The following is a 55,773-nucleotide window of genomic DNA, read 5'->3' as shown; positions in this document are numbered from 1 at the left end:
TACGTTAGACAATCATATTCAATCACTCTAGTTTCGGATCCGCATTTAAACGATTAAAAGCTTCCTCAGAACCAGACGCAATATTATTCACACAAAATTCCACAATAGGATTCATATTTTTTCCTCCTACTCCCATTACACAGCCTGATAACCGCGATCTGTCATCATCGCATAAATATCTTTCAAGCGTGGATTTCCTTCCGCAATGACTTCACCATCAATAACGATAACCGGATACATATAATCCTCATCCACAATCATATCCGCAATTTTTTTCAACTCCGCTTCTTCTTGTGGCGCAAAAATATCTACATACTCCACTTGAAATGGCTGATTAGGAAATTTACGCCCAATTGCAGCTCGGAGCCACTCCTCTGTTTCCTTAGAAGACGGTGCTCCAACACAGCTCGCACAAATATTAGATGATCCATACACAAAAATCTTTGCTTCTTTTTTCATCGCTCGCTCACCTCTTCTTTATTCTACAAAAATCAAACTATAAAAGCGAGTAAACCGGTTTCTTAATTGAATTATAAAACTATTTAGATATGTAACTCTTGACAGGCAATTCCGTCTATATTATACTTATCTATGGTTACTTTAATGCGTTTAAGTGATGCATTAATACAGCCAGCATTCGTTTGTTGCCGTGCTTAATCCACACGGTTAACATAATAGTAACACTCCCTTTTAGTCAGATTTACCCGTCTGACAGTATACTTGCCTCATTCCTTTCTGAGCCTTAGGAATGGGGCTTTATTTTATGCGTGACTACTTAGCTTTTTTCGCAATCACTATCATTTTCTTTTTCTCGAGATGCTGGTATAATAGGGGGTATAAGTGAGAATGATTCACAGTTAGAAAGGAGTCGAATGCCTTGAATAGCGAGATGTACGCGGAAGTGGATACTGCTCTTAAGAAGTTTCGACCATATTTAGAACGAGATGGCGGCGACTACGAACTGGTCGATGTCACGCCCGATGGTGTTGTAAAAATTCGATTATTAGGGGCTTGCGAAACGTGCCCAAGTTCAGATATGACGTTAAAAATGGGAATCGAACTTACTTTATCAGAGAAAGTTTTAGGTTTCAAAGAAGTAGTACAAGTATTTTAAAAAAACGCGGTACGGTGAACACTTGGCTTCATCTGCCGTTTTTTGTTGGATTAGGAGGAATGAAGGATGGTTGAAAAACAAAGTGAATTAGAGAAAAAAGCGCGCGAATGGTTAATTGAACGTGGGGTCACGATTGATGACATTGCGGATTTAGTGCTGTTTTTACAAAAGCAATATCATTCAGAATTGAGTCTTGATATTTGTCGAGAAAACGTGGAGCGTGTGTTGCGGAAGCGAGAAGTGCAAAATGCGATTTTGACAGGGATTCAATTGGATGTGTTGGCCGAAGAAGGCAAGTTAGTACAACCGTTGCAAAACATTATTGGTGCCGACGAAGGACTATATGGCGTTGATGAAATTTTGGCACTTTCGATTGTGAACGTGTACGGCTCCATCGGATTTACGAATTATGGTTATATTGATAAAGTGAAACCCGGTATTCTGGCTAAGTTGAACGAGCATGACGGTATACAAGTGCATACATTTCTTGATGATATCGTTGGGGCAATTGCCGCTGCGGCTGCCAGTCGTTTAGCACATAGTTACCACGATGATATTGTTCAATAATACGAAAACATCGCTCCCACGATTACGGTTGCGATGTTTCTTTTGTATTTTGATGTATAATTTCCACTTGGCGAATTGAATTCTTATTCATACTACGGACTACAAAACGCCAACTTCCCTCTTCTAAAAAATCGCCAGTTTCGAGGTTAAATTTTTGATAAAGAAGCCAACCAGAAAGCGTGTGCACTCCTGGACTGCTCAGCTCAATGCCAAGCACCTCCTCTACAGAAACGAGCGGTTCATGACCCAGAACGATAAAATGCCCGTCAGTGACCTTACGAATCCCCTGTGTCCCATTAGCCTCTTCCATATCTCCGACTATGACTTCCATAATATCCTCTAGCGTGACAAGCCCTGAAGTGCCACCATATTCATCCATTAAAATAACAAAACTCTGCCCTTCCTGCTGCATCCTAAAAAGCAACTCCTGCAATTTCATCCCTTCAAAAACCTGCATAATCGGCGTCATAAATTCCTCTATTGGCTGATTTAAAATCGCTAAATCGCGTCCTAGCCCCGCCATCACCGCACTAACTTGAAGCATCCCAACGATGTGATCCTTATCGCGCTCTTCCGTTACTGGAAAAATATGATACGTCTCATCTGCCGTCAATGCCAGTAAGTCCTGCACCGTGCTGGTCTTACTAATCGTCACCATCTTCGTTCGCGGAATCATCACTTCCTGCGCTGGAACATCGTCTAATTTGAAAATATTTTGCATATAGCGAAATTCTTGCGGATTTAGCAAACCTTGACGATAGCTATCTTCAAATATAATTTTAAGTTCCGTTGGCGTCATCCTGTCCAAATCCGTATCCGACTTCACACCAAACATCCGCGTAATCAAGTTCGCCGAATGATTGAGCAACCAATTAAGCGGGAAAGTTATGTAGTACCACCAAACAAGTGGACGCGCAATAAACATCGCTACTTTTTCCGTGCTATGAATAGTAAATGTTTTCGGAGCAAGCTCTCCTAGTACCACATTCAAAAACGTAACCAAAATAAAGGCAACAAAAACAGCAATCGGTCCCTCAATTGCTGCGGGAATCGGCAACAAATCAAATAAAGGCTGTAACCAACTCCGCATCGTCGCCTCACCGACCCACCCCATGGCAAGTGCAGCGAGCGTATTCCCGAGTTGGCACGCCGCCAAATAATCATTCATATTTGATGTTACTTGCGCCACATACTTGGCACCGGGTTTCCCGCTCTCCAGCAGCTGCAATACAGTAGGTTTCCGAATGGCTACGATTGCAAATTCACTCGCCACAAAAAACGCCGTCATTACAATCAAAAAAACAACAAAAAAATCATTAAATACAGCCATATACATCATTCCTCCCCATTCACAGCCAGTGCTTTATAGCTCCCATTCCGTCAAATTCATCACACGGTGTATCGGTTGAATTTCCTTCGTCGCCAATTGTTCCGGAGAAGTAAAACCAGTATGCACAATCAGCGTATCAATTCCAAAACGAATCCCCGCCAAAATGTCCGTCTCATAATTATCGCCAACCATAATCACTCGCGATTTATCCACACCTAAACGCGCAATCGCCTGCTCCATAATTATCGCTTCTGGCTTCCCAATAAAAATCGGTTGCACACCCGTAGCCACCGTCACGACAGACGTAATCGAGCCATTCCCAGGTAGCAAACCACGCTCCGTCGGAATTGCCGCATCCCCATTTGTCGAAATAAACATTGCTCCCGCACGAACAGCCATCGTTGCGGTTGCTAGCTTCTCATAGTTAATATCGCGATCAATTCCCATCACGACAAAATCCGGATTTTCAGAAGTAATCGTGAAGCCCGCTTTTTCAATCTCGTGCCGCACACCTTCCTCACCAATAAGAAATACCGTTTTATCACGACCCTCTTGTTTCTCCATGAAAGCTACTGTTGCTTGCGATGTTGTAAACACTTGATTCGTCGTCGCAGGAATATCGAATTTCCGCAAGGTTGCCGCTACTTGTTCCGGCGTCTTCGAAGAATTATTCGTTACATATAAATACGGAATATGCGCCTGATCCAATTTCTCAATAAACCCCTGTGCCTCTTTAATTGGCTCACTTCCAAGATACATCGTCCCATCTAAATCAATCAAATAGCCATCATATTTCAAAACCCTGACCTCTTTTCTACTTCGTTACTTTTTTAATCACAAAATACTTACACCCAAAATTGCAATACTCATACAAGTATTCCTTTAGCGTACTGATTTTCGTGTCGTATGTGGCTTTGCGATTATCATCATCAAAAAAACCTTTCAAGCGAAGCTGATCATAACCCCAATCACCTACAATATAATCATAACGCGACAAAATATCGCTATATCGTTCTGTAAAAGCCTCCTCATCAAAAGCTTCGCGGTTATCTTCAATTAATTCGTATGTCTGATTTTGAATCGTAATCATTTGTCTTGCCCCCCACCATATTTTTCTTTTAACTTCCACGTCATCACATCACGCAATAACTCTGGCGTAAATACTTCCTTTTTCGTTACCCGTTTTATAATTGGGAAAAACGGTGCATACACAAACGTATCATGCGTTGCAATCCGATAAATCTTCTCAGGATTAATCGCCTTCTCATCCCACAAAGCTATGTCATTATCCGCGTCAAAAGACATCCTAGACGTTAAAATAGCGCCAAAAATCTCCCCGCGAAAACCAAAGCCTCGTAATGGAATATCTCGTAACTCTGCCTCTTTCTGCGCAATTTCGCGAATCAGAACATCCAGCTCAATCCCCGTCATCGACAACACAATAAAATTAAGCGGATGCGGCAACAACTGGTGAATATCATACGCCGTCACAACACCGCGCGGCAAATCCGTCATATAAATACCTGCATTCGTCAAAAAAGTATCAGCTTTCGTCCACTCACAAGCCGCCTCGTGAAACAAGTCCGACACCGCAGAACGTTTAAACCAATTATGCTCTAATTGATGGGGAAGTGCAACCACTTTTTGACTAAGTTTGGCCTTGCCTTGTGCTAAAAAGGCTTCTATTTCAGCAGCCTCATTTGGAGGTGCCGGTAAATCCTCCGTCTTGTAAACTCGCGCCTGTTTTGTGGCAATATGCCCTGTGGTTTCATCGAATTCTATCATCACTTCACCAACATACTCACCCCAACGCCCAGCCGCTGCAAGCAATGTATTATTAATGACTTTGCCTTCTTCCAGTAGATGATGCGTATGTCCGCCAAGAATCAAATCAATCTCTGGAATTTCCGAGGCTATTTTTTCGTCCGTAGGTAAACCTAGATGGCTTAGCAAAATAATCACATCCGCTGAAATCCGAGCAACTTCCCGTTTTATCGCACGTATTGGTTCTTCAATTCCCCAACCAAGTGCTTCATAATATTCAGTAAAACATGCTGTAGCACCAATCACTGCAATTTTTTTATTAGCTTTTGTTATATAAATCGAGGACTTCGCGAACTTTGCTAGTTCCGTTTGCGCCTTATCTTCGTAAATATTACAACAAACAACCGGAAACCCTGCGCGATCATACAAATGCTCTAACTCATCATGCCCAGCGCCGCGCCCTCATTATTACCAATCGTCACCGCATCAAAAGGAAGCGCATTGAGCAAATCCACGTTTCCTTGTCCCATCGAGCCTTCCGTAAAAGGATGCACCCGATCAATAAAATCACCAATATCAAAAAATAAATCGTCTTTTGCCGCCAATCGCTTTTCCCGTAAAAATGTAAAAATCCGCGGCCATTTATCGAGATGGCTATGAATGTCGTTCGTATGCCAGATTGTTAAGCGTTCCATGGTAACATCCCCCTTCTTTGTCTTCTTCTATTGTAGCCTAATCCGTGCATTTTGACACGTAACAAAGCTGGGATTTGTTCACTGTTTACCTTTTCAACGGCTAAAAAAAAAGCGTATGATGAGAAGTATACGAAATAAAGGAGGGATAACTTCGTGGATATCTATCAAATTTTTGCGTTATTATTGATTGCTATTTTTGCAGGGATATTGGGTTCTGTTCTTGGATTAGGTGGGGGAATCATTGTAACGCCAGCACTTACCTTGCTTTTTGGCATTGATATCAAGTACGCGATTGGCGCAAGTATCATCTCTGTCATTGCAACAAGCAGCGGCTCAGCTATCGCATACATAAAAGATCGAATTACAAACCTGCGTGTCGGCATGTTTTTAGAAATTGCCACTACGCTCGGAGCAATTACAGGGGCTTTCGTCGGTGGACTACTCTCAGCCACAGCCCTCTACATGATTTTCGGTCTACTTCTACTTTATTCTGCAGTTACCATGATTAAAAAAGTCGGCTCAGAATTCCCAACAGACGTTAAACCCGACCCAATTGCTACAAAGCTAAGGTTACACGATTCCTATTACGACAAAGCACTTCGGAAAAACATCGACTATCAAGTTGCCAATGTCCCAGCTGGATTCGGCGTTATGTACGGCGCTGGTATTGCTAGTGGATTGCTCGGCATCGGCAGTGGCGCATTCAAAGTAATGGCACTTGACGTCTTCATGAAAATGCCACTAAAAGTGTCCAGCGCAACAAGCAATTTAATGATGGGCGTAACAGCAGCAGCCAGCGCCACGGTCTACCTGTTCAGAGGAGATATTGATCCAATGATTGCAGGCCCCGTCGCAATTGGCGTCTTAATTGGTGCAACACTAGGAACTCGCATTATGCAACGACTAAAAAGTAAAGTCATCCGTCTTGTGTTCATTCCAGTACTAATTTATGTTGCGTTGCAAATGATTTTAGAAGGATTGGGGTGGATATAGATGGTGGATAACAAATCAACGACAGACGAAGAAATGCACCGTGTCGAAGCCATTGTCAGTACCTTACTGCGCATCGGTGTCTTACTAAGCGCAGCAATTATTCTCATCGGCTTATTACTCCTTATGTTCACAGGAACAAGCGGATATCCAGGAACAACCTATCCAACAACACTCACCGCTATCTTTGACGGCATCGCCCAATTCAAACCATATGCGATTGTCATGTTTGGCCTGTTCTGCTTAATTCTAACACCAGTTCTACGCGTACTCGTATCCTTCGTCACCTTTTTAAAAGAAAAAGATTACTTGTACGTAGGTATTACCGCCATTGTGCTCATCATCTTAACAATCAGTTTCTTAATTGGAACAACAGGTTAACAAATAACAGTAGGTATTTTCCTCCTATTTCACGAGGAGAACCTACTGTTTTTTTAATCGTCATCAACATATTCCGCTACTGCTTCACGTATAAGCACCTCATAATTCCGCGCTTGTGCTAAAAGCCGATGCAAAATCACCTTCTCGGCGAACGCATCGACTTCATAAAAAATATAGTATGTGGAGCCCATCCGAACTCGTCGATACGCTCTTGTGTACTTGCTATCATCTAAAAGAACTCCCACTCCAGGAAATAAAGCGAGCTTCTCTTGTGCCCGGGTAAGCTTCTCCCACAATTTATTCTTCTGACTCTCACTACAATATTGATACTCTAAAAAATGAAAAACTTCTGCTACATCTTCTTGAAAAGCCATTGTCCATTCAATCTGTGGTGTGCTTCTCATAGGCTTATACTCGCTTAACGGCAGGCATTCCGAGCATCGCCCATCCATCGTTTGCAGACATCACACGTCCTTGTTGCTTATCTAATTCGGACTCTCGGAGCTTCTCCATTATTTCTGCTTCGTTTGTAACCGTAATTCTTTCTAGGCTTGGGGGAACGGGTAATGTTGTATTATTTCTTGTCATCTGAATCTCTCCTTCGTTCGTTTCTTTTCATTATAACACATTACGTATTTTTTTCAACTTTTAACACCAATAAAAACAAACTAAAAACCAATTTGTGTTATTCTATTTAAAAAGCTCTTAAAGAAATTAAAATAAGGGCAGAAAATCCTTTCCTACCCATCTAAAAATCATATATCAAACAAATTCATCTGCATCGGAGCTAATCCTTCATAGGAAATGTTCAATGCCTGCTGCAAATGTTTCGCATTGTCTGCAGCATCCCCACCAGAATTATTATTGAAAATCACGATAATTTCTTTGGACTGTTTTTGCAAGTAACGAATATTTTCCGCCCAGTAATTAATTTCTTCTTCATTATAGCGATACAAAGTTCGGACTTCGCGCCATTCTGGGCTGTTCGCTTTCATCCAACCAGCGCTATTTCTTCCATGTAGTCTAATTAACGTCATCGCATCATTCGTCGCTTTCAACACGATAGGGACACTTCCATTCCCGACTTGTGGCTCATCTACAACCGTATGAATGAATCCTAACTCCCGCAATAATTCAAGTGTTTTCGTCGTTGTATTTTCGGTATACCACGTTTTGTTACGAAATTCGATGGCTAGCGGTAAGTCTCCCATTTTTTCGCGAAGCATCCGCAAATAGTTCACATTTTCTTGGGTACAACCGAAATAAGGTGGAAACTGAAACAAAATAGCTTTTAGCCTGCCCTGCTCACTCATCGGCGCAATAGCATCCATAAAACGGCGATACATCTCGGTTTCTGAATCATAATATTGCTGCCATTCCTTATGTTTGGTCATCGCCTGAAAAGCCTTCACAACAAACGAAAACTCTTCTGGCGTCCGCTCTACCCAACGCTCCGTGGTCAAGGGAGAAGGAATTGCGTAAAAACTCGTATCCACCTCAACCATCGGAAAATTCCCCGCATAGTCCTCTAATTTGTGTTTACTAGCACTCGCATATAATGTATCATGGTCACTCCAACCCGTTAATCCGATTGTTATCATCAAAAATCGACTCCTCTCTATCTTTTAGATTTCATGGCACTCGTAATCGTTAAGTTTTTCTGATTGGCAAACTCTTGATATTCATCACTTTCCACCGCAACCAATTTCACATACCCGTCTTCATTAAAATGTAGTCCCCAACCATATTTTTTCCCAAGTGGCGAAGTCCGCATACACGCTTGACTCTTCGCAAAAAACGCCTCTTTTTCCGCCGCTCGTTCACTCTCTGGAATTTCTTTATGCCGCATGTGCGTCTCAAAAAGAACCTCTTCTTGCGTATATTTATAATCATTTCGATACAAAAGCTCAAATTGAATCTCACCTATCGTTTTTTTCGCTCGTTTTGTATTTGGAATTTCGCCATAATTCGCGGAGCTATCTTCTGCTACAAGAATAAATGTGTTACAGTAGTTTAAATTCATTTTTACACCTACTTTTAATTTTTAGAAATGAAGGCTGACAATGATTCTGGAAAACCGCGGTGTTGCAAGTAACGCGACACCTACCTTGAGTGGAAACGGTTGCTACACCACTATTATAACCCTTTCCCCAAAGTGAAGCACTTTACACGAATTATATAGTATAAAAAAACTTGAGAGCTCGCGTTAGCCCTCAAGTTCTTGCATTATATATACTGCGCTGTTAATGAAACCTTGTTTGCTTTTAGATCGGCTGGCGTTCCTTCAAAGAGGATTTGGCCGCCTTTACTTCCGCCTTCAGGGCCGAGATCGATAATCCAATCGGCGTTACGAATGATGTCCAAATTATGCTCGATGATGATAACTGTGTTTCCTTTGTCCACCAAACGGTTCATAATTTCAAGAATGTGCGTAATATCAGACATGTGTAGTCCTGTCGTCGGCTCGTCCATCACATAAATACTGCCCTTTTTATGCAACTCGTTTGCCAGCTTCAAGCGTTGGCATTCCCCGCCAGACAATGTATTTAGCGACTGGCCTAGCGCAATGTAGCCAAGACCCACGTCTTCCATCGCCTGCAGCTTCTTCGTAATTTTCTTATTTTCGAAAAAGGCCAAAGCTTCCGTAACATTCATTTCCAAAACATCACTAATCGACTTTTCATTTAACGTATATTGCAAAACTTCTTCTTGGAATCGCTTGCCTCCACAGGCTTCACACGGTGTTCGAATCGCTTCCATGAACGCTAAATCCATCGAAATCACGCCAAGCCCTTTACATTCTGGGCAAGCGCCTTTTGAATTATAACTAAACATCGATGGACTAACACCATTGGCATCCCCAAACAGTTTACGAACGGTGTCCATAATGCCTGTATATGTCGCCGAATTGGAGCGAACATTGGCATGTGCCGCCGACTGATCGATTACAATCGCATCTGGATTTTGTTTTAAGAAAACTTGATTAATTAGCGTACTTTTCCCAGAACCTGCAACACCAGTCACTACCGTCAAAATCCCTTCTGGAATCTCCACCCGAACGTCTTTCAAATTATGCAAAGAAGTATGCACCTCAGGCAGTTTTCCGCTTGCTTGGCGCACTTTGTCTTTTAGCTCGATTTTATTGTTCATATGATTTCCAGTTAGTGTATCAGACTTTAAAAGATTCTCAAATGAACCTTCAAACATGATTTCGCCGCCTTGTTTCCCAGCATGCGGGCCAACATCAACAATATGGTCAGCAATCTTAATCACGTCCGGATCATGCTCCACGACAATGACCGTATTTCCCTTGTCTCGCAACTTCTGCAAAAGTTCGTTCAAACGATGGACATCTCGCGGATGCAAGCCAACACTCGGCTCATCAAAAATATAGAGCAAATCTGTCAAACTACTCGTCAAATGGCGAACCATTTTCACACGTTGCGATTCCCCACCAGAAAGCGTCGTCGTCTCACGATCTAAGCTCACATAATCCAATCCGATATCCACGAGATGTTGCAAACGCTCCGCAATACTAGTAGTCATCGATTGCGCCTCTGCATCTTTAATCGCTTTCACAACCGGAATCAATTCATCAATTTGCATCGCCGTGTAATCCGCGATATTTTGACCATCAATTTTACAAGAAAGGGCTTGTTGTGACAGACGTGTTCCATCACAAGTCGGACAATGCACATCAGACGTAAACAAAGCTACTCGCTTCTTCGTCGATTCCGACATCTCCCCATCTTTATTAATATATAATCGATCAAACTTCTCCACCAAACCCTCATACGCCGTGTTCATCTGGCCCGTTGGCAGTTCCATCATAATCTTAATATCCTTTCCGTACAAAAACTTCTCCCACTCGTCTTCTGTATAATCCTCCAGCTTCTTATCATTATCAAAGAACCCTGACAACGCATACAGATTCCAATACCAAGAACCTACCGAAAAAGTCGGAAAAAGAATCGCACCTTCATTCAGTGACTTCGTTTTATCTACAACTTTATCCAAATCTAAAGCAATTTTGCGACCAACACCATGACAATCCGGACACATACCGCCTGGATCATTGAAAGAAAACAGGTTAGAGCCACCAATTTCAGGCTTGCCAATCCGTGAGAATAATAAGCGAATAATCGGATTAATATCTGTAATCGTTCCTAATGTCGAACGGGAATTTCCGCCAAGTCTTTTTTGATCGATAATTACTGATGTCGAAAGATTTTCAATTTTGTCTGCATCTGGCTGCCGATACTTTGGTAGAAAAGTTCGAATAAAGCTACTATATGTTTCATTCAGTTGTCTTTGTGATTCTGTGGCAATCGTGCCAAACACAATCGATGACTTACCAGAACCTGACACCCCTGTAAAGATTGTGATTTTGCGTTTTGGGATGCGTAATGAGACATTTTTCAAGTTATTTTCTCTTGCACCTACTAATTCGATGTATTCCTGTTCCATGAAACTCCTCCTTATTAGATACGTTTAGACCGATTTCTTTAAAAATCAGCCCAGCCCTGGATTATAGCCGACGATACTGCTGAAAGTCAAGCGAAATAAAATAGTCTAATCCTCTAGCTCATCCGCATAATCTAACATTTTAAAATGAGCCGCCAGCGCACTTTTCGCATTCTCGTGTACAAGTTCAAGCAACGCCTTCTTCTCGCCTTTTTTTGGCACCCGTACTTTAATACCGAGCGCATTCGCCAACAATTTCGTGTCCAGTTGCTCTGGGACAAGCAGTTCTTTTGGCAACAAATGGTTCGGGTGATGATAAAAAGCCAGTAAAAAGCTCTCAATCATATCGTTCACATCGCTCACAAACTCAAACACATTGGCGCTTCTACCAACTATCGCTCCATTCCGCACAAAGAAAACCTGAATCGCACAAAACTGCCCGCTTACTTCAAAATGGACAACATCACGATGCCCCGAATCACGCATAATCACTTTTTGCTTCTCCGTCACGCGATCTAACACATGCATCAGTTCATGCGTTTCTTTCGCACGCTCAAATTCCAGATTATCCATCTGTAGCTGCATCCGCTTTTCAAGATCGCGCTTCACCTCTTTCTGCCCACCATTCAAGAAACTGCTAATCCGCTTAATCTGCGCATCATACTCCTCTTTCGTCACATCACGTGCACAAGGACCAATACACATACCAAGATGATAGTAAAAACAAGGCCGCCCCTTCTTCCCCGAGCAATGACAAAGCGGATAAATCTTCTGCAAAAATTCCTGCGTTTCCGCGACAAGATAACGGCTAGCATACGGGCCAAAATAAAGCGCCCCATCCTTTTCAATATCTTTCGTCACTTCCAAATGCGGATTTTCTTCGTTTGTAATCTTCAAATACGAATAACGAATTTCATCTTTCAACATCACATTATACGGTGGCTGATACTTCATAATCAGCGTCATTTCAAGCAACAACGCCTCTTGTTCCGAATCCGTAATAATCAACTCATAATCATAAATATGACGAACTAAACGTGCCGTCTTTCCAACCTGCTTTTTGGTGAAATAAGACTTTACACGTTTTTTAAGATTTTTGGACTTGCCAATATATAAAATCTCGCCTTTTCTATCCCGGTAAATATAACATCCCGGCCGCTCTGGCAACGTTTTTAATTTCTGCTTCAGCTCAGTTTCCACAATCAAGCCCTCCAAAAAACATATGTTCGCTCTTTTATTTTAATCTCTACAACAAGATTTGTAAAGAAAAACAGGAACTCCAATAATAGGAATCCCTGTTTGATATTTAATTATCCAATAGAACCTTCCATCTCAAACTTAATCAAGCGGTTCATTTCTACTGCATATTCCATTGGTAATTCTTTTGTAAATGGCTCAATGAAGCCCATAACGATCATTTCTGTCGCTTCTTCTTCACTAACTCCACGGCTCATCAAGTAGAACAACTGCTCTTCGGATACTTTCGAAACTTTTGCTTCATGCTCTAATGAGATGTCGCTATTTAAAATTTCGTTGTATGGAATAGTATCAGATGTCGACGCGTTGTCCATAATTAGCGTGTCACACTCAATGTTCGAGCGCGATCCTGCTGAATTACGGCCAAAGTGCACGATACCCCGATAGGTTACGTTACCGCCTTGTTTGGAAATCGATTTCGAAACGATGGTAGACGACGTATTTGGCGCTAAGTGAAGCATTTTTGCTCCGGCGTCTTGGCGTTGTCCTTTACCAGCAATCGCGATGGATAGTGTCATACCACGAGCACCTTCCCCACGCAAATGAACGGCTGGGTATTTCATCGTTAATTTCGAGCCGATATTTCCGTCAATCCATTCCATTGTCGCATTTTCATCACAAAAAGTACGTTTTGTCACGAGATTGTAGACGTTGTTTGCCCAGTTTTGAATCGTTGTGTAACGGCAATAAGCATCGCGTTTAACAATGATTTCAACAACTGCTGAGTGAAGCGAGTTCGTCGTGTAAACCGGCGCTGTACAGCCTTCTACGTAGTTTACACTGCCGCCTTCGTCAACTATGATTAGCGTACGCTCGAATTGCCCCATGTTCTCGGAGTTAATGCGGAAGTAAGCCTGAAGCGGCGTATCCACTTTGATTCCTTTTGGAACGTAAATGAAGGAACCGCCAGACCATACTGCTGAGTTTAGCGCTGCGAATTTGTTATCACTTGGCGGGATAACTTTTGAAAAATATTCGCGGAACAAGTCTTCGTTTTCTTTTAAAGCCGAGTCTGTATCTTTAAAAACAATTCCCATATCTTCTAGGTCTTGTTTCATGTTGTGATACACGACCTCGGATTCGTACTGCGCGGAAGCACCTGCTAAATATTTCTGCTCTGCTTCAGGAATTCCTAGTTTATCAAACGTACGCTTGATTTCATCAGGAACCTCATCCCAATCACGAACGGTGTGATCTGAAGGCTTCACGTAATAGCGAATGTCTTCAAATTTCAGTTCGGACAGGTCGCCACCCCATTGTGGCATCGGCATTTTGTAAAATTGTTCTAAAGACTTCAAACGGAAATCTAACATCCATTCTGGTTCTTCTTTAATGCCGGAAATTTCTCTTACTATATCTTCTGTTAGGCCGCGTTCTGTACGGAAAACAGATGTATCTTTATCGTGAAAACCATACTGGTATTCGCCAATTTCTGGAATTTCAGTCATTATTCATTCCTCCTTAAAACTTATTTCGATCCTTCGAATTCAAAAATCGCGCGCTCCATTGCTTTCCAAGAAAGTGTGGCGCATTTGATTCGGGCTGGAAATTTAGCAACACCAGCTAATGCCTCGACATCGCCATTTTCATCCACGATATCGTGTTCGTGACCTTGTACCATTTCGGAAAAATCACGCGACATTTTGAGTGCCTCTTTTTCAGATTTGCCAATAATGCTTTCAGTCATCATCGAAGCACTGGCCATCGAAATTGAGCATCCGCTACCTGTAAATTTTGCATCGGTAATCATTTGATTTTCCATTTTAAGATGGAGATGAATTTCGTCACCGCATGTTGGGTTATTCAGGTCAATCGTCACACTTTCGTCGTCTAATGTGCCGTTGTTACGCGGGTTTTTGTAATGATCCATTATGACTTGGCGATACAATTGGTCTAATTTGCGACTACTCATAATCCGAAATACTCCTTTGTTAGCTTGAGGCCTTCTATAAATTGGTCTACCTCTTGCTTTGTATTATAGACGTAAAAACTAACGCGCGCTGTTGAAGAAACATCTAGCCATTTCATTAGCGGTTGCGCACAGTGATGTCCTGCACGAATAGCTACGCCTTCCTCATCCAAAACGGTCGCAATGTCATGCGGATGCGCGCCTTCTAAGTTAAACGTAATCAATCCGCAACGCTTAGCTGCATCAAGCGGGCCATATATCGTAATGCCATCTAACTTCTGCATCTCATCCAACGCATACGCCGTCAAAACTTGCTCATGTGCATGTACCGCATCCAAACCAAGCGACTCCAAATAGTCTACCGCAGCGCCTAAACCAATCGCTCCCGCAATATTCGGCGTCCCCGCTTCGAATTTCCACGGCAACGGCTTCCAAGTCGAATCGTACAGTTCCACAAAATCAATCATTTCCCCGCCAAATTCGCTAGGTTCCATCGCATCAAGCACTTCACGTTTCCCGTACAACACACCAATTCCCGTCGGAGCCATCATCTTATGCCCCGAAAACGCATAAAAATCAGCATCTAGCGCAACGACGTCAACCTTCATGTGAGGCACAGCCTGCGCACCGTCCACAAGAATCACCGCGCCTACCGCATGCGCCAAGTCCGCAATCTCGCGAACCGGTGCAATCGAGCCAATGACGTTTGACACGTGGGCAATCGCCACAATCTTCGTTTTGGCATTGATAACTTTGCGCGCAGCTTCCACCGTAATCGTCGCGTCCGCATCCAAATCGATATACACCAACTTGGCTCCCGTCCGCTTCGCTAGTTGTTGCCACGGAATCAAATTACTATGATGTTCCAAATGAGAAATCACAATCTCATCGCCAGGTTCTAAGTTCGCCGTACCGTAACTATTTGCCACGATATTAATCGCCGTCGTCGTCCCCCGCGTAAAAATAACTTCCGCCGTCTCGCGTGCCCCAATAAAGCGAGCAACCTTCTCACGGCTTCCTTCATAAGCATCCGTCGCACGAGCCGCCAATGTATGCACGCCCCGATGAACATTTGCATTATCCCATTCATAATATTTCATGACAGCATCCAAGACCTGCTTCGGCTTTTGGGAAGTAGCCGCATTATCCAGATAAGCTAGCGGTTTTTCATTGACCTCTTGCTTTAAAATTGGAAAATCAGCTTGCAATTTTGGTGTATCAATCATTTAGCGCACTTTCCCTTCGATAACTTCTTTTAGTTGAAGTTTCACGCTTTCGATTGGTAGTTGGCGCACAACTGGGTCTAAGAAACCGTGAATAACAAGGCGTTCAGCTTCTTCTTTAGAAACCCCGCGACTCATCAAGTAAAACAATTGCAGCGGATCAACACGACCAACAGACGCCGCATGTCCTGCTACTACATCGTTCTCGTCAATCAAAAGAATTGGGTTCGCATCCCCACGCGCTTTTGGACTAAGCATTAACACACGAGATTCTTGTTGCGCATCCGATTTCGACGCACCGTGCTTAATATGCCCGATACCGTTAAAAATCGTTGTTGCGCTATCTTTCATAACACCGTGTGACAAAATCGTACCTAAAGAAGCTAAACCATAATGCGTCACGCGCGTCGTAATATTTTGCGTTTGTTTGCCACGACCAACCGTCACTGTTTTAACATCACTTACAGAGCCATTACCCATCAAGTTCGTCGTATTCTCATTAATCGTGTCGCCATCATTCATCAAACCAAGCGCCCACTCCAAACGGCTGTCGTTGCCAACATGTCCGCGACGGTTCACATAAGCTACCGCACCGCTTCCTAAGTTGTCCACCGCACCGAATTTAATTTGCGCATTATTTTCTGCGATAACTTCCGCCACAATGTTCACAATGCCTTTATTATCTGCATCAAGCGTCACGTAGTTTTCCACGTAAGTCACCGCGCTATTATCATCCGCCACGATTAACACATGATTCACCAATGGAGACGCCGCGTTTTTATGAGCAAACACAGCTTGCACTGGCTCTTTTATTTCTACATTCTTCGGAACATATAAGAAAAGCCCACCGTTTACAAGCGCCGTATGAAAAGCAGTTAAGCGACTTTCATCCACTTTCACCGCTTCTTTCATGAAATACTTCTGAACCAAGTCAGGATGCTTCACAGCCGCCGTAATAATATCTGTAAAAATTACACCCGCATCGATTAACTCTTGGCTTAAGTGAAGTCGTGCAGGGCGATTATCAATTTGAACATACACATTCGCATCTTCATTAATTAACGCTTGCACACTCTCTGGTAGTGTTTCATTCGTCACACCAGTTTGAAATGCTTCATACTTCTCAAACTTCGTGAAATTCCAACGATCAATTTTCGTTTTATCTACAAATGGCAAAGCTAATTCTGAAGCTTGTTGCCATGCGTTTATCCGTAACTCTGTTAACCAGCTGGGCTCACCTAAATCGCCCGAAAAAGCACGGATAAAATCATCTTTTACAGCTAAATTTTCTGTCATGATTTAATTCCTCACTTTCTTATTGTTGGTCAACTGTTTCTTCTTCTTCCAATTCGATTCCAAGTTCCTGCTTAATCCAGTCATAACCTTCAAGTTCCAGACGTTTCGCAAGCTCAGAACCACCGCTTTTTACAACTTTACCTTGCATCATCACATGTACAAAATCAGGTTCGATATAGTTAAGCAGGCGTTGGTAATGGGTAATAATCAAGCAACCGAAGCCTTCGCCGCGCATTTCGTTAATCCCTTTAGATACAACTTTAAGCGCATCAATGTCCAAACCAGAATCGATTTCATCAAGAATCGCGATTTTAGGTTCAATCATTAATAATTGCAAGATTTCATTACGTTTCTTCTCCCCACCAGAGAAGCCTTCATTTAGGTAACGCTCCGCCATTTCTTCATCCATTTCCAAAATAGCCATTTTTTCATCTAGTTTACGAATGAATTGCATCAACGGGATTTCTTTACCTTCTTCACGACGACTGTTAATCGCAGCACGCATGAATTCCGCATTGGTTACACCGCTAATTTCACTCGGATATTGCATTGCTAAGAAAAGTCCGATACGAGCGCGTTCATCAACTTCCATTTCCAGAACGTCTTCCCCATCAAACTCGATAGTTCCTTGTGTTACTTCATATTTAGGATGCCCCATAATTGCTGAGGATAGTGTCGATTTACCAGTTCCATTAGGTCCCATAATTGCATGGATTTCCCCCGTAGAAATTTCTAGGTTTACCCCTTTTAAAATCTCTTTGCCTTCTATTTCAACATGTAAATCTTGAATTTTCAACGTTGACATTAAAAATTACCTCCTAAGTTTTTCGCATTATTTTCACTACGCATATTTCTAGTTTAGTATAATTATAATCTAATTACAACTATCCGATATGCACTTCTTTTTCAGATTACCGATTTGTGAAGTATAGCTCCGTGTTTCACTCCCTTTTTAATTATCACTACCTATCTCATAGTTGAGAAAACAAGCGTAATGCGTTCTCTTTCATTGTACCAAAATACCGACTTTGAAACACTCAATACGATTTTAAAGTAGAAAAATATGGATTGTTGAATTTGGTGAGATATGTTACTGTTATACTAGTGTACTATTTTCGAAGCATTATGGAGGAACTATTTATGAAGAAAGCAATATTAATACTTACAACCATTGTAATCGCGATTATATTATTTTTGACGGCTTGTAGCTCGCCCAAATCCGCGTTTATGTCATCCTTTCGAGATATTATTAAAAAGGAGCAATATACAGCAGAATTTAAGTTACATCCTACAATGATTTCTGGTTTTTCTGAACTTGCGATGCTCAACCCAGACGCACTAAAAGAAAGTTACCTCACCGTCAAAATATCACGTGATAAACCACGCGATTTAACGTATAACACATACGGGTTGCACATTGGTGGCACTCCGACTATGGATATAACGGCTCATTCCTATAAAAACGGCAATACCGGGAAAATTTTTGTCCCAGCGGCTGATTTTTTTCAAGTACAAGCTCCGGTTCGAAATCTGTTAGACTTAACGACCAATTCAGTTTACTCCAGCGTTCTTGCTAGTAATAAGAATCTGAAAGAGAAGCATTTCGATGTACTGCAGACTTTGCAAAACGCGACAAACCAAGTTATCGATCAGAAAATGGTTGACACTCAATCCGAACAACTAAGCGCTGTTGAGAAGAAAGCTGCATTCCGTCTTTATAAGGAACTAAACGATTTAGACAAAACACACTATCAAACAAAAGGCGATGCAATTTCACTGACATTGGATAAGCAAGAACTCGTTCGTCTCGGCAATGCACTCCTTGATGAATTCCAAAGTGATGAAGATTTTTTAAATTTGTATAGTGAAATAATGGGGCAAACAGCAGACGGCGCTAGGAAATCGTGGACAAAGAACTTAAAAAACGCGCAACACTTGCTTTCTGACATACAGCAAAATACAGCTATTGATTTAAATACAAAGTTGACAGTTCATCCAGATGCAGATAAACGTATGAAACAACTACTCATGACCTTCCACTACCAAAATAAAACGACAAAACAACAACTAGATTTTGGTTTCACAATGGAATTACTTCCTTTTGAAAAAATTCCTGTAGCACCTAGCAATGACAAAATCATTTCGAAACGGGAAATCGATAAATTGATGACAGACGTAATTCGTGAACAACGCAAACAATAAGTTTCCTGCTACACAGTAAAATGCACGGCGCCTGCTTTCTTGGCACCGTGCATTTTTTGTTTCTAGTTAGATACAGGAACTACTGCACCTTTCCATTCTTTTGTAATAAAGTCTTGTATTTCCTTGGATTGTAGTACTTTTACAAGTTCTTTGATGTCTTTGTTATCTTTATTTTTCTCTTGTGCTGCAACAATATTTACATATGGTGAGTCGGTTTTTTCAATGGCAATGGCGTCTTTTTTTCGGGTTCATGCCTTGATCTACTACGAAGTTGGAATTGATTGCTACAACATCGCCCTCTTCGTTATTGTAAGCAGTCATCAAGTACCCTGCGTCCACATCGTATTTGAATTTAATATTTTTTGGGTTCTCTATGATATCATCAAATGTCATATCTTGACGCTTCACGCCGTCTTTCAATTTAATTACGCCGGCATCTGCTAGAATTCCAAGCACACGCGGCCAGTCAGATTTACTATTAGACATGATAACTTGTGCATTTTTTGGCAGATCGTTTAATGATTTATATTTCTTTGAGTAGATTCCCATTGGTTCGATATGAATACCGCCCATGTTGACAAATTTGTAGCCTTTTTCTTTCATTTCAAGCTCCATGTAAGGAATGGTTTGGAAATAGTTCGCATCCAAGTCTCCTTCATTAAGCGCCACATTCGGCATTACGTAATCTGTATATTTCTTAATATCTAAGTTAATACCTTTTTTCGCTAAAATCGGTTTCGCTTTTTCTAAGATGACTGCGTGAGGTGAGTTCGATGCCCCAATGACAAGCGTTGTGCCTTTATCTCCGCTCGCATCATCTTTTGAACCTCCGCCACAAGCCGCTAATACTAATACTAAAGTCAGTGTAAATAATCCAAGTAAAACCTTTTTCATCTAACATCTCCCCTTCTTTATCGTTTGTCGACCCATTTGGTCAAGATGTCTCCAATAAATTGGAAAACAAATACTATAATTAAAATAATAATAGTCGCTACTAATGTTACTGCTGGTTGATTTCGTTGGAAGCCTTCTAGGTATGCAGCATTTCCAAGTCCGCCTGCACCGATAACCCCCGCCATCGCGGTAAAACCAACAAGTGAGATTGCAGTCACGGTAATTCCTGAAATAATTGCTGGCAACGCTTCAGGAATCAATACTTTACCAATAATCGTGAAAAGATTTGCCCCCATGGCTTTTGCTGCTTCGATAACGCCTTTATCTACTTCCCGAAACGCAATTTCAACCATCCGTGCGTAAAATGGTGCCGCGGAAATGATTAAAGCGGGTAGCGCAGCCTTCGGTCCAATAATGGTTCCGACGAGCGTTTTTGTCATTGGCAACAGTAATACAATCAATATGATAAACGGAATCGAGCGGAAAACGTTGACTAATATTGCCGTAATCCAATAAGCGATTCGCGAACCACTATCTTTTTTGCGATTGGTTAGAAAAAGAATAAGGCCTAGCGCTAAACCTAAGAAAAAAACGGCGAATAAAGAGACAATCGTCATATAAAGCGTTTCTTCGGTCGCTGTTTTCATCATATCCCAATCGACATTAGCGAAATATCCTGTAGATTCATTCATGGCTCAATCACTTCCGTTTCTACTTCAAGCTCGCGTAACTGTGTGATTGTTGCATTCACTTGTGCAACTTCGCCTTGAATTTGAATATATAGCGTCCCGTAGGCGCCGTTTTGCGTTTGTGTTAAGTTCCCGTGGAGTATATTCAGTAACACATGATTTTCTTGCGCTACTTGCGAAATGATTGGCTGGGTTGCTTTCCCACCAACAAAAAGTAACTTGACAAGTTTGCCATCCGAATAATTCTCCAGCAACATGTGAATAAGCTCTTCTGTTTCGTCCGATTCGGTCACTTGGCGAACAAAACGCTTCGTTACACATTCTTGTGGGTGTTGAAAAACATCAATCACATCGCCCAGCTCAACAACACGTCCTGCTTCCATCACAGCTACGCGGTTACAAATTTTGCGAATGACATGCATTTCGTGGGTGATAACGATGATTGTGAGGTTTAACCGGCGATTAATGTCTAGCAACAATTCCAATACTTCATCAGTCGTTTGTGGATCAAGTGCAGATGTTGCTTCATCACAAAGCAATACTTTCGGATTATTCGCTAAAGCACGCGCAATCCCGACCCGTTGCTTCTGTCCACCACTTAATTCAGATGGATACGCATCTTCTTTACCTTCCAAGCCAACAAGTCGAATCAACTCATTCACTCGAAAACGGCGCTGTTCCCCGCGAACTCCAGCGATTTCTAACGGAAACGCAATATTGTCATAAACCGTACGCGACCATAACAAATTAAAATGTTGAAAAATCATACCAATTTGCTGACGAGCTTTGCGTAGCTTGCTACCTCTAATTTCAGAAATAAATAATTCGTCGACCTCAATGCTACCTTCTGTCGGCAATTCCAAGCCATTAAACATTCGAATTAGCGTACTTTTTCCTGCACCGGAATACCCCACAACGCCAAATATTTCACCTTTTTCAATGGATAGGTTGACATCATCGACTGCTCGTACATTGTTTTTACGTGTTTTGTAGTCTTTCACAACACTTTTAAGCCTTATCAAATTAAACTCCACCCTCGTTACTGCTGTTTTTATGAAACAAAAAACCTCTTCCGCCCAAGAGCAGAAAAGGTGTAATTACATGCATAATTTACGCTTTTCTCTCATCTCTCAAAGCTTTATCGCTCTGTATGATTTAGCACCTTACAATGGATATGTTCATCCACTTAGGTTGCTGGGTTTCTTCGGGCATATCCCTCCACCACTCTTGATAAGATTATATATGACGCATACCCCGCGCCTCGTGTTTATTAATATTACATGTTTTTAGTCAGAGTTGTCAAGATACAGCCAATATTTATTTTGAAAAACCGTAATCTAGCATGGTTTCAGCACTTTTAGTTCGGTCTTTGTCAGTCTTGCTACCAAGAACTATCGCGATTAGTCGGTCCCCATTCTGTACAGCAGTCGCAATGAGACAGTAACCTGCTTGATCAGTAAATCCTGTCTTTAGACCGTCTAAACCATCCACTGCGTTTTCTTGCAACAAATCGTTTGTTGTGTGGATTGTATGTCCATCCTTCGTCACATAACTTGTCCGCGATGTCGTTTCTAAGATTTCGGGATAATCAGATATTAATTCCTTCGCCAAAGTAAGCAAATCATCTGCTGTCGACATCGCTTCCTCGCCATCATTGTCTAATCCACTCGCGCTCACATACTTCGTTTTTTTCATACCCAGGGCTTTCGCTTTCGCATTCATTTCTCCTACAAAATCATCCGCATTCAGCCTTTGGGCAAGTGCGTCGGCCGCATCATTAGCAGACATAATCATCATCGCTGCAAATAAATCTTGTACCGAATAATAAACCTTCCCCGTCTTGGCTTGTAAGCTAACTGCCCGTGGATCATCTAATCTTTTCAAAGTCAAGCCTTCATCCCACGAAAGTTGCTTATTATGTATTGCTTCCAGAACTAAGTACGCCGTCATCAGCTTTGTCAAACTAGCAATAGGAACTTTCTGGTCTGCATTTTCTTCAAATAATCTCTTATCATGTTTCACACTCACAAGTAACGCGTTATCAGCGTTTACCGTCGGCTCCGAATTCATCCCTTTGTTCAAAAAAACTAAAACAAGAATAACAACAATCGTTAACATAGCTACAAATAAGATAACACTCTGCTTCTTCATGCTTTCCCCTCCTAGCAATCACTTTATCGTAAAATAATTAACCAGGAGGTAAGAAAACAGAAAGAATTCTTAAAGATTAATGAACAATAAGTGGTAGCTGTACCGTAAAAGTTGTTTTTCCTTTACGACTTGCTGCAAAAACTTGCCCACCATGGCGCTCTACAATCGATTTCGCAATGGCTAGGCCAAGTCCCGTTCCTGTTGTCGTCCGATTCTTATCCACTTTATAGAAACGATCAAAAAGTTGCGGTATATCGCTGGCTGGAATTTCGGCACCATAATTGGATACTTCAATAATCGCCATTCCCGCTTGTTTCTTGGCACTAATCTCGATTTTTTTACCGCTTGCGCCATACCGTAAAGCATTGGAAAACAAATTCTCGAACAGTCGCATAATTTGCATTCCATCACCAGTTACTTTTAGATCCTCCGCTGTATACATTTCTATAATTTGTACATCTTTCTCTGAAGCCGATCGCCCATACTCCGAAACCAGCTGTCGAAGTAGTTCAACCATATCAAGCGTATCTTCCTTAATGTGAAATTCAGCGCTTTCTAAACGTGTATAATCAAACAAATCATCTATTAATTTATGCAATCGGCGCGCCTTTCCATATACTAATTCCGTATAATGACGCAGCTCCACTTCATCACGATACCTATCCTCGTGAATATAACTCAAATACCCTAAAATCGATGTCAACGGAGTCCGCAAATCATGCGACACATTTGTAATCAAGTCATTTTTGGCCTGCTGTGCTTCTTGCTCTTGCTCAATCAGCTCTGCTTGATGCGCTCGCATTTTATCAATACTTTCTTCCAACTGAACAATCTCAGGAATTAAGCTCTCCTGTTCCATTGGCTGATCTTGAACAATCGCTAAATTTACTTGTCGCAACTGTTTGCGCAATAAGCTTTGTTTAAAAAGCCAGTAGAAAAATAGGAAAAAAACAAACGCGACCGCCAAGATGCCGAGGTATTTCAATGTAATCATCCAAGGTGAGTTCAACAATTTATCATAACGACCATATCCGAACAAATCGATAAAACGGCTCGTCGTCCCCGTTAATACTACAGAATTACTCGTCAAAGAAACAAGCCACAAACCGATGCTACGAAGTGTAACAAAGCTTGCAATCCATGACAAACCGGCTAAAACAATAATTTGTAGTGGATGCATTTGCCGCCAAATCCGCCATAGAAACTGCTTAAATTTCAATTTTATAACCTACTCCCCAAATAGTTTTGATGACATTCTCCCCATCCATCGCATCCTTCAGTTTATCGCGTAGATTGCTAATATGCACCATCACCGTCTTGCTCGCACCAAGCGCTTTCTCTTGCCAAATGCGTTCAAAAATAAGCTCCGAACTAAATACCCGTCCAGGTTCATTTGCAAGTAAAAATAAAATATCAAATTCAGACGTCGTCAAATGTAATTCCTTCTCGTGAACCATCACTGTGTGCAGTTCTCGGTCAACCACGATTGGTCCGAGCACAAGCTGATTTCCCTGCGTACTTGCAAGTTGTTCCTTGTTCATCATCTGCACCCGGCGCAAAATCGCCTTCACACGCACCGATAATTCTAACGGATTAAACGGCTTCACCATATAATCATCTGCACCCGTTAACAAGCCCATAATCTTATCATTATCCTCAGCCTTCGCGCTCAACATCAAAATCGGTGTCGTAATACCTTCTTGACGCATCAAACGACACACTTCCAGGCCATCCATTTCTGGCATCATAATATCTAACACAACTAAATCAAGCGCCTCTTTTTGCACCATCTCCCATACTTGTGCACCATCATACGCTTGAAGAATCGTATAGCCCTCATTCTGAAGATATAATTTCACTAAATCTACAATTTCTTTCTCATCATCCGCAATTAATATCGATGTCATTTTCCGGCACCTCACTTCAAGTTATTGCCCCTATTGTATCACAAAACCTATGATTTTCTCGTTAATATACGTTCTTCCTCTGGCTCTAAATGAATCAACACTTGCGCCTTCGAATAAAAATCATAAATCTCTTTCTCTATATCATCACAAAGCGAATGTGCCTTCTCAATTGTCAAATCATTGGCTACAACTAAGTGAAAATCAATATACTCCTCCGCACCAGCACGGCGCGAACGAAAATCATGAAACTCAATAAAATTTTCCTTGTGCGTCAAAATAATTCGCTTAATTTCTGCCTCTTCACTCGGCGATAACCGTCTGTCCATAAGTGGAGGAAACGATTCTTTCAACAACTTCCACGCCTCATACATAATATAAAACGCCGTCAAAATCGCAATCACCGGATCAAGCCATAGCCAACCAGTCAAAGAAACAAGCAGCAAACTAAATGCAATACCAAGTGACGTAAAAACATCTGTATACAAATGCAGTGCATTCGACTTCATAGCTACCGAATTTTCTTTATCCGCTGCCTTCTTAATCACTCGCGACACAATAATATTCACTGCAGCACCAAACAACATCACCGCGATTCCAAGCGCAGGAAACCGAATCTCGTGCGGATTAAAAAACTTGTTCATTGACTCCACAATAATCCAAATCCCCGCCACCAAAATCAGCAACGTCTCAATCGTTCCAGCAATATTCTCCGCCTTCCCATGTCCATAAGGATGATCCGCGTCCGCAGGTTTATTCGAAATTCGAACCGAGAAAAACGTAATCACCGACGCAAACAAATCCATCGACGAATGCACCGCCTCTGAAATAACCGCCACCGATCCCGTCAAAAAACCAACAATAAATTTCAAAACAACAATCACAAAATTACTAATTACCGACAGAATCGTCAAATTCGAGCTGTTCATCATAAACCCCCGTTAAAAACATAAATAAGTACCTCAAGTATAGTACCATAACACATTCATGTGGGTCTATAGCAATCTTGTTAGAAGTGCTCATTTCTATATCGGACGCGAAACAAAGTTGGTCAGCTCCAAAAAATTAACCAACTGGCAACTGGTCCTCTAGCAATCCAATTAGTTTTTCCTTCACCACCGCATACGTCACATCTTCTTGCACAAGCTGTTCTGTAATTCGCTCATAATCTTTCCGATAAAAATCCGTCGTTAACAACTGTAACAATCGCGCCCTCACAGGAAAACCAAGTATCGCCGATGGATTCTGCTTTAAATCACCAGCCAATTCTGGGAACTGCACATAGATATAGTTCGAGATGGCCCGCTCTTCAAACGGATATGGTGTATAATGCCCAAAATTCTCCACTAACAGATGATTCTTCAAAGTAGTACTAACATACATAGAATCAAAAGCTAAATCATACCGATTAAAACGCTTTCCAGACATCCCAAATACTTGCTCCCCCATGTCGTTCGCTACTATCGGCTCTTCGTAACCAAACTCTCGTAGCAAAACATCTCGTATTCCCACTTGTTACACCTCCTTCGTCCTCATTATACGACATAAAAGGTCAAAAATTGAGACATATCATTTTTTCAAAAACTCATAAACGTCTATCAAATTTCCTAATTTGTAACTCACACCCACAAGTCCACCTTCTTTAAAAGACAGCAAAACAGGCACATTCGTAATCTCCCACTGCTCCGCCAACTCTGGCACGTAATTCAAATCCATTTTCCCAATCAACGTGTTTTCCAGCGTCTCGTCCGCCAAATCAACAAGTTTCATCGCTTGCTGGCAGCCTAAACACATCGGCGTGAAAAAATAAAGCGCAAAATCAGCCTGTTCTGCCAATTTTTGCGTTAATTGTTCTTTATTCCAAATTGCTACCATTCTCTATTCTCCTCACCTATAAGAAAAGAAAACCCTCTTGCCAAACGAAGAGGGTCTTCTATGTACTACGTATTAGTCTAATGTTTTTTCATAGTCATCCGCAGAAAGTAATGCATCGATTTGCGCTGTATCTACGTCTTCTACTTTCAATAACCAGCCACCTTCATATGGAGCTGAGTTAATTAATTCTGGCGCATCTTCCAGTTCTTCATTGATTGCTACGACTTTCCCAGTGATTGGTGCATAGAAATCAGATACTGTTTTGACAGATTCAATGCTTCCGATAGAATCGCCTTGTGTAATTGTATCGCCAACTTCTGGTAACTCAACGAAAACGATATCACCTAATTGATCTTGCGCAAAATCCGTAATTCCAATAACGAATTTGCCACTGTCATCTTTCACCCATTCATGCTCTTCTGAATAACGTAAATCCTTTGGTAAACTCATCTTAATATATCCCCCTTCAAGTTAGTACTTACTTCCAGCTTTCAACAAAGTCACTTTCTTTGAAGCCTAGCGTCACTTTTTCACCATTTGTAACGATTGGTCTCTTTATCAGTTTACCATCTGTCGCGAGTAATGTAAACGCTTCATCCTCTGTCATTTGATCCACTTTATCTTTCAAGCCCAATTCGCGGTATTTAATACCACTTGTGTTAAAGAAACGACGAATCCCTAACCCACTATTTTTCCACCACTGCTGCAATTCTTCTTTTGTCGGTGGCGTTTCAATCATGTCAATTTGATTATAGTCCACCTCGTTGTCATCAAGCCACTGTTTTGCTTTCTTGCACGACGAACATTTCGGATACCAGTAAAAAGTTATCATCCCGTTATTCCCCTCCAATTCATGTAATGCTATCTCTATCATAATAGATTTCCAATGTAATCACAAATAGTTCCCTAAAAAAACGTAAAAAAAATCACCCCATCCAGTCAGACAAGGCGATTCCTCTATTATTCTGCAAGTTTCTCTTCTTTCACCGTAAACATCGATTTCTGGTAATTGTACCTGATTCCGAGGACCAGACCAATTGCCATCATATTCCCCAGGAGCGCACTCCCTCCGTAACTAATAAACGGTAGTGGAATACCCGTAATTGGTAGCAAGCCGATGTTCATCCCAACATTTTCAAGAACATGGAACATAATCATCATGACAACGCCCGTACAAATATACGAATAAAACGGAATACCGACATCCAGCGCCACACGAATAATTTGGTAAATCAACAAGAAATAAATCGCCAGCAAAATGCTAGCACCGACAAAACCAAAATCGCCACCAATAACCGTAAAAATAAAGTCATTGTGGTTTTCTGGAATCGCGATGGCATTGTAACCTGCACCGTTTCCGCTAATTTGACCAGAACCAATTGCCGTCATCGCTCGAAGCACTTGATAACCGCCACCTTGAGGATCCGTCTCTGGATTAATCCATGTATGAATCCGCTCAAACTGATACGATTTAAAGCCTAGCTTCACAAGCCAGCTCTCATGATACAGCACAAGATACAGCAACGTTCCACCAATCGTCACAATCGAACCATAAATGGGCACAATCAGCTTCCACGTGATACCCGAAACCAAAATCATCCCAGACATAATAGCGATAAATACAAGTCCAGTACCTAAATCGGGTTGCAACATAATCAAACCAATTGGTACGATTGTGAAAATCCCCATTTTAACAAGCAGCCAAAAATCATATTTGATGGTATGCGTTCGGAATTTCCGATTGTGGTCCCAGATAACTTTTGCAAGTACGATTATTAGGATTACTTTCACAACCTCTGAAGGTTGAAGATTCCCTAGAAATGGAATGATAATCCAACTCTTCGCGCCATTTACTTCTTTCCCAAAAATCAATACAAAAACCAACATCAATAAACCTAAACCATAAAAATAGTAGGCCCACTTCGTCAGTCTTTCGTAATCCAGCTGCATGATAACAAAAATCGCAAAGCCACTCACCACAAACCAAACGGCTTGCTTCATTACAAAGTTGGCGGTATATTGCTCATTCGTCAATTGCGCACTGTATATTGAAATCATACTAATCAAACATAGTAGCATCAAAGACAAGACGATGCCATAATCAATTCTTGCAGCTATTTTATTTCGCGAATTCATTCTTTACGCTCCTTACTGGATGAAATAACAGTCCTATTTTCAAATAAGCCTTAGCAACACTCCCGTTGTTGTTCCGACTGTTCCCATACAGTTAAAAAAATTTACACAGATTTTGCAGCCTTCCAGATGCATTGTCATGCGATAATACAAGTCCCATCGTCCCTTTAATTGACTAATAAGAAGTATAACATAAGTCCAGCGTATGCACCAATAAAGCCCAAATCGCCAGTATATTGTTTTCTAATGTAACAGGCATTTTTATGAACTACAATTTTTACACGGACTAATCCCTGAATTCCATTGTAACACAAATGATATAATCGGCGCTAAGGGCCATGAGACCGATTTTTTAGATTTGGTGTTTTTATTCCAGTAGTATCTATCCATCTAATTTTCGCCAGCTTTTTTATTATATAAAATTTTGTGCTATTTAGGAAGCTTTTTAAGCGAATTCTAATCTAAGTAAAAATGGCTTTGAAGTGCAAAGCAAGGTACTCCCTCACTTATCCAAAACCATCTTCATAAATCTTTAAACTATCTTTAACTTTGCGTGTGGAATTTCGTTGAAGCGATTGGCAAAACACGCAAGCTATTTTGAGTTTGGTGAATTTCTGCCTCAATTTTGAAAATGTCACGCAATAATTGGTGTGTAAAAACTTCTTCTGGTGTGCCGACTTTTTGAATGGCACCGTCTTCACATACAACGACGTGATCGCTGTAACCTGCTGCTTGATTTAAATCGTGGAGAACAAGGATGATGGACATATTGAAATCACGATTTAATTTGCGAAGCAGGTCGAGTAATTCTAGTTGGTGCGAGATGTCGAGGTATGTTGTTGGCTCATCAAGCAAGAGAATCGGTGTTTTTTGTGCTAGAGCCATGGCTAACCATGCGCGTTGTTTCTCGCCGCCAGACAAGGTATGGAGCGGTCTGTACGCTAAGGCTTCTAGGTTACAAACTTCCATTGCCCAGTCGACTGCTTCTTCGTCTTCTTTTTCCATTGTGCCGAGCCATGACTTGTAAGGCATGCGGCCATAGCTGACTAAGTCTCGGACGACAACATCGATGAGGCCGTCTGGTGATTGGGATAGCATTGTCATTTCGCGAGCTAGTTTTTTGGCGCTAATGGTGTGAATGTCTGTGCCCTGAAGCATGATTTTGCCATCATTTGGTGCCAGCAAGCGCATGATGAGGCGCAGTATGGTTGACTTCCCTGAACCGTTCGGGCCAACGATGGTTGTAATTTTGCCTTCGGGAATTTCTAGGTCTAGGCTGTTAATGGCGAACGAGCGGCGGCGGGTGAAACTAACATTGGTTAGTGATGTGATTGCGGTCATGAGGCAACCCTCCCTCGTTGTAATAGGAATAGGAAGAATGGCGCGCCAATCATTGCGAGTAGGATGCCGACGGGTAATTCGATGGAGCCAAACCAGCTACGTGCGGCTGTGTCCGCGAACCCAACGAGAAGTGCGCCGCCGATTGCTGACATTGGCAATAAGAACCGGTAATCATTTCCGATAATAAGTCGGAAAATGTGTGGCACGACGAGGCCTACAAAGCCGATGAGGCCTGCGACACTGACGGCGACACCACTTAGAAACGCGGCTAACATGATGATGAAAAAGCGATGTTTTTCAACGGAATAGCCGAGTAATTTGGCAGCATCGTCTCCTAATAGTAATACATTGGATGAGCGAATCGCGAAAATGCTGAGAACGAAGCCGACAAGCATGTATGGCAAAATAAGATTTAGATGGTACCAGCTTTTTCCGGATAGCGTTCCTGTCATCCATGAAATGATACTCTGCACGCGATTGCTGTAAAGGACCATGATTCCTGATGTCATCGCGCCGATAAAGGCATTGATGGCGACACCAGATAAAATAACGCGAAGTGGCGCTACGCCTTTGTCCCAAGCAACCAAATAAATAAGTAATGCTGTGCCGAATGCCCCAAGGAACGCGCCTAGTGGGACAAACTGGCTAAGCGATGGTAAGACGATAGTTAAGATAATGGCTACAAGTCCGCCACCTGCTGAAACGCCGATAACGCCGGGATCTGCGAGTGGGTTGCGCATGACGCCTTGTAATAGACAACCCGCGATGGCTAGTGCTGCTCCGACGAGAAACGCAATGAGCATCCGTGGTAAGCGCAAGTTCCAGACGAGTTGAATCGCCATCTCATTTCCGCCACCCGTCAATGTTTGCCAGACTTCGCCATAGCTTACTTTGACCGAGCCAGTTGTTAGACCATAGAAAAAAACAACGATTAATAGCAAAATCGTGACGCTGAATGTGATGATTCTTCTTTTTTTTTCGTGGATCGTGCATTACTTCTGAACCTGATTCAGTTCATTCGCCATGAAGTCCAAGGCTTTCGTAATTCTAATTCCAGGATTTGTACCAAAAAGATCTGCGGGAAGCACCACAATGTTGTTGTTTTTCACAGCGGTTGTGGAATTCCATGCGTCATTTTGTTTCAGTTCTTTTTGAAAAGCGATTTCGGTTTCCTTCTCGTCACCACCATGGATCATCAAGAAAATGACTTCTGGATCTGCTTGCACGATTCTCTCGATATTAAGTGATGCGTATTGTGGGAAATTCTCGACACCTTTAAAATCCTTGGCAACATTGACTCCGCCTGCTTTTTCGAGGATATCTCCGCTTAAAGAATTCGGTAATGCTGCATAATTACTTCCTGGTGCGCCAAGTATTAGTAGCGCGCGAACTGCCTTTCCTTTTTGTTCTTGCTTTATGTCAGCAACTTTCGTATCGATTTCTTGTTGTAATTTCGTTGCATCTTTTCCAAGTAATTGTGCTAAAATCGCTTCTTGTTTTTTTATGTCTGCGATGGAATTGGCACCTGTTAAAACGACCTGGGCACCGATACTTTCTAACGCTGGGACATCTTTTAAGTTCTGCTCTGAGCTTGCGACAATGACGTCTGGAGTTAATGATGCGATTTTTTCTAGGTTAAGATCGTGGGTATTGCCGACTTCGGTTGCTTTTAACGCAGCGCTTGGTTCTACGCCACTAGCATCCATCGTTTGGCGTCCAACAACGGACCCGCCAAGTGCATAAACAATCCCCATATCGGAATTGGTAAGTGTAATGATTCTTTCTGGTTTCTTTGTGAACTGAACCGTTCTGCCAGCCATGTCCGTTAAGCTTAACACGACGTCTTCTTTTGCGACTTTTTGTTTGTTACTTGTTTCATTTGTTGTATTAGAAGAGGTGACATCTTTTGGGCCGCAAGCAGTTACAAGAACAAGAAGCAACGATATTATGCTTATAAAAATAATCTTTTTCATGCTTTCCTCCTTTTTGCGCTACCTCTATTGTACTAAAGATATATAGGAATGTCTTGCTTTTTTAGTAATAAAGATAGTGAGGCATCTCAATCCCACGGTAGTATTTTACATAGCGCTTATGTCTGCTCATACCAAGGCGTTCTGCGACTTTTTGTGAAGCTGAATTTGTGTCTCGAATCGTACAAGTAACCTGCTCTGCTTTCATTGTCTGTAATGCATAATTTTTGCAAGCAAGTGCTGCTTCTGTCGCAAAACCTTGATGCCAAAACTTACGCTTTAATAAATAGCCGATTTCAAGGACTTCTTCGTCTTCCACGCGCTGCATTGTTAAGCCAACTTGTCCAATAAAATCCCCAGTCGCCTTTTCAATCACCGCCCACAAGCCAAATCCCCAACGCTCGTAGTTATCTTGTTGCTTATTAAGCCACTCCTGTACTTGCGCATCTGAGAAAGCGCCTTCGTACGCCGTCATTGTCTCTTTATCTTGCAATATGTCGCATAAATCCGCATAATCCTGCTGATCCAACTCGCGGAAAACAAGTCGTTCTGTCTCTATCATTTAAAAATCCCTCCAAACTAAAAAAAGCCTCCGCATCAATATTTGGAGGCTACTTTTCTATTATAACTTTTCTAGTGCTTACTTGCTAGTGAAAATCACGATGGCATCTCGTAAAAAGGCGGCAAGTCCTGGTTGGTCTTTGTCATAATATGCCGTGAAGCGCTCATCGTCCACATACATTTGCGCAAGTCCCGCGTGCGCTTCTTTGCTGTATGTGTCCCAATAAGTGGACAGCCATTCTTTGTGTAGCGCCGCGACTTCCTGCGCTTTCTCACCAGCGGGATCTCCCGTCTCAAACGCCATCGCCAATTCCACTAAAATAGTTTCTGCTAAGCGATTAACATGCTCCATCTCAGTCTCACTCATGCCTGTTAGTTTCGCGTTAGACTTATTTATCTTGTCGTCGCCGTACTTCTCGCGGATTTCCGCACCATATTTCTCTTCATTCTCATCTATCATTTTCTGCTTAAAGCCTTCGAATTTTTCTTGGTCCGTCATTGTTATTCTCCTTTCTGAATGCGCGATGGATTTCTCCACATTGCGAATCAGTTCGTCTAATTGTTTGCGTTTATCAAGCAGTTGCGCACGATGCGTTTTAAGCGCCTCTGTCTCGTCAAAATCAGGTTGTTCTAAAATTGCCTTGATTTTGTCCAGCCCCACATTCATTTCACGATAAAATAAAATTTGTTGCAAGCGGTCCACTTCGTTTTGTCCGTAGATACGGTATCCCGACGAGTTGATTCGTGCCGGCTTAAGAATCCCAATCTCATCATAATATCGCAACGTTCGTGTACTTACTCCTGCAAGCTTTGCTAATTTTTGCACCGTGTATTCCATGTGCGCCACCTCCTTGATAACTACACTTTACACCTTGACGTAACGTGAATGTCAATGACTTTTATAAATTTTTTTTACCAATCAAAAACCCAAGCATACGTGACGGATAGAACTTCGCGTGATACACCTTTTAAAAGGGCGTATTTGTCTGTTTGTGAAGGTAAGCCCGTAGCATCAATGTTTTGGCGTCCTGCCAACATAAGTGCGCGATATACATGATATTCACTTGTGACAATGACGGTTTTTCCTAAATCGAATTTCTCCTTGCTATATTGTAGATTTTCTTCGGTGCGCATCGATTTATCTTCGACTTTGATTCTCGATGCTTCAACACCTTTATCAATTAAGTAGTCTTTCATTACACTAGCTTCCGAAGCTGATTCATCGGACCCTTGACCACCCGAAACAACAACTTGCGACTCTTTATTTTTTTGAATAAAAGGTATCGCCGCATCTAATCGCTCTTGTAAAACTGGCATTGGTTTTGCGGGATCGCCTTTTACTTTTGCACCTAAGATTAATATTGTATCTGGATTTGTTGCTGGTTGGGATTGCGTGCCACTGTATATAAAGCCTAGCACAACGCCAGTATACACTATTCCCAAGCCGACTATCGTTATTATAATCTTCTTCCAAGTTCTCATGGCTTATCCACTCATTTCTGTTCTGCCGTTGTTTGTTTTACTGTAAAGATTCTTATGATTGCGTAACCCAGCATAATTCCTGATACATTCAAAAATACATCTCCAGTATCAAAATATCCGACATGCAAGATATATTGCAAACTTTCCACCGCAAAAATCATCATTCCTGCTAGAAATAGTGCAGTAAGCGGTGATTTTCTAAATAACAAGAATCCAATTGGTACAAAAGCTAGTACATTCCCAATCGTAATCACCCGTAAGTTTCCAGCCATAAACGTATCGATAAAACCAAATGTATCACTCGAAAAACCTTGCGCACCAGACGCTTTTCCAAAAAGTAAAACAAGCATTATCGCAAAATAAATGGCATAAGTAAGTACTAATAATCCTTTATTGAGTTTCCAGTTGACAAGTTGTACTGCCGTAAAGTAAAGCAATAACGCCGTTACACCAACTGTTATATATCCCATGTGATTCACTGTCGCCATCACATCTGCTAAATAAAATTGTAACCATCCTTGAAACCAGAAATAATACATCAGGACTGCTATACAAAGAGATAGTACAGGCAATACCGTCCAAATCGTTAGTTTTTTCATTTCTATCTCCTCCATTTCTTTTTTTATAGCATACCATCCAAGAATCAAGGCTTACTAAATTACTTTTTAAAGAAATGTTAAGTTTTCGCATAGCAAAAAAGGCTAGAAAACCATTAAAAAGTCTCTAACCCTCTTCAAAAATCAATAACAGTCCCAATTATACATCACATTCGTGAAATCTCTTTGCTTCAAATCCTCGCGATGAATAAAGAAATTACCGACGCCCATATCACCCCACATAATCTCATCACCCGAATCCAATTGAAACAATAATGTATCGTGATGCGCCGTCTCCTTACCAATCCGCGGATCTATCTGTGTGAAAAATGGCGTACCACCAAGCTGATTTGAACTACTAACCAATTCGTACAGCCTATCGAATTTTTTCGAATCTTCATTCGTCCATTTATCCGTAACATCATAAAACGTGCCACCATAGGCCCGTTCAAAATCATAACTTTCCTCCAAAATAACTTGCTTCGTCATTTCTCCGCGCAACCGGTACACACCCCTTACAACCGGATAAAATTCACCATTCATCGTCTCAAAAAAAGCATCTTGTTCTTCCTCAGAATAACTAACCGCATCCATCGTTTCAAAATACAATACACGAAAACCATTCTGCTTCGTTTGATTATCAAAATCAAGGCCCGTTAAATCGTCAAAGTAATCAACATAAAACGCTAACAAACCTGTTGTCGGAAAGTCAGCCAAATCCGGCATCTCAGCAAAGTTCACCTGCGCCAAAAGCGACAATGGCCCGCCCAGCCTCATTCTGTGGATAGTCCATCATTTTCGGCAAATAGCCACGCCCTCCGACTTTACTCACTGTCAAACCAAGACCAGCCTCTTTTTCAACCGTAAGCGATACACGCTCATGTTCTGTCGCAAGAATCTGCTTCACAATTTCGGGCGCTACTAACTTCTCCAGTTCTTCTCTTATCATTTCCACCCCTCCATCCATATTTTATAAGTTCATCATAGCACATCGCAGAAAATTTTCAATATAGGGTTTAAAAGCCCTTACATCTATGCTAAAATTAGCAAAAAACTACGAAGGAGTGAAGATTTATGGAAAGCTACCAACATGTTTTAGCAGAACACCAAACGATTCGAACAGAGCGACTTATTTTGCGTCCACTTACTTTAGCCGATGCACGAGATATTTTTGAATATGCATCCGATGACGATAATACGAAATTTGTTTTTGATACACATCCTGATATTGATTATACGCGCAAGCAAATCGCCGAATATTTCGTAGCTACGCCGCTTGGAAAATACGGGATTATTCTCTCCGAAATGGGTAAACTTATTGGCACCATTGACTTGCGAATCGATCCAGCTACTAAAAGCTGTTGCATGGGCTATGCGCTAAATAAAGCATTTTGGGGCAATGGCTACATGACCGAAGCTGGGCTTGCATTGCTGGATTTGGCTTTTAATAAACTAGAATTAGAACGCGTTTTTGCGACACATGATGTTTGTAATCCAGCATCTGGAAAAGTGATGCAGCGCCTTGGTATGACATATGAAGGGACGTTGCGGAAAAGTCGTTTAGCCAAAAATGTGCTGGTGGACGATGCGTATTACTCTATTCTGAAAGAGGAGTATATCACCGAAAAGTGAGGCAGCTGATTCACCGCCTCACTTTCTTTTGCTATATTTTATAAACAATGGCTTGGTATGCTTCTAAAACATTGGTATCTGCAACTTCAGAATTAGTGAGTAACACTTGACCGTGCGCTATGTCTTTTAATAATGCTTCATCCTCTATGCGCTGCGCTATTGCACTGAAATTACATATCACGATTAATTTTTCACGATCTAACTGGCGTCTATAAGCAAAAATGGCTTCATGTTTAGGCAACAATAATTCAAAGCTGCCATGTACAATGACAGGCATTTCCTTGCGAAGCCTAATTAGCGTTTGATAGTAGTAGAAAATAGAATCAACATCGTGCAATGCCGCTTCACTATTAATTTCTACATACCTTGGATTCACTTTTAGCCATGGGATGCCTGTCGTAAACCCTGCATTTTCAGAGCTGTCCCACTGGAATGGCGTACGCGCATTATCTCGCCCTTTCGTATAGATTGATTTCATTATTTCATCATGAGAAAAACCTTGTTCAATCCGATCACGATACATGTTCAGCGTTTCAATATCTCGATAATCTGCCAAATCATCGAAACGAACATTGGTCATCCCAATCTCTTCTCCTTGATAAATGTAAGGCGTTCCTTTCATCATATGCAAACATGTGGCTAACATCTTGGCTGAGCGGACGCGATATTCTCCATCATTTCCAAATCGTGACACAATACGTGGCTGATCATGGTTATTCCAATACAAGCTGTTCCAACCCGTTTTTTGTAATCCATTTTGCCAAGCCGCCATGTTTTCTTTCAGATCCGGCAAATACAACGTTTTTAAATCCCACTTGTTCTCTCCAGCTGAATCTAAGTTCATATGCTCGAATGTGAAAATCATATCTACTTCTTGGTTATCAGGATCTGTATAAATTTGCGCGTCTTCAATGCTCGCACCAGGCATCTCTCCGACCGTCATAATGTCATACTTGCCCAGCACTTCTCGATTCATTTCCCGCAAGAACTCATGAACTCTCGGTCCATTACAAAAATTGTTCTCTGGATCACCATAAATTTCTCCGCTTTTCATTGGACCATCAGGAAAATCAGTATTTTTCGAAATGAAATTAATAACATCCATCCGGAACCCGTCAATTCCTTTATCCAGCCAAAAAGCCATCATATCATAAATATCTCGGCGCAAATCTGCATTTTCCCAATTTAAATCAGGCTGTTTCTTCGAAAATAAATGCAAATAATAGTCTCCTGTTTGCTCGTTCAACTGCCACGCTGGCCCGCCAAAAATAGAACCCCAATTGTTCGTATTTCCCTCTTCTCTCCAGATATAATAATCACGATATGGATTATCTTTACTAGCACGCGAAGCTTCAAACCATTCATGTTCATCTGATGTATGATTGACAACTAAATCCATCACTAATTTCATGTTCCTCGCATGCACTTCTTGTAATAGTCGTTCAAATGTTTCCATGTCCCCATACTGCGAAAAAAATTTTGCGATAATCTCTAATATCATAGCCATTATCGTCTTGTGGCGAATCATAAATCGGTGATAACCAAATGACATCAATGCCGAGTTTGTTTAAATAATCCAGCTTTTCAATAATGCCTTGAATATCACCAATCCCATCCCCGTTTGAGTCATTAAAACTCTTCGGATAAATTTGATAAACTACGCTTTGTTTCCACCAATCATTTGCTTTCATTCTTGTATCGTCCTTTCTTAATAGTGCTTTTTGTAGGTCCGCCGATGAGTTCTACCACATAGTCTTCCGTTGCACTTGTATTGACTTGAATCATTGTACCACTGTTTGACACATTAATTTCCCAGCAGTTACCAAGATGATCCGTTACAATTTCTTTAAAATCTTCACCAATATAGATTTTTAAAAGCGGTTTATGGTATTTGGACACATCATTTTCAACCCACGAGCCCAGTTGCAACGTTTCATCAACATTGCATAAAATTACCGTACTCGCTTTAACAAAAACCGGAATTTCACTCGTATCGCATGTATAATTTCGCAAAATTGGACCTACTACTTTTTCATTTGTCCATAAATTATACCAAACGCCTTCTGGTAAGTAGACTTCGCGGGACAAGGCTCCTTCTTTTATTATTGGTGCTACGAGTAAATGTTCGCCGAATAAATACTGGTCAAACATGTCAGCCACTCGTAAATCATTGGGGAATTCAAGCAGTAATGCGCGCATCATTGGTAAACCTGTCGTAATACTTTTACAAGCTTCGTTATAAATATACGGCAAGAGATTCATTCGAACATTCGCAAAATGTCGATATATTGGGATAACCGTCGTATCTTTCGTGCGTTCCGCAATATTCCATGGTGTGCGGTCCTGATTAAATTCCCCTTTGCTCTCTGCATGATATTGCATAATTGGACAAAATGCTGCCATCGCTGCCGACCTTAAAAACAACTCCGCCGTTGGAATGTCCCCATTAAAACCAGCAAAATCCCAACTCCAAAATGGTAATCCTGATAAACCAGCGCTTAATCCAGCAATTAACGAGCGACGAAAAGCGCCAAATGTCGAGCGTTCGTCGCCAGCCCAATGCGCAGGAAACCGCTGTGCACCAGTATAGCCAGCCCGACTAAATGTCATGCCCTCATTTTGTTGTGCAAAGTTATAATATGCTTCCACGTAATCATTCGGATAAGCATTACGCATCGCATCTCCTTTTCGCCCGTCAGCAAATTGCAAACCAGAACCAAAAACGAACTCTCCGCCATCCGTTTTAAAACCGTCAATACCAATATCAATTAAATACTGACGCTTTTCAAACCACCATTTGCTACCTTCTTTATTAGAAAAATCCATAATTAAGCTATTGGTAAACCAGTTTTCAGGAATTCGATATGGGGAACCATCTTCGTTTTTAACTACGTAACCTTGTTCTATCATATACGTTTCCTCATGGTCCTTGAGTGGATGTTGTTGCTGATTTAGATATTTCTGAATCGGAATTTGCCATAAAATTAATTTCATTTTATTAGCATGGACATATTGTGTAAGTTCTCGTGGATTGGGCCATCTTCCCCAATCAGGAAAATGCAATTCTTCGTAACTATAAGCTTCCGCGGGACTTTTCAACGTATATTCGGCATCATTAAACATATAGTAAGTCGCCTCATCACTCCATTGTTCTAGCACTACAACGGTTGCTGGGATTTGCAAATTTTGTGTCGTTTCGATTTCTTTGCGGACCACCTGATCTCTATCCCAGTTATTGCTAGACATCCATGGACCAAACGCCCAAACAGGAAGCATCGCAGGCTGTCCCGTTTTTTCCATGTATTTCGCAATTGTCGTTTTCACATTTCCAGCAAAAATAGAAATCCGCACTGGTTCGTCGCCCAGTGTTACCGCGATAGAATGCTTATCTGCCAATTGTTTGCCTAAATCAAAGCTAGTGTAACGCGTCGTATCTATAAAAACGCTATACAAGCGATTGGTATGGTAAAACGGAATAGGAATATATGTCCGTGTTCCTTGATCGCGATATTGATTATATACATAGCAATCCAGTAAATTCCCTCGCTGATTTAACTCATTATATCGTTCACCAAATCCAAAGAAAGCTTCTTCCTGTGGCGAATCAAGATGGATTTTAAACTTCACAATATTCTCATGCCGATCTGAATACCACTGAAAAGCAGGATAAATGGTATGCGATTGTAATAAAATTTCTCCGCAATATCGCACTTCTAGCCGTAATGGGCACCTTTTCAGCTCCATTTCTAAATCGCCTTTTCTAACCAGTCCGTCTCCCTCTAAAATTGCTAGTTCCTGTGTGGTAATCGTTGGATTTACGTCTATCTGTAATTCATCAGACGCTAATTGGAACATAACTTGGCATTCACTTCCAGTCCCATCATGAAACGTTACAACAAAACCATCTGTAGTATTATAAATAGTTGCTGATTCAGAACAATGCGCTGCAATTGTTTCAACACTATATTGTTCCGACACCAGTTGCGTGCCATCTGTACATGTTGCCTCAAAATAATAGAAGTATACGCCTTTTTCATTGCGCGGAGGGATTACGCCTTTCCAAATATCACCTTCTTCTCGCTTGCAAGAAAACCTTTTTTTAGACCCTTCAAACAAAACTGAAACTTCCTTGACGCTTTGTTCTGCAATTATTTCGCACGAAACAGCAAATTGCTCTGTTGCCTCTGGGAAATGCGGAAACCGTTCTGTACGCTGTGGTTCATATGGGTTTTCATTTCCCAAAGGTGTGTGTTTGATATGTGCTCCGACTGTTTGCAGCTTCTCTTGAAAAATCGTATTTATTGCCAAAAAAGTACAATCTAGCGGTGATTTCTGTTTTATTTTTTGAGCCAAGTGAATATAGTATTCCGCTTTTCGAATATCTTTTTTCTCTATAAAATAAAGTGCTAATAAAGAAGTAGCAAATGAAGATACATCTGTAGCTCCTGTATATGGCAAAACACCTTCATCTGTCACGAGTTGTTGCTCCATCATTTTCACCGCTTCAACCATTACTAAATCTTCTGGTGAAAATAGCCCAAATGGCAAAACTGATAACAATTGGTCAATAGAAATTTTTCGTGTTTGTAGGCCATTTAAAACCGTCCCGCCTTTTAACAAATAGGTAAAGACATAATCTCGAATTTCAGTAATTTGCTGTTGTAAAGCCGGTTTTTGATGTCGATGCTTCACAGCTAATAATGCGGCGTATACACTAGATAAAGTTGCTAAATGAACATCCTGATCTTTATTCCAAATGGATAGTTCTTTACGTTCCCACTCTTCCTGTAAAACATGAACAACCGTATCAAGCATTTCTGTGTAGTTTTCATTTACATGGCAGTCAAGCCAAGCCCATGTTGCCAATTCAATTAGAGAATCTTGCGTAATATTTGGTGTCGTTTGTTGCAATAATTCTTGTAGCATAGTCGGTCGGTTCTCCACTACGAGACGATAGCCGTCCATTAATTGTGTAAATTTTGACATTGTTATCCTCCTATAAAATAGTCGTTTGAAAAGCCCACTATGTGACTATGCAAACGACTATTCTTATAATTTAGCTGTTAAAAGTTCATGATTTTAGTTATTTCTTTTTGGCAATTATCAAGCGCTTCTTCGGCGCTTTGTTCCTTATTCAATACTTTTTCAAATTGGGCGTTTGTGTAGTCGCTAATCTTGTTCCAATCAGCTACAACAGGAGGTAATACCATATATTTTAACGAATCGAAAACGACTTGACGATTATCTGGTGGTGTCATTTCGAGATATGGTTTTAAAACTTCTTGATTTTCTGTTGCGGGAAGTTCCCAATTGCTCTCAATACGTGTTTTCGCAGCTTCTTTATCCGCACTCATAAATGCTGCCAGTTTATAGGCCGCTTCTTTATGTTTTGAATCTTTAGAAACGCCGATACCGTTAGAAAAAAAGTGAGTCGCTTTAGATGTATTTCCTGCTTCCACCGCAATATCCCACTTAAATGGCGCCGCTTGGAATTTATCAAATAGCCAAATCCCCGTATGTAACATACCGATTTGACCGTTCATAAATAAGTCTTCCGGAAGCTGGCCTGACATATCAGAAGGCGACGGGCTCACTTTATATTTCGTTACCTCGTCAGTTAAATGTTGCAATGCTTCTAAATTTTGTTTGCTGTTCATTGTTACAGCTGTCATATCTTTATTGAAAACCGAACCACCATTTTGCGCAGCCACTTTGAAAAACTCATTCATTGTCACTGGCTGGCTTGTTCCCCAAACATGTTTTCCTTTATTTGTTAATTTTTTTGCCGCATTCAATTCATCTTCCCAAGTCCAATCGGCTGTAGGGTATTTCAAGCCGGCTTTATCGAACATGTCTTTGTTATAAATCGTAACCACATTTGAGAAGCTTTCCACCATTCCGTATTGCTTACCTTTGTAATTAAAAGCATTATAAGCCTCTTGGTTTAGCTGCTTCGGATCGAACTTTTTATCTGCTTTAATAAAACTATTTAAGTCTGCCAAAACTCCCTTTTCGGCATATTGTACAAATGTTTCATAGTTTAATTCAAAAGCATCTGGTGCATCTCCACCCGCAATTTGTGTCTGTAATTTAGTGAAATAATCATCATAAGCAATTGTTTGAACATCTACTTTAATTTTTGGATTTTGTTTTTCAAATTCTGATATCATTTTCTGTAATGCCTTTCCATCCGCAGGTGCAGAGAACTGATAGTACGTGATTTTTGTTTTACCACTCTCATCTGAATTTCCACATGCTGTAAGTCCAAAAACACCGATTAGAACTAATAATGCTAGAATTATTTTTTTCATGTTGAACACTCCCTCTTTATTCTTTCATACCACTCATTGTCATACCTTGAATAAAATACTTTTGTGCGAATAAATAAACAGCTAAGATTGGTATTACACTTATTAAAACACCTGCCATCATTAAGCCAAAATCAGTTCCGTAACGGCCTTGTAGCAACGATAGTCCAAGTGGTAACGTCGCCATCTCCTGACTACTTGTGACAATTAGCGGCCACAGGTAACTGTTCCAAGACTGCATAAATGTTAAAATACCAAGTGTTGCAAAGGTTGGTTTTGCAAGTGGTAAAATTACTTTTCGGAATACTGTAAAATGATTTCCTCCATCCATAAATACCGCTTCATCCAGCTCTTTTGGAATTCCCATGAATGCTTGTCGTAATAAGAATGTTCCAAATACACCAAACAATCCAGGAACTATCAATCCTGTGTAGCTATCTAACCAACCAAGCTGTTTCATTAAAATAAACTGCGGAATCATGGTCACTTGCGCAGGAACCATCATAGTTGCTAAATATAGCAAAAACAATTTATCACGTCCCCAAAATTCAATTCTTGCAAATGCATATGCAGCCATGGAGCAAAATAACATTTGACCTACCGTCGTGACAACCGCTACAACAATAGAATTCACTAAAAATTGCATCATCGGGAACATTTCGAATACTCGCTCAAAATTTTTCCATGTTAGCTCATCTGGAATAAATTGTGGCGGTAAAACCATATTTGCTGCTCCTGATTTAAATGCAGTCGACACCATCCAGATAAACGGCAAAACCATAATAATTCCACCGAGTACGATAACAATATATATGAGTACTTTTTTCACAATAGAAATTTTACCTGTTGTGCTAGCAGACTGTACTTTTTCCATCAGTTGGACCACCTCTTTTGAAGTTTATTTTGAATAATAGTGATGATGAATATAACGATAAATAGTACCCAACTCATGGCTGATGCATAACCCATCTCGAAATAACGGAAAGCGTGATTGTAGATGTTTTGTACTATTGTTGTTGTTGCCCCACTCGGTCCACCTTCCGTCATAATCATCACCTGATCAAATACCTGGAACGAGTTGATTAATGAAATTATTGTCACAAAGAAGGTGGTCGGTGCAAGAAGTGGTATTGTAATCGCATACAATTGATGCCACTTGGATGCGCCGTCCATACTAGCGGCTTCATAATAAGATGGTGAAATATTTTGTAGGCCACCTAAGAACAGCACCATGATGAAGCCAATGTCTTTCCAAGCACTTGTAATAATAACCGCAATCATCGCTGTATGCGGGTCTGTTAACCAATTTGGCCCATCAATGCCAAATACAGAGAGGAAATAATTAATTAGCCCATATGCTGGATTATATAGCCATTTCCATACAAGTGAAACGGCAACCCAAGACGTAATTACTGGCAAAAAATAATACTGCTCTGAAAAATCCCCTCATTTTTATTTTTTGATTCAGCAAAATCGCACACGCTAAACCAAACACCATAACGATTGGTAAATAGCCAATAATGAAAGTAAGCGTATTACGAAATGACTGCCAGAACTCGCTGTCTTGAAATAGCCTTGTGTAATTATCGAATCCTGTAAAATGAATCGTACTAATTAAATCCCAATCTGTAAAACTAGTTGCTAATGATCCTAGAATCGGTAATCCAATAAAAATTAGAAAACCTAGTAAATTAGGTAACAAAAAGATGCATAGCCAAAAAATCGTCTTTTTTCTTGTCATCCCAACCATAAATGAACCTCCATTCTGCTGCTATTTTAATAACGTTTGATTACTTTCGTATATGGGAACTTGAAAAATTTGATTGATAACTAAAAGTGCCGCGCCTTGTAGCCAAGCTAAATCTCCAAGTGCTGTTTCGGTGATTTGTGTTTCAATGGCTACTTCTGAAAAGAAATTTTTATTGGCAATTTCTTTTATGTTTTCAATAAAAAGATCGGCATGATGTAAGCCCTCTCCTGCGATGATAACTTTTTCGGGGTTAAAGGTATTAATTAAATTGCGAATACCATAGCCTAAATTTTCTCCCATTGTTTGGATGAGTTTTAATGCTACTTCGTCTCCATTTTCAGCAGCTTTGGCAACATTCTCAAAATGAAAATCAGTGATTGTTGTCTCTACTTTTTTTTCTAGTAATTCTTGCTTTTTATTATGAAAATAAAATTCTGACGCATACATTTCCAGACAACCATCTTGACCACAGTGACATGGATAGCCATTTACTTGAAATGTCGTATGCCCAAATTCACCTGCACCGCCATGCGATCCATAATAAATATGTCGGTTAATGACCGTTGACAAACCTAACCCAGCTCCAACTGAAATACACACAAAATTCGATATATTTCTGCCTTCCCCAAGAAAAAGTTCTGCTTGTGCGTAACAATTGATATTTTTATCTACTAAAACGGGTATATTCGGAAAATTAGTCGCAAACATGTTAGCCAGTTCTACATTTTCCCAGCCAAGCATCGTCGAACGAATTACAACACCTTCCTTACGATTCACTAATCCTGAAACTGCGATTCCAATGCCCATTAAACGTTTTTGCTCCAGCTTCTTCTTTTTTAACAAAACGTGAATTTGGGCCATAATAGCCTCTGCTACTTTTTCTGGCATACCGTGTTCAGGAAAACCAATTACTTCGTCAATAATAACTGTTGCATCTAAATCGGTTAATGCTAGTAAAATGCGTTCTTCCTCAATTTTAACACTGGCAATATAGGCAAAATCACGATTGAATGTCAGCACTTTTGCTCTACGCCCACCAGTTGAGCCAATTTCTCCGCCCTCAGAAATAAGCCCGCTCGCTTGTAAGTCCTCTAAAATATATGTAAGTGTAGACATACCAAAATCGCAACGTTTCGCAATTTCTGTCCTTGTTATCGCCCCTTTCTCCCGAATCAAATTTAATACTGTGTATCTATTAATATCCTTGATTAGTTCTTTATTTCCTTTTCTTAGTTCACTCATCTCAAGTCCTCCGGAAAACTTATTAACTTACTTCGTTCATTGAATAAAGTAAGTTATGCTTTCATTATATTGTATTCGCTTTCAAAAAGCAATCCTTTTTTACAAAAAAGAAAGAACTATTATCTAGCCGCTATCAAAAACCGCTAAATATAGCTCTTTCTCCTCTTTATTTCAAACTATCGCCAACTTCTTTTACCATTTCAGCAACAGATTCTAATCCGCCACCTGACAAATACCAGTATTCCGGGTTTAAATAGACAATATGGTCATTTTTGTACGCATTTGTCTTCTTCACAAGCTCATTTTCTACGACAGATTTTGCTGATGATTCGCCACCAATTGCCGCACCGCGATCCACAACGTAGATATAATCTGGATTTTTTTCTGCGATGTATTCAGATGAAACACTTTGACCGTGTGTTGATGCTTCGATGTTAGGATCTGCCGGTGTAACGCCAAGTACATCGTGGATTAGGCCAAAGCGCGATTCTGGGCCGTAAGCACTCATTTTGCCGTCATTGGCTAGTAGGATAAGGCCTGTTTTGCCTTCTGGAACGCTTGCTTTGACGTCAGCGACTTGTTTATCAATCGCATCTAATTGCTTCTTCGCCTCATCTTCTTTTCCAAAAAGGCTCGCGATAGTGTTGACGTTCGTTTGGAAAGACTTCATGTAATCTTTTGCGTCCACGCCTTGATAAATCGTTGGTGCAATATCGGAAAATTTATCGTAAGAATCGGATTGGCGACCGGAAATAATGTTTAAGTCTGGTGCCGCCTCGTTTATTTTTTCAAAGTCAGGTTCTTTTAAACCGCCAAGATCTGCGTATTTATCCGCCGCAAAATCGTTGAGGTATTTCGGTAAAGATTGTTTCGGCAAGCCTGCTACGTTGTTAGATAAACCTAGTGCTTGCAACGTATCCAATGTTCCAAAGTCAAAAACAACGACTTTTTCTGGATTTTGTTTGACTTTCGTTTCGCCAAGCTCGTGTTTAATTGTTAGTTCCTTCGCTGTCGTTTCCTCGTCCGCCTTTGTTTTCTCATCCGTGCCACATGCAACGGCAAATACCGCTAAAAGCATCAACATTGCTGCCATTAGTAATTTCTTCATCTACTTTAACCACCCTTATCTATTTTTTAACCCCTTACTGTACTAATTTCACCTCCTTTATTTGAAATACACGCCAATTCGATTATCGTTTATGAGCGCAATTGGAATCGGCATATCAAAAACTTCCTGCAACACCTCTTCTTGAATCATCTCCGTAGTCGCACCGTGCGCAATAACTTCACCGTTTTTAAGCGCCACAATGGAATCGGAATAACACGAAGCAAAATTAATATCATGCAAAACAAGCAACACCGTCTTATCTAATTCATCAACCAGCCGCCGCAAAAGCTGCATAATTTGCACAGAATGTTTCATATCCAAATTATTAAGCGGCTCATCTAGCAAAATATAATCTGTATTCTGCGCAATAATCATCGCAATATAAGCGCGCTGTTGCTGACCACCACTAAGTTCATCCATATACCGTCCAGCCAAACTAGTGAGTTCCATATATTCCAGCGCCATCGCAATAAACGCCTCATCTTCTTTTTGAAGACGTCCCTTCGAATGCGGAAAGCGACCAAATGCCACCAAATCCCGCACCGTTAAGCGCATTGTCACATGATTACTTTGCTTCAGGATTGACAATCGTTTTGCCAACGCATCCGATTTCCAATCATCCAGCGCCACACCATCCACATGCACCGTTCCGCCGTTCGCCTTCATCAGCCGCGCCATAATCGAAAGCAACGTACTTTTTCCAGCACCATTCGCGCCAATGAAAGACACAATTTGTTTTTCCGGAATCGCCAAATCAATGTTTTGAAGCACCGCTTTTGCCCCATAATTTTTGCCGATATTTCGTACTTCTATCATAATTTCGCCCCCTTTAAAAGCAAATACAAGAAATAAATACCGCCGCACAAGTTAATAATGACACTGATTGGCGCATTAAAATGGAAAATCCGTTCCGCCAAAAGCTGCCCACCAACAAGCGCCAATAGGCTAATCAGACTGGCTCCAATCAGCAATTCTGCATGCCGATGTGTCCGTAAAAATTGATACGCCACATTTGCTACAATCAGGCCAAGAAACGTAATCGGCCCAACGAGTGCAGTCGCCACGGAAACGAGTACCACAATCACCATCAATAGTCGTTTCACCATTTTGTTATACGGAATGCCTAGATTCACCGCCTGATCCTTACCCAGCGCCAATACATCCAAATATTTCACAAACGGCCATAAATACACAATAGCAGCTATAAAAATCACAATCGCCACAACTAAAATCGACGTATTCACATTGTTAAAACTAGCAAACATCTTATCCTGCACAATCTGGAACTCATTCGGATCAATCAGCATCTCCATAAACGATGCAACACTCGAAAACAACGTCCCACAAACAATACCGACTAACAGCAAGAAATAAATGTTCCGCCTATTCCGCTTAAACATCAACCAGTACAAGACAAATGCAAAGCCCATCATCAGCATTACCGACAAAAAGAAATTCCAGCGCCCGCTTCCAAACCGCATCAACGCCTGTGAACCAAAAATAAAGACAAGCGATGTTTGCAACAACATGTACAGTGAATCCATCCCCATAATCGACGGTGTTAAAATCTTATTTTGCGTGATGGTTTGAAACACCACCGTCGAAACCGCAATTGCCACACCTGTAAACACAATCGCTACTAGTCTAGTCGACCGAAGTGTAAGCGCGAACGCCGGATTTCCACCCATAAACAAAAACAAATAACTAGCCATCAAAATCACAACAATACCTGCTAAAATCCAATTTTTACGCATACGCTTTTCTCCTCATCAGCAGATAAATAAAAATCGCGCTCCCGATGATCCCAACCATCAGACTAATCGACACCTCGTACGGGTAAATAATGACCCGTCCCAAAACATCGCAAAAAAGCAAAAATGTCGCGCCAAAAACCGCCGTATCAAAAAGTGTCTTCTTCATGTTATCGCCCCGATAAATCGAAACAATATTCGGCACAATCAATCCCAAAAACGGTATCATACCAACCGTAAGAACAACCGATGCCGTAATAAACGCCACAATCACTAAACCAATCCGCATGATTGTCTTGTAAGAAAGTCCTAAATTCCGCGAAAACGTCTCGCCCATACCAACAACTGTAAACTGATTTGCATACACATACGCGATTACTAGCAACGGCACCGTCACATAAAGCAACTCATACCGCCCTTTTAGAACCATCGAAAAATCGCCCTGCAACCAAGAAGAAATATTCTGAATCAAATCAAATTTATATGCAAAAAACGTCGTAATCGAACTTAGAATCCCGCCAAACATCAAACCCACAAGCGGAATAAAAATCGTGTCTTTAAAAGGAATCCGCTCTAATAGTTGCATAAAAATAAATGTTCCCAATAATGCAAATAAAAATGCCACACCCATTTTCACTAACGGACTCGCTGTCGTAAATACAAGCAACGAAACTAATATCCCAAGTCGCGCCGCATCCATCGTTCCTGCTGTCGTGGGTGACACGAATTTATTTTGCGTTAAACTTTGCATAATCATCCCGCAAATGCTAATGCCAGCGCCTGCTAATATGATACTTACCAGCCTAGGTATTCTGCTAATCCGAATAATATCCCATTGTTCACTCGTCAACGAAAATATATGTATTATAGAAATCTTCTGTACACCAATAAAAACTGATAATAGCGCCAATATGACAAAAACAACAACAAGAATCGCCCTTTTCAAGCCATCACCCACCTTTTATAATTGAGAATGATTTTCATTATCGTTTATAAATCCATTCTAAAGGATAGAAAATCAGATGTCAATAACCTGTTGCCATTTGCGCAAACAAAAAAGCACTTCCAAAAGAAATGCCGTTTTAATTCATTGATTTAGGGTAAGAAACAAGAAAGGAGGTTTTAAAAAATGACCAATTCTAAGAAAAGTCAGACCTCACAAGCGATTCACACCCCGAAAATAAGTGACGCTCTACCACACGAAAAAGAGAAGAAACCATTCGCGGAGAACATTCATGGGAAGCCGCATCAACAAACACACGACTCCCATCAACAGTTCCATCGTAAAATTTTAAAATAATCGGTAGTCTCCGAAAGTCACTTATTTTTGGCTTTTGGAGATTTTTTGTTGTCCGCCAGTTGCCAATTTACGTTTCTTCCGTGTGCGATAGTAATTAAAACAGAGCACGAGCAACGCACCTGCCACAACCGAACCTAGAATAACAATAATTAATGGCCACTGCACGGTCCAAAACATAAGCTGGACATCCACCGTTCCCATATTTGTTGTACCGAAAATAATAATTAAAATTGCAATAATAATCCCAACGATTACTTGCCATTGAACTTTCATCACGTGTGCCTCCTTTTCTCTAGTATACCCGATTCTATCTAAAACCAAAAATATATACCTGCCTAAATTTGCTTCTTTTCTGCACGTTTTAATAGCATGATGCTTGCCATCCTTCAAAAATTTTTAGAATTAAAAACACCTGGCATATCCACACGATTGGCTACTGGCATTAGGTAACGCCGCGCTGGTGAAATGCTCTGAGCCCGACACAAGCGCGATAAGTATAGAAATATATCATAAAATAGGAGGCAGTACAAGATGACAAACAACATTTTACAGGCATTTTTAGAACCACAGCTGCAAGCATTGCAAGATAAAGGGCTTTACAACACAATCGATACGATGGAAGGTCCAAACGGCGCGATTATCAAAATCAATGGCATGGATCTCATCAACCTATCGTCCAACAATTACTTAGGATTTTCCAACGACGCTCGCCTAAAAGAAAAAGCCATTGCCGCGACAGAAGCATACGGTGTTGGCGCTGGTGCTGTGCGTACCATTAATGGCACAATGACAATCCACAATGTACTGGAGGCCAAGCTTGCCGAGTTCAAACACACCGAAGCTGCGATTGCTTTCCAATCCGGATTCAACTGTAACATGGGGGCAATTTCAGCTATCATGACGAAAAACGATGCAATCATTTCCGATGAACTCAATCATGCGTCCATCATTGACGGTTGCCGTTTGTCAGGCGCCAAAGTCTTGCGTGCCAAACACCAAGACATGGATGACTTACGTCGCGTCGCAAAAGAAGCTACCGAAAGTGGTCGCTACGAAAAATTGATGTATATCACAGACGGCGTTTTTTCAATGGATGGGGATATTGCTAAAATTCCAGAAATCGTTGAAATCGCGGAAGAATTTGGTCTCCTTACGTATATCGATGACGCACATGGTTCTGGCGTATTGGGTGGCGGTGCTGGTACAGTCAAACATTTCGGACTATCCGACAAAATCGACCTGCAAATAGGCACACTATCCAAAGCCATTGGCGCTGTAGGTGGTTACGTTGCAGGCTCCCAACAATTGATTGACTGGCTAAAAGTTCGCGCAAGACCATTCCTGTTCTCCACTTCCCTAACACCTGCCACGGCCGCAGCTTGTATCGAAGCAATCGACATTATGGAACATGATCCAGAGCGCTTGACAAAACTTTGGGATAACGGCACTTATTTAAAACAAGGACTTGCCAATTTAGGTTTTGACATCGGTCATTCTGAAACACCGATTACACCATGCATCATTGGTGATGAGAAGCTGACGCAACAATTTTCATGTCGTTTGTTTGAAGAAGGCGTTTATGCAAAATCTATTGTCTTTCCCACGGTACCAAAAGGAACTGGACGCGTTCGTAATATGCCAACCTCTGTACACACCAAGGAAATGCTCGATGTAGTTATAGCGGTTTACGAAAAAATTGGTAAGGAACTAAATGTTATTAACTAAAAAAGAGCGACTGTGTTCACATTTTTTCCAATGCTCGAACAGCCAAACTCTAGTTATAAACCAAATCTAACTATACCTTATTTTAATTCAATATATAGACAGGATTTTGACTAAAATGGAGGTTTTATTAATGAAAAGAGTACTTATTACAGGTTGCTTAGGCCAAATTGGCTCTGAATTAACGCTTCGACTGCGTGAAGAAAATGGGCGTGACAGTGTCATTGCGACCGATATTCGTCATGTCGCTGGAAACGAAGTCATTGAAAGCGGGCCTTTTGAAATTTTAGATGTAACGGATAAAGCACGGATGATGGTTTTGGCGCGTAAATATGAAGTCGATACGATTATTCATCTTGCGGCCTTGCTTTCTGCTGTTGCCGAAGAAAAGCCACAACTTGCGTGGAATTTGAATATGGGCGGTCTCATAAATGCACTAGAAGTTGCTCGTGATCTTCATTTGAAATTCTTCACACCGAGCTCTATCGGATCATTTGGGCCTAAAACTCCTACTGCAAACACCCCACAAGACACGCTTCAGCGCCCAACAACCATGTACGGTATAACGAAAGTAAGTGGCGAATTATTATGCGACTACTACTATCAAAAATTTGGCGTAGATACCCGCGGCGTTCGCTTCCCTGGTTTGATTTCCTACAAGACTGAACCTGGTGGTGGCACAACCGATTATGCCGTTAATATTTATTATGAAGCTATCAAGCACAAAAGCTATACCTCTTTCATCGCGCCTGGAACTTACATGGACATGATGTATATGCCTGACGCAATTGAAGCTATCATCGAATTAATGAGAGCGGAACCAAATCAGTTAGTGCATCGCAATGCCTTTAATATTACTGCTATGAGCTTGGAGCCTGAACAAATCGCAACATCGATTCGCAAGTTCATCCCTGACTTTAAAATGACATACGACATTGATCCCCTTCGTCAACAAATTGCGGATTCATGGCCAGATTCCTTAGACGCAAGTTGTGCTAAAAATGAATGGAATTTCAATCCGCAATACGACCTAGACAAAATGACAAAAGATATGTTGGAAAAGCTGACAAATAAGTTTAAAAATGTTACAGTATTAAAGCATTAATTTTTTTGTATACAGGGCTATTAATCTTAGCGCAATGGCTAAAGTAATCTATGAAACAATTGACAAGTAAGGGGAAACATATGGAAAATCAGAAACTGAGAAAAGACATTGGCTTTTTCACCGCACTCACTGTCGTCATGGGAACGGTTATCGGTTCAGGTGTCTTTTTCAAACCAGAAGCAGTTTATTCAGCAACCGGGACAGCAGGGCTTGGGCTTTTAGCTTGGATTCTAGGAGGTGTCATTACCATTTGCGGTGGATTAACGGCAGCAGAACTTTCAGCAGCCATCCCACAAACCGGCGGAATGATGATCTATCTACAAAAAACTTACGGCAAGCTAACCGCCTATCTTCTCGGCTGGGCACAAACGGTGATTTACTTCCCAGCTAATATCGCAGCCTTGTCCATCATCTTCGCCACACAAGTCGCGAATTTATTCCAAGCGAGTGATGCAATCATCGTACCTGTGGCCATCGCGGCTGCAGCATTTATTATGTTAATGAATTTTATCGGAGCCAAAGTAGCGGGGTCACTCCAAGCCCTCACAACGATTTGTAAGCTCATACCGCTCATTTTAATCATTCTATTTGGTCTGTTTTATCAAGGAGATGTGGCGTTCCGGTTATTTCCGATTAGCGTAGAAGAGCATTCGTTCTTAACTAGCCTTGGTTCTGGACTTGTTGCCACTATGTTTGCATACGACGGTTGGATTCACGTTGGAAACATCGCAGGCGAAATGAAAAATCCGAAGAAAGACTTGCCAAAAGCGATTGTATTCGGGTTAACAGGGGTTATGTTAGTGTACTTACTTATCAATATCGCGTACCTATTCGTTATGCCCGCTGCTTCACTCGCAGCTACAGCGACACCAGCATCCGATGTAGCCAATGTCATTTTTGGTTCGGTCGGCGGGAAGCTAATAACCATTGGCATTTTAATCTCGGTTTTCGGTACAATCAACGGTTATACAATGACAGGAATCCGCATTCCCTATGCAATGGCATTAGATAATCAACTACCATTTAGTAACTGGTTTCAGAAACTTGGTAAGAAGAGTAGCATTCCGTATAACGGCGGGAATATTATTTTAATCATCTCGGTTATCATGATATTCACCGGAGGATTCAATCAATTAACAGACATGCTAATATTCGTAATTTGGATTTTTTACACGCTCACATTTATTGCCGTATTTGTTTTGCGAAAACGAGAACCAGAACTGAAACGGCCGTATAAAGTCCCACTTTATCCTGTGATTCCGATTATCGCGATTTGCGGCGGAGTATTTATTGTGTTGAATACATTGTATACACAACCGCTTAACGCGGGAATTGGACTTGCTTTAACAGTGATTGGATTGCCGATTTATTTCTATAAGAAGACTAAGGGACATTTTTGATAGATGAAAAAAACGCTTGGAATCATTGGTTAGGCAATGTTCTCAAGCGTTTTCTTCATTTAATGGGGGTGGTAACCGTATAACCGTTCATCAAAGGTGCTCTTGCACTATCCCATAAATCACTCTTGTGGCAAATTATTTTAGCACTACTTTTTCTTTAGAAGTATAGTCATATATTTTCGCAACAACACGGTAGAAATTATTTCAATATTATAAATTTCAAAGTTTAGGGCATAACCTTTTTTTATTCCACGCGTAAGAAATAACTGTAAGTACAATACACACAATGATAACAATTAAGTAACCAGCTATAATATTTGTATCCACTCCTGATACTACTTCCATTGTTGAGGCAGATGTATTATATATTTTAGATATTGTAAGAAGCATCAAGTTTTTCAGATCATAGCCGCCCAAATTTGGTAGAATAAACATGTATAAAAATAACGTGACTATACTCACTAACGTCGAACGAATCATAATTGTTAGTGTGAAGAAAAACATTCCAAATAAAATAAATACTAAACTTTGATACAGAAACTGTAAGGGGAGTTTCGACAAGTAGTTCACACTTGTATTAGGCTGAACGCCCACTAATAAATTAAATAAATACTGTATTCCTGTTGAAAGCACAATTGTAGTAAGAGTAGTAGCAACAGCAACCATGCCTATAGATATAAGCTTACTAAAATAAAAAGATCTATAACCTCGTAATAATAACTGATGCTTAATCGTTCTATATTTATAATCAAAGAAAGCAACATGACAACTATATACTCCAAAAAGAATGGGCAAGATTATAATTGCAATCGATGTAAAAATTTGATTGGGCGCATTTAAAGGATTTAATGCCACTTTTGCCGCAATAACACGGTAATAATCATATTTTAATGAATTACTTATCTCTTCCGAATTGCCATCCGTCTTAATTTTTAGCTCCTCTGAAAGTGCCTGCTTCAATGTAATTCCATCTTGTTCATACGTCTCCATCGTAATATTAAATCGATTTTCTTTCTGATGAAGTGCACTATATTGTGTATAACTAGAAAACACACACATCAAGATAAGTGATATAAATAATAAAATAAGATATTTTGCCTTCCATTGATAAAATAATTGAATCCTTACATCAGCCCACATATTGTTCATATACGCTCTCCAAATCGGTAAACTTCGTTATATCGGCATGAACTAATTGCATGTCATTTATTACAAACACTTCATCCAATATCTGATTATAAAAATCAAATTGATGTCCACAAACCAAAATAAGCATTTTATCTTTGCATGATACTAACAAATTTTTAACTTGCTTTGCCGTTTCGTAATCTAAACCATTAGATACTTCATCTAAGATTAGCATTTCTGGTTTTGTAAACATGGCAATAAGAATAGATAGAATCTTCTTTTGCCCTAGTGAATACGATCCTGTTTTTCTCTCTAGCACGCTGTCATCTATGTACTTCAGTAGCAATACTCGTTCCTCTTGCTCTAAATCTCTTCCAACCAATAATTTTATATTATCCTGTGCATTTAAATTACTATATAATTGTGACTCATCAAAAACTGCTGCAATATTTATTGGTTTAACAATTTCACCTGAATAATTTTCAAAGCCCATAATGCAATTAAAAAAAAGTAGTTTTTCCAGCTCCATTTTTCCCTAA

General features: G+C 40.8%; 56 protein-coding genes, 6 pseudogenes and 1 riboswitch (1 of these 63 cut by a window edge). Of the genes and pseudogenes, 10 read left to right on the top strand and 52 right to left on the bottom strand.

The window, feature by feature from the left end:
• Positions 1-115 (bottom strand): annotated as a pseudogene (locus tag PRIP_RS16765) (DUF1450 domain-containing protein); the annotation flags it as partial.
• A gap of 20 nt (positions 116-135) precedes the next feature.
• The gene (locus PRIP_RS09085) at positions 136-459 is read right to left on the bottom strand and encodes a YuzD family protein (RefSeq protein ID WP_036100904.1); all 324 of its coding nucleotides are present in this window, start codon (positions 457-459) and stop codon (positions 136-138) included.
• 430 nt (positions 460-889) lie between these two features.
• Here PRIP_RS09085 and PRIP_RS09080 point away from each other — a divergent pair, with 430 nt between their 5' ends.
• Both PRIP_RS09080 and PRIP_RS09075 read left to right on the top strand, forming a co-directional pair.
• A complete protein-coding gene (locus PRIP_RS09080) occupies positions 890-1,114 on the top strand; it encodes a NifU family protein (protein ID WP_036100913.1) in 225 nt (74 codons plus the stop codon).
• Positions 1,115-1,180: 66 nt separating this feature from the next.
• Positions 1,181-1,681: a phosphatidylglycerophosphatase A family protein gene (locus PRIP_RS09075; protein ID WP_036087142.1), complete on the top strand. Its 501-nt coding sequence runs from the start codon at positions 1,181-1,183 to the stop codon at positions 1,679-1,681.
• 22 nt (positions 1,682-1,703) lie between these two features.
• Here PRIP_RS09075 and PRIP_RS09070 read toward each other — a convergent pair whose 3' ends face one another.
• The 4 genes and pseudogenes from PRIP_RS09070 to PRIP_RS09055 all read right to left on the bottom strand — a co-directional run bounded on the left by PRIP_RS09070 (position 1,704) and on the right by PRIP_RS09055 (position 5,470).
• Positions 1,704-3,011, bottom strand: coding sequence for a hemolysin family protein (locus tag PRIP_RS09070; protein ID WP_036100903.1), 1,308 nt, complete (start codon positions 3,009-3,011; stop codon positions 1,704-1,706).
• Positions 3,012-3,044: 33 nt separating this feature from the next.
• On the bottom strand, positions 3,045-3,809 hold the full coding sequence (locus PRIP_RS09065; RefSeq protein ID WP_036100902.1) for a TIGR01457 family HAD-type hydrolase: 765 nt from the start codon (positions 3,807-3,809) through the stop codon (positions 3,045-3,047).
• Positions 3,810-3,825: 16 nt separating this feature from the next.
• Positions 3,826-4,101 carry a YutD family protein gene (locus tag PRIP_RS09060; protein WP_036100901.1) on the bottom strand — a complete coding sequence of 92 codons (276 nt, stop codon included), beginning with the start codon at positions 4,099-4,101 and terminating at the stop codon, positions 3,826-3,828.
• Positions 4,098-5,470 (bottom strand): annotated as a pseudogene (locus PRIP_RS09055) (bifunctional metallophosphatase/5'-nucleotidase). The gene PRIP_RS09060 and the pseudogene PRIP_RS09055 overlap by 4 nt, the downstream one beginning before the upstream one ends.
• A gap of 153 nt (positions 5,471-5,623) precedes the next feature.
• On the opposite strand from PRIP_RS09055, the gene PRIP_RS09050 reads away from it, so the two are divergent.
• Positions 5,624-6,463, top strand: coding sequence for a sulfite exporter TauE/SafE family protein (locus tag PRIP_RS09050; RefSeq protein WP_036100900.1), 840 nt, complete (start codon positions 5,624-5,626; stop codon positions 6,461-6,463).
• Positions 6,464-6,841 carry a DUF1634 domain-containing protein gene (locus tag PRIP_RS09045; protein ID WP_036100899.1) on the top strand — a complete coding sequence of 126 codons (378 nt, stop codon included), beginning with the start codon at positions 6,464-6,466 and terminating at the stop codon, positions 6,839-6,841.
• 53 nt (positions 6,842-6,894) lie between these two features.
• Here the strand turns inward: PRIP_RS09045 and PRIP_RS09040 are convergent, their stop codons facing one another.
• The 11 genes from PRIP_RS09040 to sufC all read right to left on the bottom strand — a co-directional run bounded on the left by PRIP_RS09040 (position 6,895) and on the right by sufC (position 17,795).
• A complete protein-coding gene (locus tag PRIP_RS09040; protein WP_036100898.1) occupies positions 6,895-7,245 on the bottom strand; it encodes a type II toxin-antitoxin system RelE/ParE family toxin in 351 nt (116 codons plus the stop codon).
• Between the two features lie 4 nt (positions 7,246-7,249).
• Positions 7,250-7,429, bottom strand: a complete 180-nt coding sequence (locus PRIP_RS16990) for a hypothetical protein (protein WP_036100897.1) — start codon at positions 7,427-7,429, stop codon at positions 7,250-7,252.
• A 167-nt stretch (positions 7,430-7,596) separates the two neighbouring features.
• A complete protein-coding gene (locus PRIP_RS09030; RefSeq protein ID WP_036100896.1) occupies positions 7,597-8,442 on the bottom strand; it encodes a DUF72 domain-containing protein in 846 nt (281 codons plus the stop codon).
• Positions 8,443-8,459: 17 nt separating this feature from the next.
• A complete protein-coding gene (locus PRIP_RS09025; RefSeq protein WP_036100895.1) occupies positions 8,460-8,864 on the bottom strand; it encodes a DUF6157 family protein in 405 nt (134 codons plus the stop codon).
• A gap of 203 nt (positions 8,865-9,067) precedes the next feature.
• Positions 9,068-11,308 carry an ATP-binding cassette domain-containing protein gene (locus PRIP_RS09020; protein ID WP_036100894.1) on the bottom strand — a complete coding sequence of 747 codons (2,241 nt, stop codon included), beginning with the start codon at positions 11,306-11,308 and terminating at the stop codon, positions 9,068-9,070.
• A gap of 105 nt (positions 11,309-11,413) precedes the next feature.
• Positions 11,414-12,505: an excinuclease ABC subunit UvrC gene (gene uvrC / locus PRIP_RS09015; protein WP_036100893.1), complete on the bottom strand. Its 1,092-nt coding sequence runs from the start codon at positions 12,503-12,505 to the stop codon at positions 11,414-11,416.
• Positions 12,506-12,615: 110 nt separating this feature from the next.
• Entirely contained in the window at positions 12,616-14,010 is a 1,395-nt protein-coding gene (gene sufB / locus PRIP_RS09010; protein ID WP_036100892.1) for a Fe-S cluster assembly protein SufB, read from the bottom strand.
• A gap of 20 nt (positions 14,011-14,030) precedes the next feature.
• Positions 14,031-14,474 (bottom strand): Fe-S cluster assembly sulfur transfer protein SufU, encoded by a 444-nt coding sequence (gene sufU, locus PRIP_RS09005; protein WP_036100891.1) that lies wholly within the window; start codon positions 14,472-14,474, stop codon positions 14,031-14,033.
• The gene (locus PRIP_RS09000; RefSeq protein ID WP_036100890.1) at positions 14,471-15,697 is read right to left on the bottom strand and encodes a cysteine desulfurase; all 1,227 of its coding nucleotides are present in this window, start codon (positions 15,695-15,697) and stop codon (positions 14,471-14,473) included. The genes sufU and PRIP_RS09000 overlap by 4 nt, the downstream gene beginning before the upstream one ends.
• Complete coding sequence (gene sufD / locus PRIP_RS08995) at positions 15,698-16,990, bottom strand: Fe-S cluster assembly protein SufD (protein WP_036100889.1); 1,293 nt, start codon at positions 16,988-16,990, stop codon at positions 15,698-15,700.
• Positions 16,991-17,009: 19 nt separating this feature from the next.
• Positions 17,010-17,795, bottom strand: a complete 786-nt coding sequence (gene sufC / locus PRIP_RS08990; RefSeq protein ID WP_036087176.1) for a Fe-S cluster assembly ATPase SufC — start codon at positions 17,793-17,795, stop codon at positions 17,010-17,012.
• Positions 17,796-18,130: 335 nt separating this feature from the next.
• Here sufC and PRIP_RS08985 point away from each other — a divergent pair, with 335 nt between their 5' ends.
• Entirely contained in the window at positions 18,131-19,192 is a 1,062-nt protein-coding gene (locus PRIP_RS08985; protein ID WP_036100888.1) for an Lmo2079 family surface lipoprotein, read from the top strand.
• 62 nt (positions 19,193-19,254) lie between these two features.
• On the opposite strand, the pseudogene PRIP_RS08980 reads toward PRIP_RS08985, so the two are convergent.
• From PRIP_RS08980 to PRIP_RS17680, 21 genes and pseudogenes are all read right to left on the bottom strand, one after another.
• Positions 19,255-20,086: pseudogene (locus tag PRIP_RS08980) on the bottom strand (MetQ/NlpA family ABC transporter substrate-binding protein).
• Positions 20,087-20,103: 17 nt separating this feature from the next.
• Positions 20,104-20,778: a methionine ABC transporter permease gene (locus PRIP_RS08975; RefSeq protein WP_036087181.1), complete on the bottom strand. Its 675-nt coding sequence runs from the start codon at positions 20,776-20,778 to the stop codon at positions 20,104-20,106.
• Positions 20,775-21,797 carry a methionine ABC transporter ATP-binding protein gene (locus tag PRIP_RS08970; RefSeq protein WP_036100912.1) on the bottom strand — a complete coding sequence of 341 codons (1,023 nt, stop codon included), beginning with the start codon at positions 21,795-21,797 and terminating at the stop codon, positions 20,775-20,777. Before PRIP_RS08970 ends, PRIP_RS08975 begins: the two co-directional genes overlap by 4 nt.
• Before the next feature lie 98 nt (positions 21,798-21,895).
• A riboswitch (SAM riboswitch) is annotated at positions 21,896-22,012 on the bottom strand.
• 80 nt (positions 22,013-22,092) lie between these two features.
• Complete coding sequence (locus PRIP_RS08965; RefSeq protein ID WP_036100887.1) at positions 22,093-22,926, bottom strand: D-alanyl-D-alanine carboxypeptidase family protein; 834 nt, start codon at positions 22,924-22,926, stop codon at positions 22,093-22,095.
• 76 nt (positions 22,927-23,002) lie between these two features.
• Entirely contained in the window at positions 23,003-24,151 is a 1,149-nt protein-coding gene (locus PRIP_RS08960; protein WP_420912115.1) for a sensor histidine kinase, read from the bottom strand.
• A complete protein-coding gene (locus PRIP_RS08955) occupies positions 24,135-24,833 on the bottom strand; it encodes a response regulator transcription factor (RefSeq protein WP_036100885.1) in 699 nt (232 codons plus the stop codon). Before PRIP_RS08955 ends, PRIP_RS08960 begins: the two co-directional genes overlap by 17 nt.
• A 47-nt stretch (positions 24,834-24,880) precedes the next feature.
• Entirely contained in the window at positions 24,881-25,759 is an 879-nt protein-coding gene (locus PRIP_RS08950; protein ID WP_036100884.1) for a cation diffusion facilitator family transporter, read from the bottom strand.
• Positions 25,760-25,895: 136 nt separating this feature from the next.
• A complete protein-coding gene (locus tag PRIP_RS08945; RefSeq protein ID WP_036100883.1) occupies positions 25,896-26,342 on the bottom strand; it encodes a hypothetical protein in 447 nt (148 codons plus the stop codon).
• Positions 26,343-26,399: 57 nt separating this feature from the next.
• A complete protein-coding gene (locus tag PRIP_RS08940; protein WP_036100882.1) occupies positions 26,400-26,705 on the bottom strand; it encodes a thioredoxin family protein in 306 nt (101 codons plus the stop codon).
• Between the two features lie 72 nt (positions 26,706-26,777).
• Positions 26,778-27,155: a glycine cleavage system protein GcvH gene (gcvH, locus tag PRIP_RS08935; protein WP_036100881.1), complete on the bottom strand. Its 378-nt coding sequence runs from the start codon at positions 27,153-27,155 to the stop codon at positions 26,778-26,780.
• A gap of 28 nt (positions 27,156-27,183) precedes the next feature.
• Positions 27,184-27,537: an arsenate reductase family protein gene (locus PRIP_RS08930; RefSeq protein WP_036100880.1), complete on the bottom strand. Its 354-nt coding sequence runs from the start codon at positions 27,535-27,537 to the stop codon at positions 27,184-27,186.
• Between the two features lie 128 nt (positions 27,538-27,665).
• Complete coding sequence (rodA, locus tag PRIP_RS08925; protein ID WP_036100879.1) at positions 27,666-28,841, bottom strand: rod shape-determining protein RodA; 1,176 nt, start codon at positions 28,839-28,841, stop codon at positions 27,666-27,668.
• A gap of 540 nt (positions 28,842-29,381) precedes the next feature.
• A complete protein-coding gene (locus PRIP_RS08920) occupies positions 29,382-30,179 on the bottom strand; it encodes an ABC transporter ATP-binding protein (protein ID WP_036100878.1) in 798 nt (265 codons plus the stop codon).
• Positions 30,176-31,172, bottom strand: a pseudogene (locus PRIP_RS08915) (FecCD family ABC transporter permease). Before PRIP_RS08915 ends, PRIP_RS08920 begins: the two are co-directional and overlap by 4 nt.
• Entirely contained in the window at positions 31,172-32,152 is a 981-nt protein-coding gene (locus PRIP_RS08910) for an ABC transporter substrate-binding protein (protein WP_036100876.1), read from the bottom strand. The pseudogene PRIP_RS08915 and the gene PRIP_RS08910 overlap by 1 nt, the downstream one beginning before the upstream one ends.
• Positions 32,153-32,213: 61 nt before the next feature.
• Positions 32,214-32,711: a GNAT family N-acetyltransferase gene (locus PRIP_RS08905; RefSeq protein WP_036100875.1), complete on the bottom strand. Its 498-nt coding sequence runs from the start codon at positions 32,709-32,711 to the stop codon at positions 32,214-32,216.
• 78 nt (positions 32,712-32,789) lie between these two features.
• Positions 32,790-33,548, bottom strand: coding sequence for a MerR family transcriptional regulator (locus tag PRIP_RS08900; protein WP_036100874.1), 759 nt, complete (start codon positions 33,546-33,548; stop codon positions 32,790-32,792).
• A 74-nt stretch (positions 33,549-33,622) separates the two neighbouring features.
• Positions 33,623-34,192, bottom strand: coding sequence for a YdcF family protein (locus tag PRIP_RS08895; protein WP_036100873.1), 570 nt, complete (start codon positions 34,190-34,192; stop codon positions 33,623-33,625).
• Between the two features lie 11 nt (positions 34,193-34,203).
• The gene (locus tag PRIP_RS08890) at positions 34,204-34,791 is read right to left on the bottom strand and encodes a VanZ family protein (RefSeq protein ID WP_052008837.1); all 588 of its coding nucleotides are present in this window, start codon (positions 34,789-34,791) and stop codon (positions 34,204-34,206) included.
• Positions 34,792-34,932: 141 nt separating this feature from the next.
• Positions 34,933-35,565: a YwqG family protein gene (locus PRIP_RS08885; protein ID WP_241434142.1), complete on the bottom strand. Its 633-nt coding sequence runs from the start codon at positions 35,563-35,565 to the stop codon at positions 34,933-34,935.
• The gene (locus PRIP_RS17680; protein WP_241434141.1) at positions 35,516-35,737 is read right to left on the bottom strand and encodes a YwqG family protein; all 222 of its coding nucleotides are present in this window, start codon (positions 35,735-35,737) and stop codon (positions 35,516-35,518) included. Before PRIP_RS17680 ends, PRIP_RS08885 begins: the two co-directional genes overlap by 50 nt.
• Before the next feature lie 125 nt (positions 35,738-35,862).
• Between PRIP_RS17680 and PRIP_RS08880 the strand changes: the two genes are divergently transcribed.
• Positions 35,863-36,420, top strand: coding sequence for a GNAT family N-acetyltransferase (locus PRIP_RS08880; protein ID WP_036100872.1), 558 nt, complete (start codon positions 35,863-35,865; stop codon positions 36,418-36,420).
• A gap of 31 nt (positions 36,421-36,451) precedes the next feature.
• Here the strand turns inward: PRIP_RS08880 and PRIP_RS08875 are convergent.
• The 10 genes and pseudogenes from PRIP_RS08875 to PRIP_RS08830 form a co-directional block, all read right to left on the bottom strand.
• Positions 36,452-38,111 (bottom strand): annotated as a pseudogene (locus tag PRIP_RS08875) (glycoside hydrolase family 13 protein).
• Positions 38,098-41,406 (bottom strand): glycoside hydrolase family 31 protein, encoded by a 3,309-nt coding sequence (locus PRIP_RS08870; RefSeq protein WP_036100871.1) that lies wholly within the window; start codon positions 41,404-41,406, stop codon positions 38,098-38,100. The pseudogene PRIP_RS08875 and the gene PRIP_RS08870 overlap by 14 nt, the downstream one beginning before the upstream one ends.
• A 77-nt stretch (positions 41,407-41,483) precedes the next feature.
• Positions 41,484-42,731, bottom strand: a complete 1,248-nt coding sequence (locus PRIP_RS08865; protein WP_036100870.1) for a sugar ABC transporter substrate-binding protein — start codon at positions 42,729-42,731, stop codon at positions 41,484-41,486.
• A 16-nt stretch (positions 42,732-42,747) separates the two neighbouring features.
• Positions 42,748-43,602 carry a carbohydrate ABC transporter permease gene (locus PRIP_RS08860; protein WP_036100869.1) on the bottom strand — a complete coding sequence of 285 codons (855 nt, stop codon included), beginning with the start codon at positions 43,600-43,602 and terminating at the stop codon, positions 42,748-42,750.
• Positions 43,602-44,478, bottom strand: a pseudogene (locus PRIP_RS08855) (carbohydrate ABC transporter permease). Before PRIP_RS08855 ends, PRIP_RS08860 begins: the two are co-directional and overlap by 1 nt.
• Positions 44,479-44,499: 21 nt before the next feature.
• Complete coding sequence (locus PRIP_RS08850) at positions 44,500-45,720, bottom strand: ROK family transcriptional regulator (protein ID WP_036100868.1); 1,221 nt, start codon at positions 45,718-45,720, stop codon at positions 44,500-44,502.
• 166 nt (positions 45,721-45,886) lie between these two features.
• A complete protein-coding gene (locus tag PRIP_RS08845) occupies positions 45,887-46,828 on the bottom strand; it encodes a siderophore ABC transporter substrate-binding protein (protein ID WP_036100867.1) in 942 nt (313 codons plus the stop codon).
• 57 nt (positions 46,829-46,885) lie between these two features.
• Complete coding sequence (locus PRIP_RS08840) at positions 46,886-47,644, bottom strand: iron ABC transporter ATP-binding protein (RefSeq protein WP_036100866.1); 759 nt, start codon at positions 47,642-47,644, stop codon at positions 46,886-46,888.
• On the bottom strand, positions 47,641-48,582 hold the full coding sequence (locus PRIP_RS08835) for an iron chelate uptake ABC transporter family permease subunit (protein WP_036100865.1): 942 nt from the start codon (positions 48,580-48,582) through the stop codon (positions 47,641-47,643). Before PRIP_RS08835 ends, PRIP_RS08840 begins: the two co-directional genes overlap by 4 nt.
• Positions 48,575-49,525, bottom strand: coding sequence for an ABC transporter permease (locus PRIP_RS08830; protein ID WP_036100864.1), 951 nt, complete (start codon positions 49,523-49,525; stop codon positions 48,575-48,577). The genes PRIP_RS08835 and PRIP_RS08830 overlap by 8 nt, the downstream gene beginning before the upstream one ends.
• Positions 49,526-49,708: 183 nt before the next feature.
• Here PRIP_RS08830 and PRIP_RS17165 point away from each other — a divergent pair, with 183 nt between their 5' ends.
• Positions 49,709-49,879 carry a hypothetical protein gene (locus PRIP_RS17165; protein WP_159101533.1) on the top strand — a complete coding sequence of 57 codons (171 nt, stop codon included), beginning with the start codon at positions 49,709-49,711 and terminating at the stop codon, positions 49,877-49,879.
• A 21-nt stretch (positions 49,880-49,900) separates the two neighbouring features.
• Here PRIP_RS17165 and PRIP_RS08825 read toward each other — a convergent pair whose 3' ends face one another.
• A complete protein-coding gene (locus PRIP_RS08825; protein ID WP_036100910.1) occupies positions 49,901-50,152 on the bottom strand; it encodes a lipopolysaccharide assembly protein LapA domain-containing protein in 252 nt (83 codons plus the stop codon).
• Positions 50,153-50,410: 258 nt separating this feature from the next.
• Between PRIP_RS08825 and PRIP_RS08820 the strand changes: the two genes are divergently transcribed.
• From PRIP_RS08820 to PRIP_RS08810, 3 genes are all read left to right on the top strand, one after another.
• Entirely contained in the window at positions 50,411-51,604 is a 1,194-nt protein-coding gene (locus PRIP_RS08820; protein ID WP_036100863.1) for a glycine C-acetyltransferase, read from the top strand.
• 130 nt (positions 51,605-51,734) lie between these two features.
• The gene (locus PRIP_RS08815) at positions 51,735-52,706 is read left to right on the top strand and encodes an L-threonine 3-dehydrogenase (RefSeq protein WP_036100862.1); all 972 of its coding nucleotides are present in this window, start codon (positions 51,735-51,737) and stop codon (positions 52,704-52,706) included.
• An 80-nt stretch (positions 52,707-52,786) separates the two neighbouring features.
• Positions 52,787-54,106, top strand: a complete 1,320-nt coding sequence (locus PRIP_RS08810; protein ID WP_036100861.1) for an APC family permease — start codon at positions 52,787-52,789, stop codon at positions 54,104-54,106.
• Between the two features lie 219 nt (positions 54,107-54,325).
• Here PRIP_RS08810 and PRIP_RS08805 read toward each other — a convergent pair whose 3' ends face one another.
• The 3 genes in view from PRIP_RS08805 to PRIP_RS17340 are tightly spaced (each overlapping or abutting the next) and all read right to left on the bottom strand, a layout consistent with a single transcriptional unit that may run on beyond the window.
• Entirely contained in the window at positions 54,326-55,255 is a 930-nt protein-coding gene (locus PRIP_RS08805) for an ABC-2 transporter permease (protein ID WP_036100860.1), read from the bottom strand.
• Positions 55,236-55,763, bottom strand: a complete 528-nt coding sequence (locus PRIP_RS08800; protein WP_077912966.1) for an ATP-binding cassette domain-containing protein — start codon at positions 55,761-55,763, stop codon at positions 55,236-55,238. Before PRIP_RS08800 ends, PRIP_RS08805 begins: the two co-directional genes overlap by 20 nt.
• Positions 55,735-55,773: the end of a P-loop NTPase family protein gene (locus PRIP_RS17340; RefSeq protein ID WP_149023798.1), read on the bottom strand. 96 nt of this gene lie beyond the right edge of the window; only the last 39 of its 135 coding nucleotides appear in the window; the start codon falls outside the window, past its right edge — the gene reads right to left on this strand; its stop codon occupies positions 55,735-55,737. Before PRIP_RS17340 ends, PRIP_RS08800 begins: the two co-directional genes overlap by 29 nt.

Origin of the sequence: Paenilisteria riparia FSL S10-1204 (assembly GCF_000525995.1) — a bacterium.
Classification (GTDB): domain Bacteria; phylum Bacillota; class Bacilli; order Lactobacillales; family Listeriaceae; genus Listeria_A; species Listeria_A riparia.
The sequence above is the reverse complement of the archived record's forward strand: the minus strand, read 5'-3'. Positions and strand labels throughout refer to the sequence as shown.

What these genes read in the sequence shown, in the direction of transcription:
- PRIP_RS08975 (WP_036087181.1), bottom strand. Translation starts at nt 20,778, where the DNA reads ATGAATGAATCTACAGGATATTTCGCTAATGTCGATTGGGATATGATG.
- PRIP_RS08885 (WP_241434142.1), bottom strand. Translation starts at nt 35,565, where the DNA reads ATGAGGCTGGGCGGGCCATTGTCGCTTTTGGCGCAGGTGAACTTTGCT.
- PRIP_RS08985 (WP_036100888.1), top strand. Translation starts at nt 18,131, where the DNA reads ATGAAGAAAGCAATATTAATACTTACAACCATTGTAATCGCGATTATA.
- PRIP_RS09045 (WP_036100899.1), top strand. Translation starts at nt 6,464, where the DNA reads ATGGTGGATAACAAATCAACGACAGACGAAGAAATGCACCGTGTCGAA.
- PRIP_RS08815 (WP_036100862.1), top strand. Translation starts at nt 51,735, where the DNA reads ATGAAAAGAGTACTTATTACAGGTTGCTTAGGCCAAATTGGCTCTGAA.
- sufD (WP_036100889.1), bottom strand. Translation starts at nt 16,990, where the DNA reads ATGACAGAAAATTTAGCTGTAAAAGATGATTTTATCCGTGCTTTTTCG.
- PRIP_RS17165 (WP_159101533.1), top strand. Translation starts at nt 49,709, where the DNA reads ATGACCAATTCTAAGAAAAGTCAGACCTCACAAGCGATTCACACCCCG.
- PRIP_RS09020 (WP_036100894.1), bottom strand. Translation starts at nt 11,308, where the DNA reads ATGGAACAGGAATACATCGAATTAGTAGGTGCAAGAGAAAATAACTTG.
- PRIP_RS09000 (WP_036100890.1), bottom strand. Translation starts at nt 15,697, where the DNA reads ATGATTGATACACCAAAATTGCAAGCTGATTTTCCAATTTTAAAGCAA.
- PRIP_RS08825 (WP_036100910.1), bottom strand. Translation starts at nt 50,152, where the DNA reads ATGAAAGTTCAATGGCAAGTAATCGTTGGGATTATTATTGCAATTTTA.
- PRIP_RS08835 (WP_036100865.1), bottom strand. Translation starts at nt 48,582, where the DNA reads ATGCGTAAAAATTGGATTTTAGCAGGTATTGTTGTGATTTTGATGGCT.
- PRIP_RS09040 (WP_036100898.1), bottom strand. Translation starts at nt 7,245, where the DNA reads ATGAGAAGCACACCACAGATTGAATGGACAATGGCTTTTCAAGAAGAT.
- gcvH (WP_036100881.1), bottom strand. Translation starts at nt 27,155, where the DNA reads ATGAGTTTACCAAAGGATTTACGTTATTCAGAAGAGCATGAATGGGTG.
- PRIP_RS09085 (WP_036100904.1), bottom strand. Translation starts at nt 459, where the DNA reads ATGAAAAAAGAAGCAAAGATTTTTGTGTATGGATCATCTAATATTTGT.
- PRIP_RS08900 (WP_036100874.1), bottom strand. Translation starts at nt 33,548, where the DNA reads ATGGAATACACGGTGCAAAAATTAGCAAAGCTTGCAGGAGTAAGTACA.
- PRIP_RS08850 (WP_036100868.1), bottom strand. Translation starts at nt 45,720, where the DNA reads ATGAGTGAACTAAGAAAAGGAAATAAAGAACTAATCAAGGATATTAAT.
- PRIP_RS08920 (WP_036100878.1), bottom strand. Translation starts at nt 30,179, where the DNA reads ATGACCGCAATCACATCACTAACCAATGTTAGTTTCACCCGCCGCCGC.
- PRIP_RS08805 (WP_036100860.1), bottom strand. Translation starts at nt 55,255, where the DNA reads ATGAACAATATGTGGGCTGATGTAAGGATTCAATTATTTTATCAATGG.
- PRIP_RS08930 (WP_036100880.1), bottom strand. Translation starts at nt 27,537, where the DNA reads ATGATAACTTTTTACTGGTATCCGAAATGTTCGTCGTGCAAGAAAGCA.
- sufC (WP_036087176.1), bottom strand. Translation starts at nt 17,795, where the DNA reads ATGTCAACGTTGAAAATTCAAGATTTACATGTTGAAATAGAAGGCAAA.
- PRIP_RS08910 (WP_036100876.1), bottom strand. Translation starts at nt 32,152, where the DNA reads ATGAAAAAGATTATTTTTATAAGCATAATATCGTTGCTTCTTGTTCTT.
- PRIP_RS08940 (WP_036100882.1), bottom strand. Translation starts at nt 26,705, where the DNA reads ATGGTAGCAATTTGGAATAAAGAACAATTAACGCAAAAATTGGCAGAA.
- PRIP_RS08820 (WP_036100863.1), top strand. Translation starts at nt 50,411, where the DNA reads ATGACAAACAACATTTTACAGGCATTTTTAGAACCACAGCTGCAAGCA.
- PRIP_RS09030 (WP_036100896.1), bottom strand. Translation starts at nt 8,442, where the DNA reads ATGATAACAATCGGATTAACGGGTTGGAGTGACCATGATACATTATAT.
- PRIP_RS08950 (WP_036100884.1), bottom strand. Translation starts at nt 25,759, where the DNA reads ATGAACAGCTCGAATTTGACGATTCTGTCGGTAATTAGTAATTTTGTG.
- PRIP_RS09060 (WP_036100901.1), bottom strand. Translation starts at nt 4,101, where the DNA reads ATGATTACGATTCAAAATCAGACATACGAATTAATTGAAGATAACCGC.
- PRIP_RS08905 (WP_036100875.1), bottom strand. Translation starts at nt 32,711, where the DNA reads ATGATAGAGACAGAACGACTTGTTTTCCGCGAGTTGGATCAGCAGGAT.
- PRIP_RS08860 (WP_036100869.1), bottom strand. Translation starts at nt 43,602, where the DNA reads ATGGAAAAAGTACAGTCTGCTAGCACAACAGGTAAAATTTCTATTGTG.
- PRIP_RS08800 (WP_077912966.1), bottom strand. Translation starts at nt 55,763, where the DNA reads ATGGAGCTGGAAAAACTACTTTTTTTTAATTGCATTATGGGCTTTGAA.
- PRIP_RS08865 (WP_036100870.1), bottom strand. Translation starts at nt 42,731, where the DNA reads ATGAAAAAAATAATTCTAGCATTATTAGTTCTAATCGGTGTTTTTGGA.
- sufB (WP_036100892.1), bottom strand. Translation starts at nt 14,010, where the DNA reads ATGACTGAAATTCCAGAAATTGGCGAATACCAGTATGGTTTTCACGAT.
- PRIP_RS08955 (WP_036100885.1), bottom strand. Translation starts at nt 24,833, where the DNA reads ATGACATCGATATTAATTGCGGATGATGAGAAAGAAATTGTAGATTTA.
- PRIP_RS08880 (WP_036100872.1), top strand. Translation starts at nt 35,863, where the DNA reads ATGGAAAGCTACCAACATGTTTTAGCAGAACACCAAACGATTCGAACA.
- PRIP_RS08870 (WP_036100871.1), bottom strand. Translation starts at nt 41,406, where the DNA reads ATGTCAAAATTTACACAATTAATGGACGGCTATCGTCTCGTAGTGGAG.
- PRIP_RS08845 (WP_036100867.1), bottom strand. Translation starts at nt 46,828, where the DNA reads ATGAAGAAATTACTAATGGCAGCAATGTTGATGCTTTTAGCGGTATTT.
- PRIP_RS16990 (WP_036100897.1), bottom strand. Translation starts at nt 7,429, where the DNA reads ATGACAAGAAATAATACAACATTACCCGTTCCCCCAAGCCTAGAAAGA.
- PRIP_RS08890 (WP_052008837.1), bottom strand. Translation starts at nt 34,791, where the DNA reads ATGAAAAAACTAACGATTTGGACGGTATTGCCTGTACTATCTCTTTGT.
- PRIP_RS09070 (WP_036100903.1), bottom strand. Translation starts at nt 3,011, where the DNA reads ATGGCTGTATTTAATGATTTTTTTGTTGTTTTTTTGATTGTAATGACG.
- PRIP_RS09025 (WP_036100895.1), bottom strand. Translation starts at nt 8,864, where the DNA reads ATGAATTTAAACTACTGTAACACATTTATTCTTGTAGCAGAAGATAGC.
- PRIP_RS09080 (WP_036100913.1), top strand. Translation starts at nt 890, where the DNA reads ATGTACGCGGAAGTGGATACTGCTCTTAAGAAGTTTCGACCATATTTA.
- sufU (WP_036100891.1), bottom strand. Translation starts at nt 14,474, where the DNA reads ATGAGTAGTCGCAAATTAGACCAATTGTATCGCCAAGTCATAATGGAT.
- rodA (WP_036100879.1), bottom strand. Translation starts at nt 28,841, where the DNA reads ATGAATTCGCGAAATAAAATAGCTGCAAGAATTGATTATGGCATCGTC.
- PRIP_RS09075 (WP_036087142.1), top strand. Translation starts at nt 1,181, where the DNA reads ATGGTTGAAAAACAAAGTGAATTAGAGAAAAAAGCGCGCGAATGGTTA.
- PRIP_RS08895 (WP_036100873.1), bottom strand. Translation starts at nt 34,192, where the DNA reads ATGAGAACTTGGAAGAAGATTATAATAACGATAGTCGGCTTGGGAATA.
- PRIP_RS17680 (WP_241434141.1), bottom strand. Translation starts at nt 35,737, where the DNA reads ATGATAAGAGAAGAACTGGAGAAGTTAGTAGCGCCCGAAATTGTGAAG.
- PRIP_RS08840 (WP_036100866.1), bottom strand. Translation starts at nt 47,644, where the DNA reads ATGATAGAAGTACGAAATATCGGCAAAAATTATGGGGCAAAAGCGGTG.
- PRIP_RS08810 (WP_036100861.1), top strand. Translation starts at nt 52,787, where the DNA reads ATGGAAAATCAGAAACTGAGAAAAGACATTGGCTTTTTCACCGCACTC.
- PRIP_RS08965 (WP_036100887.1), bottom strand. Translation starts at nt 22,926, where the DNA reads ATGAAGAAGCAGAGTGTTATCTTATTTGTAGCTATGTTAACGATTGTT.